We start from the raw sequence: 55,882 nt of genomic DNA, 5'->3' as shown, positions 1-55,882 counted from the left end.
CATGCCGCGTAACGTTGCGATATCATTCGGCTTTCCTGCGGAGATCCGGATGATCCCGATCGTCGAGCCGGAGGCGCACCATCTCGTCGGCCTTGTCGCTCCTTATCGGGAACCTTTCACGCCGCTTGTCTCCGCCTTGTTGCATGAAGCAAGAACACTCGTTGAAGACGCGGAACTATGATAGAAAAAAGCTATCAATCAACAAGACTGCTTTATTGATTGCAACCTGCTTCCCTGAGACAGTTCCCTAGAAATCGCAATGACATGGGGAGTTTTGCGGTTCCCAGGGAATGCGCAAGCCGAAGGGAGGCTGCTGATGAATATACGTATCGCCCAGGGCGATATCGCCGGGCGTATCCGTTCGATCGTTGCTGATCTTCGATCCCTCGAAGGCCCACTGCTCCCCATTCTGCATGAGGTTCAGGACGAGTTCGGTTACGTGCCGCAGGAGGCCCTGCCAGTCATCGCAGATGAGCTCAATCTTTCTCGCGCCGAGGTCCACGGTGTCGTAACCTTCTATCATGATTATCGTGATCATCCTGCCGGTCGGCACGTGCTGAAGCTCTGTCGCGCCGAAGCCTGCCAGTCGATGGGTGGCGATGCACTGGCCGAGCGTATCAAGACCCTGCTCGGCATCGATTTTCATCAAACGACACACGACGGCAGCGTCACGCTGGAGCCTGTCTACTGTCTCGGTCTCTGTGCCTGCGCGCCGGCCGCCATGTTCGATGGCGAAGTGCATGGCCGCGTCGATGACGACCTGGCGGCCGAACTCGTCGAGGAGGCGCGCCGATGACTGTGAAGATTTATGTTCCGCGCGATGCCGCAGCGCTCTCGCTCGGGGCCGAGAAGGTGGCAATGGCGATTACCCAGGAGATCGCCGCCCGCGGCCTTGATGCGACCGTCGTGCGCAACGGCTCGCGCGGAATGTTCTGGCTGGAGCCGCTGGTTGAGGTTGAGGTGTCCGGGAAACGGATCGGCTATGGGCCGGTCAAGGCGAAGGATGTCGTCGGGCTGTTCGATGCGGGACTGATTGACGGCGGGGCGCATGCGCTCTGTCTTGGGGAGGTCGAGGACCTCCCGTTCCTGAAAGGGCAGACCCGTCTCACCTTTGCCCGCTGCGGCATTACCGATCCGCTTTCGCTTGATGATTACGAGGCCCACGGTGGGCTTGCCGGTCTTCGCCGTGCAGTGTCGATGCAGCCTGCCGATGTCGTCAAGGAAGTCACCGATTCCGGCCTTCGCGGCCGCGGCGGCGCGGGCTTTCCGACCGGCATCAAATGGAAGACGGTGCTCGATGCCGCCGGTTCGCGCAAATATATCGTCTGCAATGCAGATGAGGGCGACAGCGGTACCTTTGCCGACCGGATGATCATGGAAGGCGATCCTTTCGTGCTCATCGAAGGCATGGCGATTGCCGGGCTTGCGACTGGCGCCACGAAAGGTTTCGTCTATACGCGTTCGGAATATCCGCATGCGATCGCCACGATGACGCAGGCGGTGGAAATCGCCCGAAAGGCTGGCATTCTGGGCGCTTCGGTGCTCGGCTCCGGCAAGGAATTCGACATGGAGATCCGCACCGGTGCGGGCGCCTATGTGTGCGGCGAGGAAACGGCGCTGCTCAACAGCCTCGAAGGCAAGCGGGGCATCGTGCGCGCCAAGCCGCCGCTGCCGGCGCATAAGGGCCTGTTCAACTGTCCGACCGTCATCAACAATGTCATCTCGCTCGCGTCCGTGCCTGTGATCATGGACAAGGGGGCCGCCTTCTATCGCGATTTCGGCATGGGCCGGTCACGCGGCACCATCCCGCTGCAGATCGGCGGCAATGTAAAATATGGCGGTCTCTACGAAACCGCCTTCGGTCTTTCGCTCGGCGATATCGTCGACAAGATCGGCGGCGGCACTGTGTCCGGCCGGCCGGTGAAGGCGGTGCAGGTGGGAGGGCCGCTTGGCGCCTATTTCCCGCGTGCGCTGTTCGATACCCCGTTCGACTATGAGGCCTTTGCCGCCAAGGATGGGCTTATCGGTCATGCTGGTCTGGTCATCTTCGATGATACGGCCGACATGCTGAAGCAGGCACGCTTTGCGATGGAATTCTGCGCGGTGGAAAGCTGCGGCAAGTGCACGCCCTGCCGCATCGGCTCGACCCGCGGGGTCGAAACCGCAGACAAGATCGCCCAGGGCATCGAGCCCGAAAAGAACCGCGAACTGCTCGCAGATCTCTGCAACACGATGAAGTTCGGCTCGCTCTGTGCGCTCGGCGGCTTCACGCCCTATCCTGTCATGAGCGCGATGACGCATTTCCCGGACGATTTTGCTCCGGTCCCTCTCATTGAAGCAGCGGAATAGACCATGTCTCTTGTTCACGAAATCGACTACGGAACACCGGCTTCGAAATCCGAAACGATGGTGACGCTGACCATCGACGGCCGGCAGGTGACGGTTCCTGAGGGAACCTCGATCATGCGCGCCTCCATGGATGCCGGCATTCAGGTGCCGAAGCTCTGCGCGACCGATATGGTCGATGCCTTCGGCTCCTGCCGTCTCTGTCTGATCGAAATCGACGGCCGCAACGGAACGCCCGCCTCCTGCACCACGCCGGTGGCGTCCGGCATCGTCGTCCATACGCAGACGGAGCGGCTGAAGAATATCCGCCGCGGCGTCATGGAGCTTTATATCTCCGACCATCCGCTCGACTGCCTGACCTGTGCAGCCAATGGTGATTGCGAGTTGCAGGACATGGCGGGCGCCGTCGGTCTGCGCGATGTGCGTTATGGCTATGAGGGCGACAATCATGTCAAGGCGCGCAACAGCGGCGAGATCAATCTGAAATGGATGCCGAAGGACGAGTCCAATCCGTACTTCACCTATGATCCGTCGAAGTGCATCGTCTGCTCCCGCTGCGTACGTGCCTGCGAGGAGGTTCAAGGCACCTTTGCGCTGACGATCGAGGGGCGCGGTTTCGGGTCGCGCGTTTCGCCCGGTATGCACGAGCATTTCGTCGATTCCGAATGCGTGTCCTGCGGCGCCTGCGTGCAGGCCTGTCCGACCGCGACGCTGACGGAAAAATCAGTCATCCGCATCGGCCAGCCGGAACATTCGGCCGTCACGACCTGCGCCTATTGCGGCGTAGGCTGCTCCTTCAAGGCGGAAATGCGTGGCGAAGAGCTGGTCCGCATGGTGCCGTGGAAGGATGGGCAGGCAAACCGCGGCCATTCCTGCGTCAAGGGTCGCTTCGCCTATGGCTACTCAACCCACAAGGACCGCATCCTCAACCCGATGATCCGCGAGAAGGTGACGGATCCCTGGCGTGAGGTGACCTGGGACGAGGCCTACGCCCATGTCGCTTCCGAGTTCCGCCGCATCCAGTATCAGTATGGTCGCGAAGCGATCGGCGGTATCACATCGTCCCGCTGCACCAATGAAGAGACTTACCTTGTCCAGAAGCTGATCCGCGCCGGCTTCGGCAACAACAATGTCGATACCTGCGCTCGCGTCTGCCATTCGCCGACAGGCTATGGGCTAGGTCAGGCCTTCGGCACATCGGCTGGCACGCAGAATTTCGACAGCGTCGAACAGTCCGATGTGGTCATCATCATCGGTGCCAATCCGACCGACGGCCATCCGGTCTTCGGTTCACGCCTGAAGAAGCGGCTGCGGCAGGGTGCCAAGCTTATTGTCATCGATCCGCGTCGTATCGATATTATCCGCTCGCCGCATGTGGAGGCATCTTTCCATCTGCCGCTGAAGCCCGGCACCAATGTCGCAATCATGACGGCGCTTGCGCATGTGATCGTGACCGAAGGCCTCTACGACGAGAAATTCATCCGTGAGCGTTGCGACTGGTCGGAGTTCGAGGATTGGGCGGCTTTTGTCGCCGAGCCGCAGCATAGCCCGGAAGCCGTCGAGAAGTTTACCGGCGTGAAGCCGGAAGATGTGCGCGGCGCTGCCCGGCTTTTCGCGACCGGCGGCAATGGCGCTATCTATTACGGTCTCGGCGTGACCGAACACAGCCAGGGCTCGACGACGGTCATGGCGATCGCCAATCTTGCCATGGCGACCGGCAATATCGGCCGTCCAGGCGTCGGTGTGAATCCGCTGCGTGGCCAGAACAATGTACAGGGCTCCTGCGACATGGGCTCCTTCCCGCACGAGCTGCCGGGCTATCGCCATATCTCCGACGATGCGACGCGCGATATCTTCGAAAAGCTCTGGGGCGTGAAGCTCAATAACGAGCCGGGCCTGCGTATTCCGAACATGCTGGATGCTGCCGTCGATGGCTCCTTCAAGGGTATCTACATTCAGGGCGAGGACATCCTGCAGTCCGATCCCGATACCAAACATGTCGCCGCCGGTCTTGCCGCCATGGAATGCGTCGTCGTGCAGGATCTCTTCCTGAACGAGACGGCGAACTATGCGCATGTCTTCCTGCCGGGTTCTACTTTCCTCGAAAAGGACGGCACCTTCACCAATGCCGAGCGCCGCATCAACCGCGTGCGTAAGGTCATGACGCCACGCAACGGCTATGGCGACTGGGAAGTAACGCAGAAGCTCGCCCAGGCCATGGGCCTCGACTGGCACTATACGCATCCGTCCGAGATCATGGACGAGATTGCCGCGACGACGCCGAGCTTCGCTTCGGTCTCTTACGACTATCTCGACAAGATGGGCTCCGTTCAGTGGCCCTGCAACGAGCAGCATCCGCTCGGCTCGCCGATCATGCATGTGGATGGGTTCGTGCGCGGCAAGGGCAAGTTCATCCGCACGGAATATGTGGCAACCGACGAGCGCACAGGTCCGCGCTTCCCGCTGCTTCTCACCACCGGCCGCATTCTTAGCCAGTATAATGTCGGGGCACAGACACGCCGCACCGATAATGTCATCTGGCACTCCGAAGACCGGCTGGAAATTCATCCGCATGATGCCGAACAGCGCGGCATCCGCGATGGCGATTGGGTGAAGCTCGGGAGCCGCTCCGGCGATACGACGCTGCGCGCATTGATCACCGATCGCGTGGCGCCCGGCGTCGTCTATACGACCTTCCACCATCCGGATACGCAGGCGAATGTCATCACGACGGACTTTTCCGACTGGGCGACCAACTGCCCGGAATACAAGGTGACGGCGGTGCAGGTTTCGCCTTCCAACGGCCCGTCCGAGTGGCAGGTCGAGTATGACGAGCAGGCCCGTCAGTCCCGCCGCATCGCCAGCAAGATGGAGGCGGCGGAATAATGACGGAAAGGCCGACCCGCATAAGCGTGACGGAGGTCGCCCGGAGGGGCGGCGTCATGACACGGGGCGAGCGTATCGTGCCCGAGGAAGTGCCGATCGCCTTTTCCTATGGCGGCAGTTCGCATGCGGTCATGATGGCCACGCCCGGTGACCTCGAGGATTTCGCGGTCGGTTTCAGCCTTACGGAGGGCATTATCACCGACCGCAGCCAGGTCGCTGGTGTCGAGCTCATCGAGGACGAGAAGGGTATCGACGTCCAGGTGACGCTTGTTGATGATGTCGAGGACGCGCTCAGAAAGCGGCGGCGCAGCATGGCGGGGCCTGTCGGCTGCGGCCTCTGCGGCATCGAGTCGATCGAGCAGGCGGTCAGGAAGGTGCCTGATGTTTCCAAGACTGAGCTGTCGCTGTCGCATGCTGATATCGTGCAGGCGATCGCGCTGCTCAACGATTCCCAGCCGCTGCATCGCGAGACGCGAGCCGTTCATGGCGCCGGCTTCTACATCCCCGGCAAGGGATTGATCGCCGTGCGTGAGGATGTCGGCCGGCACAATGCGCTCGACAAGCTCTGTGGCGCCGTCATCAGGGCGGGGCAGGCCGGCGCTTCCGGCGCTGTCGCTGTTACCAGCCGCCTATCCGTCGAAATGGTTCAGAAGACGGCGATCCTCGGCGCGCCCGTGCTGATCGCCATTTCCGCGCCGACCGCACTTGCCATCCGCACGGCCGAGGAAGCCGGCATGACGCTGGTCGCCCTCGTTCGCGGCGAGGATTTCGAGATTTTCACCCACCCGCATCGCCTGTCGCCTGGAAGCATCGCCGATGTCGCATGATACCAAGACCAAACTCGTCTATATGGCAAACCAGATCGCAACCTTCTTCAAGACACAGCCCGAAAGCGAGGCTGCGCAAGGGGTTGCAACGCATATCAACAAATTCTGGGAGCCGCGCATGCGGCGGCAACTCTTCGAAATCCTGGAAAAGGAAGATAATGGCCTCGACGCACTCGTGCTGCAGGCTGTGCCCCTGATCCGGAAACCAGAGCCGGCAGAACAGCCACTTCGATAAACCGACATCGGCGGGCGGTTTTTCGGGGTGCCGACCAAAGGCTATGATCAGTAGGAGCTCGTGCCGCTTTTGCTGCGGCACGCGCTATTCGACTGAAACTGGTTCAGAATTCTTCCGAGCTTTCGGCGGCTGGCGCCGCTGCGCCACGGGCTCTCGGGACGCGGGTAACAAGATGCAGGGCCGGAGAGGCCGCTAGCTCTGTCATGTGCCGCGTCGCGGCGATATTACCGCCGGGGAGCTGGAACTGCGTGAGCAACGTCCGCAATGCATCGGCTTCTGCGGCAAGATCACGACTGGCGGCTGTGTTCTCCTCCACCATCGCGGCGTGGCGGCGGTAAATTTTCTGTATAAAAGCGAATACTAATAAATATGCATTTTCGCGAGAAAATTACACGTTCAGCTCGCATTGAAGCGTGAACAATAAAAAACCGCCCTTGCGGGGCGGTTCTTATCTCAATTATTTGGCAAACTGCTTGGCGTGGCGATCAGGCGGCCAGTTCGTCCGTCTCGTTTTCCTTGAACATCTTTGCGAGGTTCAGGAAGCAGATCATGCCGTTTTCGGAAGCGATGATACCTTCGCAGAACGCACGGTCGAAGGACGCGGTCACTTCCGGAACGGGTTGAACATGGCTGGAAGAAATCGTCAGGATGTCGGAAACACGATCAACCAGCATGCCGATGACCATATTGTGCACTTCTGCGACGACAATGGCGCTGCGTTCATTGGCGACAGTGCTCTTCATGCCGAGCTTGTAGGCGAGGTCGATGATCGGGATGACCGAACCGCGCAGGTTCATGACACCGATGACATCTTCCGGAGAGTGCGGGATCGGCGTCGACGGCGCCCAGCCGCGGATTTCGCGGATGGTCGTGGTCTTCACGCAAAACTCCTGATCGTGCAGGCGGAAGGCAATGATTTCGAGCGTGTCGCCGCTGAAGCTAGTGGAGTTGATCGTGGCCATTAGAATTCTTCCCAACTATCGTAAGCCAGGGCAGAAGCGACAGCGCCACCATTGGCGCGGACGAGCTTTGCCTTCATACCACGCGATGGCTTTGCACCCGGCGAAGCATCGTTACGGTTATCGATGACATTAACGGAAGAGTGTTGCCCAAATCTAAACTGTGAGACGAGATTGCGAAGGTTTTCAGTCTCGGACGAGAGTCGGGCGCTGGCCGCCGTCGTCTCTTCCACCATGGCAGCATTCTGCTGTGTGCCCTGATCCATGATGTTGACAGCCTTGTTGATTTCCACAAGCCCGGTCGATTGTTCGCGCGAGGACTCGACGATCGCCGTGACGTTGATGTCGATATTGCCGACCTGGGCGACGATCCGTTCCAGTGCCTGACCGGTCTGGCCGACAAGGTCGACACCGCTTTTCACGTGCTCCGAGGAGGTGGTAATGAGCGCCTTGATCTCCTTGGCGGCGCTGGCCGAGCGCTGTGCGAGTTCACGCACCTCCTGGGCGACGACTGCAAAACCCTTGCCGGCTTCGCCGGCACGCGCCGCCTCGACGCCGGCGTTCAGCGCCAGCAGGTTGGTCTGGAAAGCGATCTCGTCGATCACGCCGATGATATTGCTGATCTCGCGCGAGGATTTCTCGATCTGACCCATGGCGTCGACCGCCTTGCGGACGATACTGCCGGAATGTTCTGCGCCGCGCTTCGTTTCCGCGACAAGCCCGCCTGCTTCGGCGGCGCGGCCGGCGCTGTCGGCAACAGTCTGGGTGATTTCATCGAGTGCGGCGGCGGTTTCCTCGACGGTTGCGGCCTGCTGTTCGGTGCGTTTGGACAGCACGTCTGCGGCTTCCTTCGTTTCACGCGCACCGCTGGCGATCGCCTCGGCGTTGTTGAGAACCGTGCGCATGGCGCTGCCGAGCCTGTCGATCGCGGCATTGAAATCGGTCCGGACCTTCTCCAGCGCGGGCGGGAAAGGATTTTCGACATGCTTCGTCAGATCGCCCTCGGCAAGCGCGGTCAGGCCGGTTGCCAGATCATCGACAGCACGGACGCGTTCGGTGACGTCGGTCGCGAATTTAACGACCTTGAAGATCCGGCCGCTCATGTCAAAGATAGGGTTATAGGATGCCTGGATCCAGACGACCTTGCCGCCCTTGCCGATGCGCAGAAACTCCTCGGCAACGAACTGGCCGGCGGCGAGCTTCTTCCAGAATTCCTTATAGGCTTCGGAGCGCACATAGTCTGGCTCGCAGAACATACTGTGGTGCTTGCCGCGGATCTCCTCCAGCCGGTAACCCATGACCGAGAGGAAATTGTCGTTCGCCAGCAGGATTTCGCCATCCGGCGTGAACTCGATGACGGCTTGAGCCCGCGAGAGGGCAGCGATCTTGCCTTCGGCATCGGCAGCTTTCAGCTTGATGGCGGTCACGTCGCTTGCCAGCTTGACGATCTTGTAGGGTTTGCCGCCCGACATCAGCGGGTTGTAACTAGCCTGGATCCAGACTTCGCGGCCATCCTTGCCGATACGCTTGTATTCACCGGCATCGAATTCGCCCCGACCGAGCTTCCGCCAGAATTCCCGGTAGGCTGCGGAGGCAACATAATCCGGCTCGCAGAAAATACTGTGATGCTTGCCGACAATGTCGCTGAGCTTGTAGCCCAGCGCCCGGCAGAAATTCTCGTTCGCGTTCAGGATCTTTCCCTGCAGGTCGAATTCAATCGTCGCCTGCGATTTCATGAGAGCTGTGACGATCGCACGCGAATCCGGCGTCGCACCCAACGAAAACAATGACATTTCAATCCCCCGATGTGTGATGGCAACCAGCCGATGTCTCGGAGAATGGTTCGGATTTCGCGCATGACGGACCGCAGTAAAACTGCAGTATATCCGGCAATACTTGAAAGTCCGTCCGGCCCCGCAAACGCGGCGGATCGGCCCAATTCATTCGTGAACCCCATGGCTCTAAGATGCGGAGCTGATCTCTAATCGCATCAATTAAATATAATTTCTTGATTAAGAATTAGTAACCAAATCTACTTTCGACCGGATTTTGACAGCTTCGCATGAATTTTAACAGATGAAATGTAGTTTCATCTGAGAATATCCGGCATCGGTTGCAAAGTAATCCGCAACTTTACTTTAGGTTATTGTCTTTTCAATTTGCGAGATCGCCCAATCGACCTGTTCCTTGGTGATGACCAGCGGCGGCGCGAAGCGAATCGTGTGGTCGTGTGTATCCTTGGCGAGAAGGCCGCGATCCTTGAGGGCGTAACAATATTGCCGGGCACCACCGGCCTCCGGCTCCAATTCGACCGCGAGCATGAGGCCACGGCCGCGCACGTCCTTGACGATGTTGGAGCGAATGGAGCGCAGGCCTTCGAGAAAGTAGTCGCCCATCGTCTCGGCGTTCTCGATCATTCCTTCTTCAGTCAGCACCTTCAGGGCCGCGCGGGCGACCGCACAGGCCAACGGGTTGCCGCCGAAGGTCGAGCCATGCTGGCCGGGTTTGAGCACGCCGAGGACTTCAGAATTCGAAAGCACGGCTGAAACAGGATAAAAACCGCCGGAAAGCGCCTTGCCGATGAGAGTCACGTCGGCTTCGATACCTTCATGTTCTTCGGCGAGCAGCTTGCCGGTGCGCCCAAGGCCGGTCTGGATTTCGTCGAGGATGAGCGTGACGTTGTTTGCCGTGCAGAGCTCGCGCACACGGGTGAAGTAACCGGCCGGCGGAATGATGACGCCAGCCTCGCCCTGGATCGGCTCGATCAGTGCTGCGACGGTATTGGCATTGATGGCCGTCGCGAAGGCCTCTGCATCACCGAAGGGAACGATGCGGAAGCCCGGCGTATAGGGCCCGAAGCCGGTACGGGCGTCGGGGTCAGTCGAGAAGCTGATGATGCTCAGCGTGCGGCCGTGGAAATTGTTGGCGCAGACGATGATCTCCGCCTTGCCCTCCGGGACGCCCTTCACCTCATAGCCCCATTTGCGAACCGCCTTGATGGCAGTCTCGACGGCTTCCGCACCTGAGTTCATCGGCAGGATCTTGTGGGAACCAGTCAGCGCGGCCAGCTCTTCATAGAGATAGGCGAGCTGGTCGTTGCGGAAGGCGCGCGAGGTGAGTGTCAGGCGGCCGGCCTGCTCGACCATGGCGGCAAGGATCTTCGGATGGCAATGGCCCTGGTTGACGGCAGAATAGGCCGAGAGGCAGTCGAGGTAGCGCTTGCCATCCGTATCCCAGACATGAACACCTTCCCCCCGCGTCAGCACGACATCAAGCGGCTTGTAGTTATTGGCTCCAAGACGTTGTTCGGTGGCGATGAGGTTCGACGAGATGTTCATGGCCGGTGCTCCCTTATGCGGCGCGTGTAGGACGATCGAAGATACGGCGGCCGAAGAGGCTTGCCGTCATCTCCACCATGATGCGGGCGCTCTTGCCGCGGTCATCAAGGAAAGGATTGAGTTCGACGAGGTCGAGCGAGGAGACGAGGCCGCTGTCGGACAGCATCTCCATGATGAGGTGCGCTTCGCGGAAGGTGGCGCCGCCGGGAACGGTGGTGCCGACGCCGGGCGCAAAATCCGGATCGAGGAAATCGACGTCGAAGCTGACATGCAGCAGGCCGTTCGCCTTCTCGATCGTTTCCAGGATCTGGCGGAGGATAATAGCCACGCCCTGTTCATCGAGCGAGCGCATGTCGAAGACATTGACGCCGTGCTTGTGGATTTCGACGCGCTCGGAGGCATCGACTGAGCGGATGCCGACCTGGAAGATCTTCTTCGGATCGACGAGTGCACGGTCCTTCGGCAGAATCTCTGCAAAATCTGCCAGACCGCAGAAGAAGGCGACGGGCATGCCGTGAATATTGCCTGACGGCGAGGTCTCGGGCGTATTGAAATCCGAATGGGCGTCGAGCCACAGTACGAAGAGCGGGCGGTCCTTTTCGGCGGCATAACGCGCCATGCCTGAGACACTGCCCATGGAGAGGCTGTGGTCGCCACCCAGGATCAGCGGGAAGTGGCCGGCTTTCGCCGCATCATAGGTGGCTGCTTCGAGCGCACGCGTGTAGGCGCCGACGATGCGAAGATTATGTGCCTTCGAATGATTGGGAAGGTCCCTGGCCGGGACGATGCTGAGATCGCCCGTGTCGACAACAGTGTGGCCGAGATCGCTGAGCGCCTTGTCGATACCCGCAATACGCAATGCTGTTGGTCCCATGCCCGCGCCTCTGCGGCCGGAACCTTCTTCGAGGGGAACACCGATAAGAGCGACAGATCGAGATTGTACTTCCATTCCGAGGGCTCCGTTCTGAGGCCTGTTTTGGCCGATAGTGGGATAAAGTGGCGGCGGCAAATAGATGGAAAAGTGTCAGAAATGGATTATGATTACGCAGATTGATAAAGCTAATTTGACAAAGTGAAACCGTGGACGATCTCGACAACGAGCTTCTGAGTGCGCTTCGGCACAATGCGCGAATCTCCGTCTCCTCGCTTGCGGCGCTGACGGGGGCTTCGCGGGCGACGGTTGCCACGCGCATCGACCGGCTGGTCGAAAATGGCACGATTGCCGGCTTCACCATCCGCACCGGTCACGAGACGCGTTCCGCCGGCGTTCGGGCCATCGTCATGATCGAAGTGCATGGTAAACTTGCCGACAAGGTGGCAACCCAGCTTCGCGGCTTGCCGCAGGTGCGCGCGCTGCACAGCACCAACGGCAAATGGGATTTCGTCGCCGAGCTCGAGGATCGTGACCTCGTCTCCTTCGACGAGACGCTGCGCCGGATACGCCTCTTCGACGGCATCAATACCACCGAAACCAACATTCTGCTGAAGACCAGCAAGGCGAGCTTTTAGGCTTCAATTTTCCAGGCTGGCCTCAATATTCATGCTCGTAGACGATGCCCGCTTCGCCTGCACCATTGCCGCCGGCGGCACCCCGCAGCTTCACACCGCGGCCGACATCCAGATTGATGATTGCCTTGGCGCCGGCTTCTCCGCCCTGCTGCAGCTCGAAATAGGTCCGTTCGTTGAGGTAGCGGCCGACACTGACGCTGGTCCGGCCTTTTGCATCCGTGCTGATGTCGAGGTCGTCGACGCCGAGCTGGTTGCGGAGGCCTTCGAAGAGCGAGGTCGAGCGATTGCCGGCGAGCTGGCTGACGGCATCGGCAAGCTGGGCGATCTGCACCGGCGACAGGCGGGACATGGATTGGCCGAAGATGAGCTGGGCCAGCACTTCGTCCTGCGGTAGGGCAGGCGACGAGGAGAAAGTGATGGCGGGGTCGGTCGCGAGGCCCGCGACATCCACCGTGAGCGTCGTCGTGCCTGACGTGGAAGTGGCCTCCATGTCGAGGGCGGGCGTCAGGTCGCCAGCAAATGTGATGCGGCTGCGGTCGGAAAAATCGAGACGGCGGTTGAGGATCGTCAGACGGCCGCGACGCATGGTGAAGGCACCGGCAACTTCGGGCGCGGCAGCCGAGCCGCGGATCGTGATGTTGCCGCCGACTTCCGCATCGATGCCACGGCCGCGCACGAAGATCTGCGAGGGTGCATCGAGCTGGATATCCAGCATGATGGTCGAAGATTTTTCCCGGGGCTGCTGCTGAGCATTGTCCCTGAGCTGGGCGAGCACGGCGGGCGGCGCGTGGATATGGCGGATATCGATTTCACGCAGCGATGTCGGCAGCCTCTCCGGTACGGTGATCGAAGCCTTGTCGATGTGAAGCTTACCATCAAGCGTGGGATTGGAAAGCAGCGGTCCCCTAAGGCCGAGCGTGCCGTCGACTGTTGCGACAACCAGCGTGCCGTCGACATAGACCGCGTGGTCCAGGCGGATGGAAAGATCGGCGGGGAAACTGCCGCTGATGCCAACCGAGCCGCTCGCCGAGATCGAGCCGCCGCTTGCGAGCCTGCCGTTCAGCCGCGAAATGACGGCCTGCTGGCCGTTGAACGTGATGGTCGCGCCAAGGCCTTCGAGGGCGAGGTTGCGGCGCACGTCGATCAGCTTCGCGCCATCCGTCGTCACTGTGCCGTTGATGACAGGGGCAGCCGTCGTGCCGCTGACCTCCAGATTCACATTGGCGACGCCTTCGGCAACGAGACCTTGCTGGGCGAGCTGCGCGCCGAGAACGGCGAAGGGAAGGCTGCCGTTGAAACGCATCGACATGGCACGGTTGCCTGTCATCGCGAGAGTGCCGCCGCCTTTCAGAGAAAGTCCACCGTCGCCGACGAGACTTGTGTCGACCGTCAGGCGGTTGTCTGCCAGCTTGCCGCTAGCGCCGATTGTAAGCGGCGCAAGGCCGGCGCCCTTGGTCTGGCTCGTTTCGGCATTCTTCCAGTCGACCTTGAAATCGACCGAGGGAAGGGGGAGCGATCCCGAGGCAGTCGCTGTCGCCGTGATGGCGCCTTCGGCACCAAGGTTTGGAACGAACCCATTGGCGACGGCCGCCGGCAGATTGGTGACATCGGCCTTGGCGTTGACGCCCTTGACGGTCGTCCCGGCTATATCGAGATTGCCCGCTGCCTTCAGCGAGACACCGCCATTGCCGTTGAGATTGGCGTCGAAATCCAGCCGGTCTTTGCTGAGTTTGCCCGAAGCGGCGAGCGTCAGGCCGGAGAGGCCGGCAGTCCTGGTCTGTTTCGTTCCGGCGTTTTTCCAGTCGATCTTGAAATCGGCGGAGGGGGCGGTGAGCGATCCGGAGGCCGTCGCCGTCGCTGTGATGATGCCTTCGGCTCCAATATCAGGGACGAACCCGTTGGCGACAGCAGCCGGCAGATTGGTGATATCGGCCTTTGCATCGATGCCCTGGATTGTGGTGCCCGTCAATGCGAGATTGCCGGCCGCTTTCAGCGAGACGCCACCTTTGCCATTCAAACTGGCGTCGAAATCCAGACGGTTGCTGACGTATTTTCCCGAAGCGGCAAGCGCCAGGCCAGAAAGACCGGCGGTCTTGGTTTGGCGCGTTGCTGCGTTCGTCCAGTCGAGCTTGAAATCGATCACCGGCTCTGTCGGCGTGCCTGAGGTGACGGCAGTGCCGGAGATTATGCCCTCAGCACCAAGGCCGGGCACGAAGCCGTTTGCGAGGTTTGCGGGCAGGCCGGCAATGTCAGCGTTGACGGCGAGGTCGCGAATGGCGCTGCCGTCGATCGTCACGCCGCCGTTCGCTTTCAGCAGCGCCCCGTTGCCGCTGCCGAGATTGGCGTCGAAATCGACCCTGTTGTTTTCATATTTGCCGGTGGCCTTGGCAGAGAGATCGGTGAGGCCGTTGCTCTTTGTCTGGCGCGTTGCCGCATTTGCCCAGGCCAGATCGAAGGTGACTGCCGGTGTCGGCAGCGAGCCGGAGGCCGACGCCTTGCCGGAAATCGTGCCTTCGGCGCCCAGATCGGGAACGAAGCCGTTCGCAAGGCCGGCTGGAAGGTTTGCGAGATCTGCATCGACCTTTAGATTGCGCACCGCCGTCCCAGCAAGCTCGACATTGCCCGTCGCCTTCAGCGACAGAGCTTTCGGTCCGGCGAGTTTGGCATCGAAATCGAGTTTCTGGTCGGCAAAATGGCCGGCTGCCGCAAGGTCCAGTCCGGTCAGGCCGGCGGTCTTGGTGTGCCGTGTCGTGGCATCCTGCCATCTGAGCTTGAAATTGGCAGCCGGTGCGGCAGGCGTGCCTGACGCCGAGGCTGTGCCGGAAATCGTTCCGCCGGCGTCGAGATCCTTCACGAAACCGTTGGCGATATTGGCCGGAACATTCGCAAGTTCGGCATCGACCTTGATGTTGCCGATCGTGGTTCCGGTAATAGCGACATTACCGAGCGCTTTCAGCGATAGTCCGCCCTTGCCGGTGAGCGCCGTATCGAAATCGAGCTTGTTATCCGCAAACCTGCCGGATGCGTTGAGCGACAGACCGGCAAGCTTGGCGCTCTTTGTCTGGCTCGTCGCGGCGTTTTTCCAGTTCAGCTTGAAATCGGCCGCTGGTGCCGCGGGCGTGCCTGTTGCCGTGACCGTTCCCGAAATCGTACCTTCTGCAGCAAGATCGGGAACAAAACCGTTGGCGAGCTTTGCCGGCAGGCTGACGATGTCGGCGTTGATATTGAGGGTCGGGCCATTCGGATCCGCAAGGCCGACGTCGCCCGCCGCCTTCAAGGAAAGGCCGTCAGCGCCGCTAATGCCGCCATCGAAGTTCAGCTTGTTGTCGGCGAAGGTGCCCGATGTCGAGATGCCGAGAGGGGCGATGCTGGCGCCTTTTGTATGGCTGGTGGCCGCATCCTTCCAATCGAGCTTGAAATTGACAGCGGGGGCGGCCGGTGTCCCGGTTACGTTCACCGTCCCGGAAATCGTGCCGTCAGCGGCAAGATTGGGAACGAAGCTGTTGGCAAGGCTTGCCGGCAGGTCGGTGATCACGGCATCGAGCTTCAGGGTCTCACCAGCCGAACCGGTGACCGATACCGAGCCGCTGCCGGTCTTGACGGTCAGGCCGTTCAGGCTGACAACTCCCTTGGTGACGTTGACCTGTGCGGGTGACGCCAGTTCGACCGGAATGTTGTGCGGCTTGGCGGCGAAGCGATCGAGACTGAGATCGATCATACCGCCTGCAGACTGCACGCTGCCGGCGGCCTGCAGCGGATTGCCGTCATAGCCTGCATCCAGATTGAAGTCGGTGCGGGTCTGCTGCTGGACGAAATCAAGCGCAATGCCGGTAAGCTTGTTGGTCCCGACGCCGAACTCGTCGGCCCGTATCGTGCCGCTCGCCGCAAAAGCCATGATATCGCTGACGGTCACGTCGATCGTCGGCTTGGCGATCGTCAGCGTATTTCGGCGAATGCCGCTGCCGTTGGCGGCAACCTTGAGCGCGATCTTGCCGTCATTGCCGGTGATATCGACGGAGCCCTTGAGGTCGCCTTCCGCCTTCTGGCCACCGAGAGCGGCAAGCAGGCTGATATCAGGGAAGTCAAAGGTGAGCGCACCAGCCGGCGTCATGCCTGACGAAAGCGTGAGGTTGCCCGCCAGGCGATTGCTGCCGACATCGGCCGTCAGCGCGGGGATAGAAATGATCCCCTTCTCGGATTTGACGTCCCCATTGATGCCGATCGGCTGGCCGTCGATCGTGCCGGTGGCGGCGATCCGGCCCTGCGGAGCAGCAGGATCGGCAGAGCCCGTCAGGTCGATGTTGAGATCGCCGACCTTGCGATCGGCCATCTGCAGGCTGGCGGCTTTCACATTGGCGGTGAGCGCAAGTGCTGGAAGCGTGCCGCTTGCCTTGATGCTGTAATCCGCTTCCCCGCTCGTGCCCGACAGCAGCTTGCCGATATCGGGAAGCTTGCCGGCGAGATCGGCCGTCAGCACGTCATCTTCGAGCGCGACATTGCCGCCTGCCTCGATGGTCGGGGATTTGATCGTGATGTTCGATAGCGTCACCTTGGAGGGGATCGTGCCGGCAATCTGGGTTTCGAGGTTGATCGGTGCATCGAACTTTTCGGCAACAGCCGGCGGCAAGGCGGCGGGCTGGACGGTAAATTTCGCATTGCCGGTCAGCGTATTGTCGGCCAGGCGATAGGAGCCGTTGAGATCGGCGCCGATATTGGCGCTTTCGACGGTCGTGCCGTTGAAGCCGATGCCGTTGCGCGAAATCTGAAGCGGCGCGACGAGTGTGATCGGACCCCGAACGGCGCGGTTGAGGTTGGGCTCGGTGAAGGTGGCGTCACCCGCGACGAGGCGCAACTGGATATCGCCGGCACCATTGGCGAGATTGAAAGCATCGCTCTTGGCCGTCAGCTTGACGTTGCCGATATCGGCCTGCGGCATCGTGGCGGAATCCAGCGATCCGCTGGCATTGATGCGCACGGCCTGCGCCTGTCCGGTCATCGCCAGATTGAGGCCCGAAATCATGAAGCGCGCTTCGCCATCGGCAAGCGGCCAGCGGAAATCGACCGGACCCGAGGTGCCGAGCACATTGGCATTCAGGCTGTTATTGCCGGCAGGATCGAGCGTGCCGGAAGCGGCGATGACGACGCTGCCGGTCGCGAGATTGCCGGTCTGAATATCGATCTTGCCATGATTGTCGAAGGTCGCGGATACATCGATATTCGTCTGGCCTGCAAAAAGCGGCCGGAATGCCATGGGGAGCAACGAGCTTACATCGCCGCCGCCCTTGAGGTCGAGATGATGCAAGCCGTCGGGCGTGATTGCGTGCTTGCCTTCCAGCGAGGCGCGTTGCTGGCCATCGAGGGCAGCCTGCAGCTTGCCGTTCCAGTCCGAGATCGGACCTTCGCCGTTGAGCGCGATATTGACCGCCGGGCTGCCGGGCAGACCGAGAAAGCCGGCGAGCAGGCCGCCCTGCGGTTCGGCAAGTTGGGCGTTCAGCCGCAAATGGCTGTTTGCCGGGGTGAAGGCGATATCGGCGGAGAGCTCGGCGTCGGGAACCTGATGGCGGTTGACGTTAACCAGCGCTTCACCGCCATCGCCATCGGCTCTGAGGTTGCCGGTGGCGGCAAGCGAGAAGGCGCGGCCGGTCAGCGGTGCGCCAAGGGAAATATCGGGCAAGGCGATATGCTCGATATCGATCTTCAGCGGCAGCCGGAAGCCCCCGCTGCTTCCTTCCTCCGGAGTCGCCGGCCTGGAAGGGAGGGTGCGTACCGGTTGGCGCCGCACGTCGATGGAGGCCACTGAGACCTGTCTGGCGTGGAAGGTACCAGTCAGCAGCGCTAGTGGATTCCAGTCGACGGCGATGCCGCGGATTTCTGCAAATGTGCCACGCGTGTCCGACAGGGTGATCTCGGCTGCGCGCAAGCCGCCGGTCAGCAGGCCCTCGGGTTCGCGCACGGATATCGTCATATCGCGGTTGGAGAGCGCGGAAGCGACATTTTCGGTGATGATGCGGGCACCGAAGGAGGTGAAGCCGAAGATCGCCAAAGCAATGACGGCAAGGATAATCGCCGCGCCGAGGCCGTAGCCGACGAGCCGCATTATCCAGTTCATGATTTTCGCCAACATTTGCATAAGAGCGGACACTATCCCGTTTTCATGACAGCTCACAGGTCGGAAAACACTGCGAAATCGGCATTTCTGATAACTGGCCTAGAACGACTGGCCTATGCCGGCATAAATTCCATAATCCGTCCCACCGTCGTACTTGTTCAGCGGTACGGCAAAATCAAGCCGAAGGGGGCCGAAAGGTGTTGCATAGCGGATACCGGCGCCTGCGCCGGCCCTGATATCGGAAAAATCAGGCGCAATGCTGTCCGAAACCGTGCCGACATCGACGAAGGGCACAATGCCGATCGTATCGGTGATCCTGATACGCGCCTCAAAGGAGCCGGTTACATAGGAGCGACCACCGGTGGCCTCGTCGTTTTCGTTATAGGGCGAGATTTCCTGATAGCCGTAACCACGCACGGAACCGCCGCCGCCGGCGAAGAAACGCTGGGTGGCGGGAATATCCTGAACGCCGTCGCCGCCGATCAGCGTGCCGGCCGCGAGCTTGGCGGCGAGGACGATGCCGTCTTCGGCGCCGAGACCGAGATAGCCTGATATCGAGCCCTCGAAGGCCGAATAGACCGTTCCGTTCAAGAACTCATAGCCCGGCTTTGCCGACAGCGTGGCGTGGTAGCCCCCGGTCGGATTGAATTTGTCGTCGCGGGCGTCGCGATCATAGGTGATCGGCAGCGTGAAGGTCAGATAATTGTTGTTGCCGAAAGCGTCGTCGTCATTCTCAAAGCTCACCTCGCCGGCTGCGGAGATGGTGTCCTGATCCGTCAATTCATAGGAGAGGCCGAGCGAGGCGGTGATGAGCTTGGCATTATAGGCATCCGGATTTTGCGTCTTGGCGACGATCCCGGCCTTAAGGGTGGCGGACGGATTGATGAAGCCCGGTTTCGTGAAGAGAATGCCGGCGGAGTAGTCGAGATCGCCGAGGTCGGACGCTTCGCCGAGGCGTGAGACGGCGCCTTCGATGCGCAGCGATTCGGCCCCGCCGAACAGGTTGCGATGGCCCCAGTAACCGTTGACGCCGAAACCGTCGATCGTCGAATATTGCGCGCCGATGCCGAGGTAGCGCCGCTTGCCCTCGGAAACCTCGATCGTCATGGGCAAGGTACCAGCGGAGGCCAGTGCGTCGCCTTCGTGGATCGTCACACTGGAGAACACGCCAAGCGCGCGCAGGCGCTCGCCTGCCTTCCTCAATGCCTCGGGCGAATAGGCTTCGCCCTTCTGCAGGCGGGAATAACGTTGGATGAATTCCGGCTTGACCCTTTCCTCGCCAGTGACGCCGACGTCGCCGATCGGAGCAACCGGACCACCTTCGGCAGCGAGAACGATATCGACGGTGTTCTTGCTATGGTCGGCGACCACGCGCCGCTCCGTCAGCTTGGCAAAGGGCCTGCCTTCGCTCTTCAACTGGTCGACGATCGTATCACCGGCTTTGATGACGGCGAGCGAGCCGGCTTGCTCGCCGGGCGCCAGATCATAATCGGCGGGATTGCGGTGCGCGGCATCGCCGCCGAACTGCACTTCATTGACAGTGAAGACCGGGCCAGGTGCTATATCCACCTTGACCGGGACGGGCTTTGAACGATCGAAAGTCGGGTTCGGCGGCAGATTGTCTATGTTGCGGCCGTCGATGGTAATCGTCACCACGCCGCCGTAGCGCGCCTTTTCGTAGAGTGTGGCGATCAGCCTGTCGCGGTCGTCGCGGGCTTTCACGACGACCCCCAGATCGCCTGAAACCGGACGGTTCTTGTCGCCGACGAGACGAGAGCTGTTCTCCAGCGCCTCCTTGAGGTCGCTATCGGCCGTCCCGGCTTCGAGGTCGACATCATACCGCACAGGATCGGGCACCTGCAGGTTCTCGTCCTCGTCCTTGCCGAATATGGTGATGCCAAAAAGCTTGAATGCGTAAGCATTGCCCACGAGGACTGGTGAAAATGCAGCCGCCGCTGCGACCACCACCATGGCGCCTGCTCGATACGCAATACCCGTTCTCAGGCCCGTCCCTCTAATCCGCATCCGCCGCTTTTTGGTTACATTAAAATGAAGCTCTGCGTTGCCCAGCCGATAGCAAGCTTAGCGGCAAAATCGCGCCACGTGTACCAATTTAAACTGCTGGCGCACTAATTTAGTACAAAAAAATCCCGGACGAGGGTCCGGGATTTCCATTTTTCCCATTCTGATTGCAGATCTCAGCGGCAATCATCGATGTAGCGGCGACCGTACCGGTCCCGGTAATAGCATTGGCCGGGCTGTTCTGCGACCCTGCCGATAAGCGCGCCCGAAACGCCGCCGATCGCTGCGCCGACTGCCGCGCCGCGCACGTCGCCGGTGACCACGCCGCCGATAACGGCACCAGACGCTGCGCCGATACCGGCACCTTGTTGCGTGGGCGTGCAGCTTGCGATCGAAAGGCCGATCAACGCGAGTACGAGGACTTTTTTCATTCTTCTCTCCGAGGTTTTGGCGCCCCAGCGGGCGGATGTCGTCCCTAACCTGTTTTTTCTCAGGCTAGCCCGAAAACTATGTCGCAAGAAGGGCTTGTCCACCATCAGCGAGCTTTTTTTAGTAAGGCGCGGGTTTCTTTCCACGATTAAAAGCGAATTTTCCGCCGGAATTGACGTCGATCAATTTCCCTGATCACGGCTCGCGTATTTTTTATCTGGAATCATTCAAAAGTCTGCGCCTTTTGCCGCAGTTGATGTTAAATCAGGGACGAAAGGGTTGACGTGCGGTTGCCGTCTCAGCAAGAAACAGCCGTACGAACTGGAGCATATGATGGATTTCGAAGCGTTTTTCAAAAGCGAGCTGGACGGGCTTCACACTGAGGGCCGTTACCGCGTTTTTGCCGATCTGGAGCGCCATCGCGGTAACTTTCCGCGTGCGACGCGCCACACGGCGAATGGCGAACAGGAAGTGACCGTCTGGTGCTCCAACGACTATCTCGGCATGGGCCAGCACCCCAAGGTGATCGAGGCGATGAAGGAAGCCATCGATCACTGTGGCGCGGGTGCGGGAGGCACCCGGAATATCTCTGGCACCAACCACTACCATGTTCTGCTTGAGCAGGAGCTCGCTGATCTGCATGGCAAGGAAGCCGCGCTGACGTTCACGTCCGGCTATGTTTCCAACTGGGCCGCGCTTGGTACGCTTGGCGCCAAGATCCCCGGCCTCATCATCTTCTCCGATGCTTTCAACCATGCCTCGATGATCGAGGGCATCCGCTACGCCAAGTGCGAGAAGGTCATCTGGAAGCACAATGACGTGGCCGACCTCGAAGCCAGGCTCGCTGCTGCCGATCCCAAGGCGCCGAAGCTCATAGCCTTCGAATCCGTCTATTCGATGGATGGCGATATCGCGCCAATCAAGGAAATCTGCGATCTCGCCGACAAGTATGGCGCCATGACCTATCTCGATGAAGTGCATGCCGTCGGCATGTACGGCCCGCGCGGCGGCGGTATTGCCGAGCGCGAAGGCCTGATGGACCGGATCACCGTCATCGAAGGCACGCTTGCGAAGGCATTCGGCGTCATGGGCGGTTATATCGCGGCTTCTACGGCGCTCTGTGATTTCATCCGCTCTTTTGCATCGGGCTTCATCTTCACGACGTCGCTGCCGCCGGCCCTCGCTGCCGGCTCGATCGCTTCGATCCGGCATCTAAAGGCGAGCCCCTTCGAGCGAGCTCGCCATCAGGATCGCGTTCGGAAGCTGCGCACGCTGCTTGACCAGCAGGGCATTCCGCACATGCCGAACCCGAGCCATATTGTGCCGGTCATGGTCGGCGATGCTGCCAAGTGCAAGTGGATATCGGATCTGCTGCTCGACAATTTCGGTGTCTATGTGCAGCCGATCAACTATCCGACGGTGCCGAAGAAGACCGAGCGCCTGCGCATCACGCCGACGCCGCTGCATTCGGATGCCGATATCGAGCATCTCGTCAGCGCGCTGCATTCGCTCTGGTCGCGCTGTGCGCTTGCCCGTCACGTCGCTTGACGTCACGGCGCCTGATAAGAAAATTTCTTTATCGGATGAGCCCGGCAGCCCGCTGCCGGGCTTCCTTGTCTGCGGCGAACACGTCGTCCATCGTCGCGGCCGCTGGCAGATTGATGAGATCGTCCATCACTTTTTCGGTGATCTCGGCCATGGCGAGGAAGGGCAGGCGACCCTCGATGAAGGCTTCGAGCGCCACTTCCTTGGCGCCGTTCAGCACTGCGCCCTGGACGCCGCCGCGCGTCATCGCCAACCGGGCAAGCCGGAGGGCAGGGAAACGTTTTTCATCCGGAGCCTCGAAGTCCAGCCGCGCGAGCTTGGCGAAATCCAGCCGCTCGATCGGCAGGTTCGCTCGGCGCGGATGGGAGAGGGCGTAGCCGATTGCGGTGCGCATATCCGGTGCGCCGAGCTGTGCCAGCACCGAGCCATCCGTATAGCCGACCATCGAATGGATGACCGACTGCGGATGAACGATCACCTCCACCTGCTCGGGGCGCAGGCCGAAAAGGTGCTTCGCCTCGATCATCTCCAGCGCCTTGTTGAACAGCGACGCACTGTCGATGGAAATCTTCAGGCCCATCGACCATCTCGGATGGGCGCGTGCGGTCTCGACCGTGACGTTGGCCATCTCCTCCAGCGAGGACGTGCGGAAGGGACCGCCTGATGCCGTCAGGATGATACGTTCCACCGCATGCCGCTGGTTTTCCTCCAGCACCTGGAAGATCGCATTGTGTTCGCTATCGACAGGCAACAGCTTGCCGCCACCGTTTCTCACCGACTCGATGAAGAGATCGCCTGCCGAAACAAGACATTCCTTGTTGGCGAGCGCGATATCGGCGCCGCGGCGCGCCGCGGCAAGAGTAGGAGCAAGGCCGGCCGTGCCGACGATGGCTGCCATCACCCAGTCCGCCTCGCGGTCTGCCGCCTCCATCAGGCCGGATTTGCCGGCAGCGACTGCGATGCCGCTGCCCGAAAGCTCGCTTTTCAGTGATTCGTAATGCCGGTCATTGGCGATGACGGCCAGCTGCGCGCCCGACGATTTCGCTTGCTGGGCCAGCAATTCTACATTGCCGTTGCCGGTCAGGACGGAAATTTCGAAATTGTCCCGGCCGCCCAGATGATCGATGACATTGAGCGTATTTTGGCCGATCGAGCCGGTCGAACCGAAGATACTGAGGCGCCGAGGCGCGGTTTCGCTCGTCATCATGGTCGATTTCGCAAGAAATTGCATATTCGGCATCGGCTCTACAGGGGATCGTGGGAGGCAGCAAGTGTGCGGTGCAGCAAATTTCAACTCCAGAGGGGTTTACATAGGTTCGCCATGATGTGATCCTGACAACAGTCCTCAAGGGGATGATCATTTGCTGCGGCCGGTTGCGGTCGAAAAAGGCAAATCCGCTGGGCACTGATGTGCCCGACGAGCAACCGGCAATTTATGCCACTGGCCGCGGGGCCAAACAAAAATCGAAGACTGAACCGGGATTGTGTGTCTGCGCCATCCTTCATTGCGTTCGATGCGAGCGCTCCACGTCCGCTCTGCGCCTATTGGTGCGCGATCGGCGTGCTAGTTCAAAACGATGCGATATTATGACGAAAATAAAGATTGCATGCTTTGTTTTTGCCCTTCTGCCGCTGGCCAATCCGGTATTTGCGGATGATCTGGTGATCTGGTCGCCGGTGAAGGTATCCACCAGTTCCTACAAAACGACGGTCGGGTTCCGCCTGCCGATGGAATGGGAGACGAGCGCCGGCGCAGATCTCGCGCTAGCCTCCAACAAGAGCGGGGCACCGTTGCCGAATTCTGGCCAGGCGATGCTCTGGGGCAAGCTGCAGAAGGTGAGCGTTACGCCGGCCAGCCGTGCGCAGCAGGATGTGACGCTGCAGGTCGATACGTTACGCGGCAGCGGCGCGCTTATGCTCAGCCGTTCGCGAAGCTGGATACTCTCAGATTCGCTCGACATGCAGACGACACGCGCGGTGAGCCTCGGTTACAGCGCCGTCGATGCGCGGCAGGCGACGGTGTCGGCTTCCCAGGCGGTCAAGCTGATCTATCCGTGGACCGGCACATCGATTTCGGCCGGGAGCAGCGTCAGCGATTTCAATGGCGACTTTTCCAGTACCGTTGCCGTCAGCCAGAACATCCTACCCAATCTCGGCCTGAGCGCGTCTGTGTCCGATCCGCTTTCGACGGGGCGGACGGGAAATGTCAATTTGAACTATCAGCTTCGCTGGTAGGCGAAACCAAAGTCCTGTCAGCAGCGTTTCTCCCTCACCACCAAGGAGGACAGAACGATGGTCTTCAAGGAACAGACATTTCATGGTCATCTGCCCGAAGCTGAGGCTGAATATGCCAATCGTGCGACGCTGGAATCTGCGGTTGCCAATGCACTGGCCGTTGCTGGCGGTATCGATGCATCCGATGTCGAGGTTACGGCCGAAGGCGACGAGATCGTTTTGAGCGGCCACGTCGGTACGGTTGATGAAATCGAGCGGGCAACAGTCATCGCAAGAACAGTTGAAGGCGTGCATACGGTTCGCAACCGTATTTTGCTTGCGGACTCGATGGTTAATGTTCGACATTAACTATTAACCAAATATTAACTTTCCGTAAGTTTATTCGCGCCGACCTCTGACCTAGGTTTGGACCTATTCCAGCCCCCGAAAGTCAGGTGTTTTGATGCATCAGATGGAAATGATCAATCGTCGGACATGGAGCAGCCCGCTCTCCCGACGCGACTATCGCAATAGCAACGGCTTCATCAATGAAGGCGAACGTATGGCGCTTGGCATTGGCCTCGCCAATGCGAAGGGCGGCAGCGTCCTCGATATCGGTGTCGGCGGAGGCCGCACCGCAGCGCTTCTTGCCAGCGAGGCGGACAACTATGTCGGTATCGACTATACGCCCGAGATGGTGACGCTTGCGCGCTCCAACCATCCGGGCCTTCGTTTTGAAAATATGGATGCACGTGATCTTTCAGCCTTTGCCAATGGCTCCTTCGATCTCGTCGTTTTCAGCTATAACGGTATCGACTCCGTCGATGCGGATGGACGCAGATCGGTCCTGCGTGAAGTATCGCGCGTGCTGAAGGCCGGCGGCACGTTTGCCTTTTCGACCTTCAATCGCAATTGGCATGGTTTTGGTGAAAACCGCGCCCGTTCTTCCATCGTCTGGTCCAATCATCCGGTGAAGCTGAGCTTCCGGCTCCTCAAGCACGCAATGGGACTGGTGCGGGAACGTCGTTTCGCGCCACTGGAGCAGCGGCATGGCGAACATGCGATCTTGCTGCATCGCGCCCATGATTTCGGCATCATGGTCTATGCCACGACACCCGGTCAGCTGCGCTCACAACTCACCGAAAGCCGTTTTACCGGCGAGCCGTTGCTCTTTTCAGTCGATGGTCGCCCGCTTGGTGGCGAAACGCTGGCAGACGAGGAATATTTCCACGTCGTGGCACGCAAGCCGTCGCTCAGCTGATCAGCCGAAGCGCTCGGTCAGGAAACCGGCGGGGGCCTTTTCACCGACGAGCCGATCGGTCTTATGTGTGGCGACGGGGCCTTGCGGCTGGTAGCTGATGGCGATGAGCAGACCGCAGGCGATTGTGCCGCCAATTGCAAGAAGAGTCATTCGAATACGCATGATGAATACTCCTGTTTTGCCGGTAAAACGCGGGAAAAATTCCGAAGTTCCTCATGTTTGAGAACAGCAGACCCCGGCCGGGTCTCCAGCCGGGGTCTTCGTATCTTAGCGGCAGACACGGGTCTTCCTGATCACGGTTTCGCCGTGGCTATGGATGCGTTCCGTGCGGGTCACGCAATCATGCGAAACGCGGCGCGGCGGCAGGTGATGGCGGTAGTAAGGACGATCCGCCATGCGGTGGTGATATCCGTCTCCGCCATTGTCATTTGTGATGGTTACGCTGGCCGCCTGCGAAGGCAGAGCAGCGGCGAAAATCGTAACCGCAGCAAATGCAGAAGCGATGATAATATTCTTCATGACAAGCCTCTCTTTCTAAGTTGGTCGGGTGATCAACTCGAACGAAGCGCAATCAGTTCAATCACATAGCGTTACCAAATGTGTCAGTGGCAACCTTTGCCCGCTCGAAATCGTTCTGGTGTCGGAACAGCCGGAGACATCGTCATGGGACAGATTGGAAGGGCAGTCACACTAGTCGTTGGACTTGCCGGCGGCACGCTTTTCTCGCAGGCGCCGGAATTCGCACAGCAATATCGCCAGCGTATCGGCGGGGCGATCGACGAGCTCAGGATCATCGTCGACGACTTCACGAAACAGGCCGCCGACCATCATCTCGATCGTCAGCAGGCGCTCGATGTCTATGCCCGTTCTCCCGACGATTTCCTGCGCGATCGCGGCCTTTCGATGCGCAGTACGCTGGAGCGCTATGAGCGCCTCGTCACCCAGCAATCGGATCTCGGCAGTGCGCCGCCGGTCGCCAAGCCCTTCGTGTTGATGCGCGATGCCGATGAGGGGATAATTGCCAATACATGGCGCGACTTCGTGCCCGGCGTCCCCGTCAGCTTCGCCGGCCTCGTCTGGGCGGCAATCGGCTTCCTCGGCAGTTGGATCGTCGCGGCACTGTTCGGGGTTGGCGCAAAACGCGCCGTGCGGTGGCGACCTGGCTATCGGTGAGAGAGTGGTGATCCCGACGCGATTCGAACGCGTGACCCCCAGATTAGGAATCTGGTGCTCTATCCTGCTGAGCTACGGGACCACTTGGATGCCATGCATACAAAAGGCTTGGCAGGAAGCCAAGCCTTTTCAGTATTTCTAATGTCGTTTCATCTCAGGCGCCGAGGCGCTGTTCGGCAAGGCGCACCCAGTAGGAAATGCCGTGGGCGATGGCTTCGTCGTTGAAGTCGTAGGCCGGGTTATGCAGGCCGGCGGTGTCGCCGTTGCCGATGAAGATGAAGGCGCCGGGGCGGACGTTCAGCATGTAGGAGAAATCCTCGCCGCCCATCATCGGATCGACCTCGGGATTGACGTTGGCTTCGCCGGCAATGTCGCTGGCGATGGCGACGGCATGTTCCGTTTCATCCGCATGGTTGAAGGTGACGGGGTAGTTGCGGTGGAAGTTGATGTCGGCTGCCGCACCATGGGCAGCGCAGATGCCTTCCACGACTTCGCGAAGGCGTGCTTCGGCCTGGGCGCGCACCTCGTCATCAAGCGTGCGGATCGTGCCGGCGAAGGTTGCGTCATTGGGGATGACGTTATGGGCGAAGCCGGCATTGAACTTGGTGACGGAGACGACGACCGAGCGCAGCGGATTGACGCTGCGCGAGGCGATCAGCTGCAGGTTCGAGACGATCTGCGCGCCGATGGCGATCGGGTCGATCGTACGGTGCGGCTGCGCTGCATGGCCGCCGCGGCCCTTGATGGTGACGGTGAATTCGTCGGTCGCCGCCATGATGGGACCTTTGCGGGTGGCGAACTGACCGACGGGCAGGCCCGGCAGATTGTGCATGCCGTAGACCTCTTCGATGCCGAAGCGCTCCATCATGCCGTCCTTGACCATCAGGTTGCCGCCGCCGCCGCCTTCTTCGGCGGGCTGAAAGATCACAGCGACATTGCCATTGAAGTTGCGGGTCTCTGCGAGATATTTCGCGGCACCGAGCAGCATGGCGGTATGGCCGTCATGACCGCAGGCGTGCATCTTGCCAGGTGTTTTCGATGCCCAAGGTTTGCCAGTGATTTCGGTGAGCGGCAGGGCATCCATATCGGCGCGCAGGCCGACCGTGCGGGCGCCCTCGCCCTTGCCCTTGATGAGGCCGACGACGCCTGTGCGACCGATGCCGGTGACGATTTCATCGACGCCGAATTCCTTAAGCTTTTCAGCAACGAAGGCAGCGGTATTTTCGACTGCGAAGAGAAGTTCCGGCCGCGCATGGATGTGGCGGCGCCACTCTGCGACTTCGTCCTGAAGTTCGGCGGCTCTATTCAGAATCGGCATTCTTGGCTTCCTGTGAATGAAATGCGTGGGGCCTGTCTGAAAGCATCACAAGGGCGTGATGCCTTGGAAATAACTTAGTCAATGACCTTTGCCATGTCATAGCCATATAGGGTAAATAGGGGAAGGTTTCGAGATAATTCCCTGAAGGACGAGCACTTGTCGACGCGCCACGATCGTTTGTTCGCCGCTTTGCGGCCCTTTTCTTTTATAGCGACAGCAACAGCGGTTCTTGTCTCGTCCGTTACCTTTGCTGAGGCCAATCCGCATATTCTCGTCGACGTGCAGACCGGCCGGGTGCTGGAGCATGAAGAAGCCTTCCGCAAGTGGTATCCGGCTTCACTGACCAAACTCATGACCGTTTATACGGTATTCGATGCACTCCGCTCCGGCCAGATCAGCCTCGACACGCCCGTTGTCATGAGCAAGCGGGCAGCCGCCGAACCGCCGGCCAAGATGGGCTTCAAGCCGGGCCAGAAATTCACGCTCGACAGCGCGCTCAAGATCCTGATGGTGAAGTCGGCGAACGATATCGCGGTCGCCGTCGCCGAGGCGGTCAGCGGCACCGAGGAAGCTTTCGTTGTCCGCATGAATGCCGAAGCGGCGAAGCTCGGCATGTCGGATTCGCATTTCATCAATCCGAACGGCCTGCCGGGCAAGGGGCAGTTTACGACGGCTCGCGACCTCGCGATCCTGTCGGTGGCGCTGCGCCGGGACTTCCCGCAATATGCCGGCTATTTTTCGCTGGAAGGCTTTACGACCGGCAAGCAGAACGTTCCGAACATCAATATGCTGATCGGCCGTTTTGCCGGTGCCGACGGTATGAAGACCGGCTTTATCTGCGCTTCGGGCTTCAACCAGATCGGTTCGGCGACACGCAGCGGCCGCACGCTGGTTTCCGTCGTGCTCGGCACCGACAGCCTGGCGGCCCGCGCTGACGCCACTGCCAATCTGCTGCAGAAGGGCTTCACCACGCAGTTTGCGGCAAATGATACACTAGGTTCGCTGAGGCCCTACGGTCCGGGGCAGGACCAGGTGAATGACATCACGGCCGATATTTGCAGCGCCAAGGGCGCGAAGGTGCGCAGCGAAACGCGCGACGAGGTCGGCCGCATGAAGGTGCAGTCGCCCTATATCCACGAAATGGATCACGAGCCGCAATTCGTCTTCGCCGGCCTCATTCCCGGCCAGGATCCGCAACCGGTCGCGCAAAACGACAAGACCGCCAAGGGCGATGCCGTGGAAGCGCTCGCCAATGTGCCGGTTCCGCTCCCGCGGCCGAAATCCTTCTAAGGAAAAACCATGAGCACGTTTAGCGACAAGATCCCGGTCACAATCCTGACCGGCTTCCTCGGCGCCGGAAAATCGACGCTTCTGAACCGTATCCTCAAAGATCCTGCCATGAAGGATGCGGCCGTCATCATCAATGAATTCGGCGATGTCGGCATCGACCATCTGCTGGTCGAAAGCTCCGGCGATTCCATTATCGAGCTCTCCGACGGCTGCCTCTGCTGCACCGTGCGCGGGGAACTGGTCGATACGCTGGCGAACCTTATGGATGCCGTGCAGACAGGCCGTGTGAAGCCGGTCAAGCGCGTGGTCATCGAAACCACCGGCCTTGCCGATCCGGCTCCCGTCATGCAGGCGATCATGGGCAATCCGATTATTGCGCAGAATTTCGAGCTCGATGGTGTGGTCACCGTCGTCGATGCCGTGAATGGTCTGCAGACGCTCGACAATCATGAGGAGGCGCGCAAGCAGACGGCCGTCGCCGATCGGCTCATCGTTTCGAAACAGAGCATAGCGGGTGACACGGATGCGCTGATGGCACGTCTGCATGGCCTCAATCCGCGTGCCGCCATCATGGATGCCGACAGCGATGAGGCAGGCTCAGCGCGTATTTTCGTCAACGGGCTTTATGATCCCGGCACAAAAATCGCCGATGTCCGCCGCTGGCTGCATGATGAGGACGAGCATGAGGGCCATCATCATCACGATCATGGCCACGATCACGGTCATCACCACCATCATCATGGCCACGAGCATCAGGACCCGCACGACGTCAATCGTCACGATGCGTCGATCCGTTCCTTCTCGATCATCGAGGAGAAGGCAATCGATCCGATGGCGCTCGAAATGTTCATCGATCTCCTGCGTTCGGCGCATGGAGAGAAGCTTCTGCGCATGAAGGCGATCATCGCCACATCAGACCGGCCGGAACGCCCGCTGGTGCTGCACGGCGTCCAGAGCATCTTCCACCCGCCGGTGCGGCTTGCTGCCTGGCCGGATCCTGAGGACCGGCGCACGCGCATGGTGCTGATCACCAAGGATCTGCCGGAGGCTTTCGTGAAAGATCTTTTCGATGCCTTCCTCGGCAAGCCGCGGATCGATACGCCTGATCGGGCTGCGCTCAGCGACAATCCGCTCGCCATTCCGGGCATGCGGACCTAATCAGAAAAGACTCTACCCCTTGCGGATCAGGAAACGGTGGCCGCGCTCGGTCTTTTCCGTGCTGACAAGCTCGTGGCCATCTTCATTGCAGAAATGCGGGATGTCGATGGCGGCAAGCGGATCGCTGGTGTCGACGAGGATCATCGCACCACTCGGCATGGCCGTCAGCTTCTTGCGCGTCTTGATGACGGGGAGCGGGCATTTCAGCCCGCGCAGATCGTAGAGAATGGCGTCCAAGCCGATCAGTTCCTGGCCCAGAACTTCCAGAACGGCTTCTTGGTGGCGTCGGCGGTTTCCTGCGGCGCGGGCTCGGGCGCGGCATAGGCCAGCGGGTTCTGCATCGGCACCGGAATATTGGCCGGCAGCGCTGCAGCGACGGTCGTGGCTTGAGCCTGCGTCGTCGGCGTCGCAGTCGCTGCGGTCTTGGTAGCAACGCTCTTCGCGGCCTGATTGGCCATCATGTCTTCGAGTTCGGCAACCTTGACCATGCGGCCGGCTTCCAGCGAGGTGCCCGTTGGCGCAAAAGCCAGTTCGCGGCCTTTGCGGAGCTTGGCGACAACAGCCTTGCGCTCGGCCTCTGTCGGGTCGTACCAGGCAAGGCCGTCATATTTTTTCAGGGCCGTCTGATAGTCGGCGTCATAGGTCTTGTCGTAGGAAGCGAGAGCCGCCGTCAGTGCCGGCGGCGTTGACATGGCCGGGCACTTGCCGGCCGGATTGAAGCTGCCGCCATCGGTTGCCTGCTGGTTGAAGACGTATTTCTTCTCGCAGACATTCACTTCCGGCGGGCGCTTGGTGACTTCGAAATTGTCGTAGCCGACCTTCAGCATCTTCCAGAAATCGTAGTTCTGATCGAGACGATGCTTGACCATGTTCTCGGCCGTCATGCGGAAGGGGAAGGCCTGAAGCTGTACCGTTTCCTGACCACCCTTGAGGGCGTCGCGGGCAAAGGCGTAGATTTCCAGAACCTGCTGGTCGGTCATGGAGTAGCAGCCTGACGACGAGCAGGCGCCATGGATCATCAGATCACTGCCGGAGCGGCCGTTGACGGCATCATAGCGGTTCGGGAAACCGGTGTTGATGGCGAGATAATATTTGGAATTAGGGTTCAGGTTAGCGCGAGTGAGGTTGTAGAAACCTTCTGGCGCCTGACGGTCGCCGGACTTCACCTTCGGGCCGAGTTTGCCGGACCAGGCGCAGATCTTGTAGTCGGCGATCTTGTCGAAACGGTTGTTCGTCTTCGCCTTCCAGATTTCCAGCGCGCCTTCTTCCTTGAAGATGCGGATCATGATCGGCGAGTTGCGGTCCATGCCCTTGGCCGACATGTCGGCAAGGATGCGGCTCGGAAGCGGCTGCTCCACCTTGTTCCTGACTGTCGAGAGGTCGATACCCTGCGCGGATTCCAATGCGTCATTGCAGCCGGTCAAAGCCAGCGCCATGAGCGAAACATAGGCAAGATGACGTATGCGCATTCAATCAGCCCATCAATAATGAGACCCAACCCGCTTACGAAAACCGGGCGTAGCGCGGAATCATAGGCGGCTTATACTTGATAAATCCTTACCAGCCTATGACTTACCCCGAAGTGCCCTGCAAGCGCTGATGTTACAGATAACATTATTGTGGCCAAGATTTGGCCCCAATCAATTACGCAGACCTGTGGATTTTACAGATTGCGGCCCATGGCGAGGAACTTCTGGCGGCGGTCATTGCGCAGTTGCTCGCCGGAACGGGAGGCCATTTCGGCAAGCGCGTTGGAGATTATATCGCCGGTGGCGGCGATGACGCTGTCGGGATCACGGTGGGCGCCGCCGAGCGGCTCGGGGATAATGCCGTCGATGACGCCGAGTGCCTTCAAGTCCTCCGCCGTGATCTTCATATTGGTCGCCGCTTCCTTGGCGCGGGTGGAATCACGCCAGAGGATCGAGGCGGCGCCTTCCGGCGAGATGACGCTGTAGATCGAATGTTCGAGCATGTAGACGCGGTTGCCGGTAGCAATCGCGATCGCGCCGCCTGAGCCGCCTTCGCCGATGACGATCGAGATCAGCGGCACCTTCACGCCGAGGCACATCTCCGTCGAACGGGCGATGGCTTCGGCCTGACCGCGCTCTTCGGCGCCGACACCCGGATAGGCGCCTGCGGTATCGACGAGGGTGATGACCGGGAGCTGAAAACGATCCGCCATTTCGAGGATGCGGATCGCCTTGCGGTAACCTTCAGGACGGGCGCTGCCGAAATTGTGCTTCAGGCGGCTCTTGGTGTCGTTGCCCTTTTCCTGGCCGATGACGGCGACCGGCTGGCCGCGGAAGCGGGCAAGGCCAGCCTGGATGGCGGCATCCTCGGAAAACTTGCGGTCGCCGGCAAGCGGCGTGAATTCCTGGAAGAGCGTCTTGGCATAATCGACGAAATGGGGACGCTGCGGATGGCGCGCGACCTGCGTCTTCTGCCAGGCGTTGAGCTTCGAATAGATCTCGACGATCGCCTCGCGGACGCGGACTTCGAGCCTGCCGACCTCGTCGGAGGTGTCGATGCTTTCGTCTTCCGTCGCCAGCTTCTTAAGCTCGATGATCTTACCTTCGAGGTCGGAGATCGGCTTTTCGAAGTCGAGATAGTTGTGCATGAGGTGCGTTTCCGTTCCTTGTGCGCGGGGCAGTTTCCTGGTTCCGTCCCTTGTCGCCGGTCCTATTCGTGCTTTTTCGCCTGTTTTGCAAGGGGGTGGTGCGTATGGACGAGTTGCTGGAGCCGTTCTTCCAGAACATGCGTATAGATTTGTGTCGTCGAAATGTCTGAATGGCCGAGGAGTTCCTGCACCACGCGCAGGTCCGCGCCGTTGGCCAGAAGGTGGCTCGCGAAGGCGTGTCGCATGACGTGCGGCGAAATCATCGAAGGTGTGAGGCCGGCGCGGATTGCCAGATTCTTGAGATCGCGGGCGAAGACCTGGCGCGGCAAGTATCCCTCTTTCGAGGCGGCCGGGAAGAGCCAGGGGCTCTCCTGGGGCTGTTTTGACGCGGCGTTTTCCGACGCCAGCATGCCGCCGTAGGATTTCAGAGCGGCAATGGCCGATTGGGAAAGCGGTACCAGCCGCTCCTTGTTGCCCTTGCCGCGGATCATCAGGAAACGGCCTTCCTGATCGAGAACGCGGGCTGGAAGCGAGACGAGCTCGCTGACACGCATGCCGGTGGCATAGAGCAGTTCCAGCAGCGCCAGCATGCGCATGCGGTGAAGCTGGCCGGGGGCAGGGTCAGCGGCCTCGGTTTCTGCCTGAGTAAGCAGCTTGGTCACCTCCTCGACGCCCATCGTCTTCGGCAGGGAGCGGCCCTTTTTCGGCGCGTCGAGAATGCCGGTCGGATCGTCGGTGCGCAGGCCCTCGGCATAGAGGAATTTGTAGAACTGCCGCATGGAGGCAAGGCGGCGGGCCTGCGAGGAAGGCTTGAAACCCTGCGCGGATAGCGAGCCGAGATAAGCGCCGAGATCGCCCGAAGCCGCCTCTGTCAGGCGAATGCTGCGGCCGTGCAGGAAGGAGTGCAAGTCGTCCAGGTCGCGTTCGTAGGATTGCAGCGTATTGACCGCAGCACCCCGCTCGGCACTCATCATTTCCAGAAATGATTCCACATGGACGCGGCCGAGATCCTTCATCGCGTCACTTCTTCGTGGTGTTGATCGTGCCCGTCGAGGGCGGGTTTACCCGCTCGGAAGGGATGCGGATCGTGACGTCGCGCTCCTGCGGCTCGACGAAGGTGACGAGCGCCCACATCGCTCCATAGATCAGTCCGGCGATGACCGCCAGGACGGACAGGAAACGGATTAGGCTCGGCATCCGGTTACTCCTTAGAACTCTGCTTCTGTTATAAGAAGCATGCTTGCAAGTGCAAGAAGCGGCAGTGAGACCATGATTCCCTTGCCCGCGACTTGACGCTACACCCGCATTTGTCGATACCGTTTGCAAACAAAGTGTGAATGGACCGATGAGTGAACCCCCAGTTTCCGTTGCAGACAGCCTGAGAGACAGAGCTCGCGCCGCGCTCGGTTCACGCAATCTGATCCTCGTCGGCCTTATGGGCGCGGGAAAATCCTCGGTCGGCCGCCTCCTTGCGCAGCAGCTCGGCGTTCCCTTCATCGACAGCGATATAGAGATCGAGCGCGTTTCGCGCATGACGATCACGGAGCTTTTCGCGGCCTATGGAGAAGAAGAGTTCCGGGCGCTCGAAGCACGGGTGATGAAGCGTCTGCTGAAAGGCGGGCCACGTGTCGTCTCTACCGGCGGCGGCGCCTTCATCAACGCCCGTACGCGCAGGCATATCAAGAAGGGCGGCCTTTCGGTCTGGCTGAAGGCCGATCTCGACGTGCTCTGGGACCGGGTCAACAAGCGCGATACACGTCCGCTGCTCAAGACCGAAAACCCGAAGCAGACGCTCGAAAATCTGATGAACGCCCGCTACCCCGTTTATGCCGAAGCCGATCTCACGGTGCTTTCGCGCGACGTGCGCAAGGAAGTCATGGCCGATGAAGTGCTGAGAGCCGTGGTCGAGGCCCAGAAGGAAAGTGCAGTATCATGAACGCGATCACCTCCGCTTCCGCCGTCCGCAAGGTGCATGTACCGCTTGGCGAACGTGCCTATGACATTCTGATCGGGCCAGGGCTGATCGCCAGCGCCGGGGGCGAGATCGGCTCGCGGCTCAAGGGCCGCAAGGCGGCTATCATCACCGACGAGCATGTGGCACCGCTTTATCTCGATGCCTTGAAGGCGAGCCTCGATACCGCCGGCATCGCATCGGCGGCGGTCGTGCTGCCAGCCGGAGAGAAGACCAAGAGTTTCGAGCATCTGGTCAATGTCTGCGACAAGGTTCTCGAAGCGCGCGTCGAACGCAATGACTATGTCATCGCGCTTGGCGGCGGCGTCATCGGCGACCTCTCGGGTTTTGCGGCCGGCATCGTCAGGCGCGGCGTGCGCTTCGTACAGGTGCCGACTTCGCTGCTCGCTCAGGTGGATTCCTCCGTCGGCGGCAAGACCGGCATCAATAGCCGCCACGGCAAGAACCTCATCGGCGTTTTCCATCAGCCGGATCTTGTTCTCGCCGATACCGATGTCCTAAATTCCCTGAGTGAACGCGAATTCCGCGCCGGTTATGCCGAAGTCGCCAAGTATGGCCTGATCGACAAGCCGGACTTCTTCGCCTGGCTGGAGAACAACTGGCAGGCGGTCTTTGCAGGCGGTTCGGCCCGTATCGAAGCAATTGCGGTCAGCTGCCAGGCGAAGGCGGATGTCGTGGTTGCTGACGAGCGGGAAAACGGCCAGCGGGCGCTGCTCAATCTCGGCCACACCTTCGGCCACGCGCTGGAGGCCGCGACCGCCTATGACAGCAGCCGGCTGGTTCATGGTGAAGGCGTTTCGATCGGCATGGTGCTGGCGCATGAATTTTCGGCGCGTATGAACCTTGCGAGCCCCGATGATGCCCGCCGCGTCGAGGCGCATCTTAAGGCTGTCGGCCTGCCGACCCGCATGTCGGAAATCCTGGGAACCCTGCCGCCGGCCGAAGTGCTGATGGATGCGATCGCGCAGGACAAGAAGGTCAAGGGTGGTAAGCTCACCTTCATTCTCACTCGCGGCATCGGCCAGTCCTTCGTCGCCGATGACGTGCCGGCTTCCGAAGTGATCAGCTTTCTCAAGGAAAAACATCCCTGATGTCAGTCGAAGGCACCCTGGCGTTTTTATCGGTCTACTGGCCGGAGATCGTTTCGATCGTGGCCCTGGTATTGATGTCTGCCTTCTTTTCGGGATCCGAAACCGCGCTGACCGCCGTTTCGAGAAGCCGGATCCATACACTGGAGGCCAATGGCGATGAGCGCGCCGGTCTCGTCAGGACCCTCATCGAGCGTCGTGACCGGCTGATCGGTGCGCTGCTGATCGGTAACAACCTCGCCAATATTCTCTCCTCGTCGCTGGCGACAAGCGTATTTCTGGGGATCTTCGGCAATTCCGGTGTGGCGCTGGCGACGCTTGCCATGACCATTATCCTCGTCATCTTCGCGGAGGTTCTGCCGAAGAGCTGGGCGATCTCCACGCCGGAGCGTTTTGCGCTCAATGTTGCAATACCGACACGGCTCTTCGTCGCCGTGGTCGGTCCACTCTCTTCCTTCGTCAATGCGATCGTGCGCCAGATCCTCGGTCTTTTCGGGATCAACCTGTCGCGTGAAGTCTCGATGCTGTCAGCGCATGAGGAGCTGCGCGGCGCCGTCGACCTGCTGCATCGCGAGGGTTCTGTCGTGAAGGCCGACCGTGACCGTCTCGGCGGCGTGCTCGATCTCGGCGAACTCGAGCTTTCCGATATCATGGTCCACCGCATGGCGATGCGGGCGATCAATGCCGACGATCCGCCGGAATCCGTGGTCCGGGCGATCCTCGAAAGCCCTTATACACGCATGCCGCTGTGGCGCGGTACGATCGACAACATCATCGGCGTCGTACACGCCAAGGATCTGTTGCGGGCGCTCGCCGAGCCGAACATGGAGCCGCAGCAGCTCGATATCGTGAAAATCGCCCAGAAACCCTGGTTCGTGCCCGACAGCACCAATCTCGAAGACCAGCTCAATGCCTTCCTGCGCCGCAAGCAGCATTTCGCCGTCGTCGTCGACGAATATGGCGAGGTGCAGGGCGTCGTGACGCTCGAGGATATTCTGGAGGAGATCGTCGGCGATATCTCCGACGAGCACGATATTGATATACAGGGCGTACGACAGGAGGCCGACGGTTCCATCGTCGTCGATGGTGGCGTATCAATCCGCGATCTCAACCGCGCGCTGGACTGGAACCTGCCGGATGAGGAAGCCACGACGATTGCCGGTCTCGTCATCCATGAATCGATGACCATTCCCGAGGAGCGACAGGCCTTCACTTTCTACGGCAAGCGCTTCGTCGTCATGAAGCGGGAAAAGAACCGCATCACCAAGCTGCGCATCCGCCCCGCCGAGGAAGACGAGACGAAACCCGCTTGACCAAGATTTCCGTTACCGGCGGCATCTCCGTGCGCTGGCTCATCCTACAGGATCTGACATGTTCGACATTCTCTGGCGATCCGTCGCCATCGGCATCGGGGCAACCGTCCTCATGGATATCTGGGCGATTCTGCTCGCAAAGCTCGGCGTGACGCCGTCGCCGAACTGGGCGCCGGCCGGCCGCTGGTTCTGGCATCTCGGCAAGGGCAAGGTCTTTCACGATAATATCGCTGATGCCGCGCCCTATGCCAACGAGCTGGCGCTCGGCTGGATCGGCCACTACGCGGTTGGAATCCTCTACGGCATTCTGCTGGCGATCTTCGTCGGTCCGGTCTGGTTTGCCGCGCCGACTTTCCTGCCGGCCTGGATCCTCGGCATCGTCACCGTCGGTGCGGGCTGGTTTCTGATGCAGCCGGGTCTTGGGCTTGGCTGGGCGGCGTCGAAGACGCCGAACCCCACGAAGGTCCGTGTGCTCAATCTGCTCGCCCATACCGTCTTCGGTTTCGGGCTTTACGCGACGGCGCTCATTATCCGCTAGAGCAATTCACGCAAAAGTGCGCAGCGGTTTGTGTCCGGAATTGCGTGAAAGTAGGCTCTACCAGCGCGTCGGTTCGCCCGGCGCTGCCGGCTCGACGGCCAATGCGTGAAGCCCGGCATCCAGCTCGGGCTTCAAGAGGTCGGTGATCGCCCTATGCCGTTGCAGCCGAGACATGCCGACGAATTTTGCAGAGACGATGCGAACGCGCATATGCGTCTCGCCGGTGCCCGTGATATCCGGTTGGTGGCCGGCGTGCAGATGGCTCTCGTTGATGACGGAGAGGCGTTCGGGTGCGAAGGTCGCCTTGAGCTTCTCTTCGATGCTGGTCTGGAGTGTCATCACGGGGTCTTCTGAGTTCATGAAAAAGGTTCCCACCAAGCCAGCAACATTCCCGTTTGTCAATTCTTGTTGTCAGCAGTCAGCAGCCCCATAATTAGCGCCGCTATGAGACTTGATTCCAAATACTTCGATCGCATCCGAACGCGCCGCAGGCGAGAGCAGGAGCCCGAACAGGCACCTCCAAGCTGTCAGTGGGACGGCTGCGACAAAAAAGGCACGCATCGCGCTCCTGTGGGACGCAATGCGGAAGGCCAATTCTTTTTGTTCTGTTTCGAACACGTCAAGGACTACAACAAGGGATACAATTATTTCTCCGGCCTCTCGGACGGCGAAATTGCGCGCTACCAGAAGGAGGCGATCACCGGCCATCGCCCCACCTGGACGGTCGGCGTCAACAAGGATGCCAAGAACAGCCCGCTGCATGCCGAAGTTCGCTCCGGCGCCTATTCGCGCGTGCGTGATCCGTTCGGTTTCGTGAAGGAAGGTAGCGGCAAGGGCAGCGGCCCGCGTTTCCCGCAGGCCCGCAAGCTGAAATCGCTGGAAGCCAAGGCTTTCGATACGATGGGACTTGCGGCGAACGCCACTTCGGCGGAGATCAAGAGCAAGTACAAGGAACTGGTCAAGAAGCATCACCCCGACGCGAATGGCGGCGATCGCGGCTCGGAAGAGCGTTTCCGCGCCGTCATCCAGGCCTATCAATTATTGAAGCAGAACGGTTTTTGTTAATTCCCGTCCTTGCTCTTAAGCTTCAATCGGGTATGGTCCACATCGGCTGAGGCCGCAGGCAATCGCGGCATACATATTTGCGCGTTTTCCCGACATCGCCTCTGCCGACCTTCCGGACGCGGCGTTTCTTGTCCGGGACTCTTTCAAGAATGCTCGCAAGCGGTCATTATCCCGCCGAGGTTTCGTTTCAGTCCCGGAGAAGTATCGCCGACGTTCCGACTCTTGGAGAACGCGGAAAAGATACTGCGGCGCCATGGTTGCGCAATGGCTGAGATAGTGTGGTCGGGTGGCCGTCACCCGCCTTGGAGACATGATGAGCAAGATTGACCTTGATATTTCCGAACTGCCCGACACCACCGTTTCGGTCCGGGAGGTCTTCGGCATCGATTCCGACATTCGTGTGCCCGCCTACAGCAAGGGCGACGCCTATGTTCCGGATCTCGACTCCGACTATCTCTTCGACCGCGAGACGACGCTCGCGATCCTCGCCGGCTTTGCCCATAACCGACGCGTGATGATCTCCGGCTACCACGGCACGGGCAAGTCTTCGCATATCGAGCAGGTTGCCGCGCGCCTCAACTGGCCTTGCGTGCGTATCAACCTCGATAGCCATGTCAGCCGTATCGATCTCGTCGGCAAGGACGCGATCGTCGTCAAGGACGGGCTGCAGGTCACCGAATTCAAGGACGGCATCCTGCCCTGGGCCTATCAGCACAATGTCGCGCTCGTCTTCGACGAATATGATGCCGGCCGCCCGGACGTGATGTTCGTCATCCAGCGCGTACTGGAATCCTCCGGCCGCCTGACGCTGCTCGACCAGAGCCGTGTCATCCGTCCTCACCCGGCCTTCCGCCTGTTTGCGACCGCCAACACCATCGGTCTTGGGGATACGACGGGTCTCTATCACGGCACGCAGCAGATCAACCAGGCACAGATGGACCGCTGGTCGATCGTCTCGACGCTGAACTATCTGCCGCACGACCATGAAGTAAATATCGTCGCCGCCAAGGTGAAGAGCTTCGGCAAGGACAAGGAAGGCCGCGATACGGTTTCCAAGATGGTTCGCGTTGCCGATCTCACGCGCGCTTCGTTCATGAACGGTGATCTCTCCACGGTCATGAGCCCGCGTACCGTCATCACCTGGGCCGAGAATGCCGAGATCTTCGGCGATATCGCCTTCGCCTTCCGCGTCACCTTCCTCAACAAGTGTGACGAGCTTGAGCGTCCTCTGGTGGCCGAGCACTATCAGCGCGCCTTCGGCGTGGAACTGAAGGAAAGCGCGGCCAACATCGTGCTGGGGGCTTGAGGCCAGTCGATCATGGCATCTCGTGGTGACAATTCGAAAGCAAAGCCTGGTGCGCCCGTCGATGTCGAGCCGTTGCGGCGGGCGATAACGGGCTGCGTGCGCGCAATCGCGGGCGATGACCAGGTCGAAGTGGCCTTCGCCAATGAGCGTCCCGGCATGACGGGTGAGCGCATTCGTCTGCCGGAGCTTTCCAAGCGTCCGACGGCGCATGAGTTGGCGGTGACGCGGGGCCTTGGCGATTCCATGGCACTGCGTATCGCCTGCCACGACGAGAAGGTCCATTCCAGCATGGCGCCGCAGGGTTCGGATGCCCGGGCGATCTTCGACGCTGTCGAGCAGGCGCGCGTGGAATCGATCGGTTCGCTGCGGATGGAAGGCATGGCTGCCAATCTGCGTTCCATGACCGAGGAGAAGTACGCCAAGGCGAATTTCACCGGCATCGAACGGCAGGAAGATGCGCCGATCGGCGAAGCCGTTGCGATGATGGTGCGCGAAAAGCTCACCGGCCAGAAGCCCCCGGCTTCGGCCGGAAAAGTTCTCGACCTGTGGCGTTCCTTTATCGAAGACAAGGCTGGCAGCGAGCTCAACAATCTCACCGGTGTCATCAACGACCAGCAGGCCTTCTCGAAGGTCATCCGCAATATGCTTTCGGCCATGGAAATGGCCGAGGAATATGGCGATGACGACAGCGATCCTGACGCCGATGATCAGTCCAACGAGGATGATCAGCCGACGGGCGACGAGCAGAACGAAGATGAGGTCGACGAGGATGCCGGCAGCGATGCGGCGCCTGTCGAGGACAGCGAAGTCTCCGACGAGCAGATGGAGGACGGCGAAACCGAAGGCGCCGAAATCTCCGACGATGACATGATGGAAGAAGGCGACGACGATTCCGAGACGCCGGGCGAAACCCGCCGTCCGAATACGCCATTCGCCGATTTCAATGAGAAGGTCGATTACCACGTCTATACGGAGGAATTCGACGAGATCATCACGGCCGAAGAGCTGTGCGATGCCGCCGAACTGGAGCGCCTGCGCGCCTTTCTCGACAAGCAGCTGGCGCATCTTCAAGGCGCTGTCGGCCGTCTTGCAAACCGCCTGCAGCGCAAGCTGATGGCGCAGCAGAACCGTTCCTGGGATTTCGATCTCGAGGAAGGCTATCTCGATACGGCGCGACTGCAGCGCATCATCATCGACCCGACGCAACCGCTCTCCTTCAAGATGGAGCGCGACACGCAGTTCCGCGATACGGTCGTGACATTGCTGATCGACAATTCCGGCTCCATGCGCGGCCGGCCGATCACGGTTGCCGCGACTTGCGCCGATATCCTGGCGCGCACGCTGGAGCGTTGCGGCGTCAAGGTGGAGATCCTCGGCTTCACGACGAAGGCCTGGAAAGGCGGTCAGGCACGCGAGAGCTGGCTTGCCAATGGCAAGCCGCAGACGCCCGGCCGTCTCAACGACCTGCGCCACATCATCTACAAGTCGGCCGATGCCCCGTGGCGGCGCGCGCGCACCAATCTCGGCCTGATGATGCGCGAAGGCCTGCTCAAGGAAAACATCGATGGCGAGGCGCTGATCTGGGCGCATAATCGCCTGCTGGCGCGGCGCGAGCAGCGCCGCATCCTGATGATGATTTCGGATGGTGCGCCGGTCGATGATTCCACGCTTTCGGTCAATCCGGGCAATTATCTGGAGCGGCATCTGCGCGCCGTGATCGAACAGATCGAGACGCGTTCTCCGGTCGAGCTTCTGGCAATCGGCATCGGCCATGACGTGACGCGTTACTATCGCCGCGCCGTGACGATCGTCGATGCGGACGAGCTTGCCGGCGCCATGACCGAGCAGCTTGCCGAATTGTTCGAGGACCATGCCGCACAGCCGCGCGGTGGCCGCCTACGCCGCGCTGGCTGATACAGTCTTGGGGAAACATCCGCATGGCGTTTGAAAACCTGTCTCGCGCGGCTCTGGTCGTTCTTGGCCTCGCGACAGGCTTGTCAGGCGCTCATGCGGGCGAGCCTGCGAAGATCATCAGCCGCAAGATTTCGGATTTTCATATAGGTCGCAACGAAAGCCGCTTCGGCCCCTTGGAATTTATCGGCGGGCTGGAGATGGTGTCGAGCAACTCCCTCTTCGGCTCGCTTTCCTCCATCCGAATGCGCCCTGACGGCAACAGTTTCGTCGGCGTGCTCGATACCGGGCACTGGCTGACGGGCAGCATCGAGCGCGATGCCAAGGGCAGGCTGTCCGGTCTTTCCGGTGTCGAGATCACGCCGATGCGGGACCGTGTTGGCCGGACCTATGAGGGCAAGGGGCGCATGGATGCCGAAGGCCTCGCACTGGATGGCGACCGGATTCTTGTTTCCTTCGAGCAGGACCATCGCGTCGATGTCTATCCGAACCCCGGTTTTCTCGACTCGCGATCCCTGTCGACGGTCGGGATCCTCATTCCCCGCGACGAGATGCGGGCAAACCGCGGCATCGAAACCGTTGTCGTAGCCCCCGCCTCGAGCCCGCTGAAAGGCGCGCCCGTAATCGTGGCGGAGCGTAGCCTCGACGAGGACGGTAACCGGCTTGCGGCTATTCTGGCCGGGCCGCAGAAGGGGCAGTTCACCGTCGAGAAGGATGGCAGCTTCGATGTGACTGACGGTGCCTTCCTGCCGGGTGGCGACCTGTTGCTGCTGGAGCGGCGCTTCAACATGGCCGAAGGTATCGGCATGCGCATTCGCCGAATCAAGGGAGCAGACATCAAGCCCGGCGCCATCGTGAACGGCGAGCTGCTCGTCGAGGGCAACTTCAATTACAATATCGACAATATGGAAGGGCTCGATGCCTTCCAGGCAGCCGATGGCACGACGCATATCATCCTGGTGTCGGACGACAATCACTCCATCCTGCAGCGCAATCTGATGCTGGAATTCCGGCTGGTCGATTGAGCGGCCTTCGAACGGCTGTCATAACTCTGCGCTATGCGGACCATCCCTTTCGATACCAGCCTTTGAGAGTTGTATGATGCGCATCCATATCACGGGGGCCTCGGGCTCCGGCACGACCACGCTTGGCCTGGCGCTGGCCGAGCTGCTCGACATCCGTCATCTCGATACAGATCATTTCTTCTGGATGCCCACCGATCCGCCCTTCACGACGCAGCGCGAGGTTGGGGCGCGTATCTCGATGCTCAGGCAAGAAGCGCTGCCCGATGCCGGCTGGGTGCTTTCCGGCTCGGCGATAAAATGGGGTGCGGAATTCGAGCCACTATACGATCTGGTGGTCTTTCTGAGGATCGATCCCGTCGCGCGTATGGAGCGCATCCGCAAGCGCGAGGAGGAGCACTACGGCGAGAGGATCAGGCCCGGTGGCGACATGGCGGTGAAAAGCCGCGAATTCATGGAATGGGCAGAGAGCTACGATACGGCGGGACCGGAACGCCGAAGTCTCGTTAGGCATGAGGAGTGGCTGAAGACGCTGACGAGGCCGATTTTGCGGCTCGATTCATCACGGCCTGTCGATGAACTCATCGCGGAGGTGCTGAGCCACCCGGCGGTCATTGCAGGGCGCCTTCAGTCGTCGTGAGATCTGCAGTTGGCGTTGCCATCGGTTGGTGCGGGCTGGCTGCAGTAAGGTCTGCAGCCAGCCCGTCCAGCATTCATGATCAGAGCGTTTTCCTGGGTCGCTCGACCAGAAATGATCGCCATCCAGGCGAAAGGTGGGGAATGCGAGGATTCCGATCCGAGGGCGGATTGTGGGACGGTATTTACCGTGCCGCAGCGGACGGCACCGGGCGCAGCACGTTCATGAGTGCGCCATAGGGCAGCAGCATCACCAGGCCGACAAGCATCTTCACCGAGAAATCACCGAGCGCCCAAGAGATCCAGCGCGGGGCTTCCGTCGAGAGGACGCCGAAGATCGGCGCGTTTTCCAGCGCAAACGGCTCGTTCGGGCCGAGGAAGACAAAGAAGGCGGCAAAGGACAGCGAGAAGAACATCACCGTATCCAGCGCCGAGCCGATCAGCGAGCCGACGAGCGGTGCGCGCCACCAGGCCTGACGACGCAGGCGGTTGAAGACGGCGATATCGAGAAGCTGGCCGGCGAGATAGGCCGAGCCAGAGGCGATCGCAATACGCGGAACCGAGGTGAAGAAGGAAAGGGCGACACCAACGACAAAGCCGGCGAAAACCACCTTACGCGCAGCCTGCGGGCCGAACTGGCGGTTCGTCAGGTCGGTGATCAGGAAGGCGATCGGATAGGAAAAGGCGCCCCAGGTGAGAATGTCGGCGAGATTGATGCCGGCAACCGTGGCGTTCAACGGAAACTGGACGAGGAAATTGGACGCGACGACGACGAGCGTCATCAGCGCGACATAGATAAGGGTATAGCGGGTCGTCAGCATTTTTTTATCCTGGGTGATGCCACCAGTTCGAGTGAGATTTCAGCCAGGAACAAGGCCGGGCCAACAAGCAAAAGGCTTGTCCGGATATTATCCGTGCAAGCCTTTTGAAGCTTTTGAAAGACTGAGGCCGAGCTTAGGCAGCAGCAACTGCTGCTTCGGCGGTCTTCTTGACGATCTGGCGACGCAGCAGGCGAGCGCGCATCGAAAGTTCGCCTTCATTTGCCTTCAGCAGGAAGGCATCGAGGCCGCCACGATGCTCGACGGAACGAAGAGCAGCAGCCGAAACGCGAAGACGGTAACGCTGGCCGAGCGCGTCGGAGATCAGCGTAACCTGGCACAGGTTCGGGAGGAACCGGCGCTTGGTCTTGTTGTTGGCATGGCTGACATTGTTACCAGTCAGGACTGCCTTGCCGGTCAATTCGCACATGCGGGACATGGAACACCTATTTCTTGTTTTTCTCGGGCCATTGAATGACAATCCGGCAACAACCGGCTGCGCAATCCATCAGGCCATGATTGGAAAGTTGCGGTTCTATAGTCAGACCGGTCGCGCGCGTCAAGCCAAACCTTGGCCTTTCCCGCAATTCTGTCAAAAAGCTGCTGTTTTCTTCGTGATGCGGCAGGAGTATAGACCGCAGTGCAAGGGCGCAAGCGGCCCGGCAAGACAAGGCTCTCACCATGGCTCATCTGGGCAGACGGATTTTAGTTTCGGCATTCGCGGCGCTTCTGGCCTTGCCGGCCGGTGCGAGCGAAGTACAGCACCGCACGGAGTACAAGGTAGCCCTTGCCGGCCTGACGATCGCGCGGGCTGCCTTTCTCACCAAGATCGAAGACGATCACAGTTACAAAATCGACGGTGACATCAAATCGGCCGGACTTGCCGATCTCGTGACCGACATCCTAGCAAAGACCAGCGTTACCGGGGTGGTACGCGACGACCGGCTGCAGGCGGCAAAATATGTCCTCTATTACAAGACCGGCAAAAAGGTTCGCACCTATGAGGTCAGCTACCGCAACGGCAATATCGTTTCGGCCACCACGACACCGGAGCCGCGCCGGCCGAAGGAATGGATTCCGGTAACACAGGGCGACATGCGCTCTGTGCTTGACCCCATTTCGGGACTCATCTTCACCGGCGATACCGATGTCTGCTCGCAGAAGCTGCCGATCTTCGATGGCGAGACGCGCATGGACCTCGTGCTTTCACCGAAAGGCGACGAGGATTTCTCGACCGATGGGTTCAAAGGCAAGGCGATTGTCTGCGGCGTGCGCTTCATTCCGCGCTCCGGCTACAAGAAGGGCCGCAAGGATCTCGTCTACCTCAGCAAGAGTAACCGCATGGAAATCTGGTTTGCCAAGGCGGCGGCGGCAAATGTATATGCTCCGGTCTACGTCCGCATTCCCACGGAATACGGGACGGTGACGATCACGGCTGTGAAGTACAGCAGCGTGAACAGCTGACGGAGCCTTCGTAAGTCTCCGCGAGGGGGATGGGTGAAGCTTCAGGCAACGTTGATCGGTTTTACGGCCATTCTGATGTGGTCGTTCCTGGCGCTCTTTACAGCTGCTTCCGGCAAGATGCCGCCGTTCCAGCTTTCGGCCATCTGCTTTGCCATCGGCAGCATTCCCGGCATTCTCGTACTCATCCTCAACCCGTCGCGGATCGCGCTCCTGAAGCAGCCGGCAAAGATCTGGATCACGGGCATTGCCGGCCTGTTCGGCTATCATTTTCTCTATTTCACGGCGCTCAGGAATGCGCCGGCCGTCGAGGCGGGATTGATTGCCTATCTCTGGCCGTTGCTGATCGTCGTCGGTTCGGCACTGCTGCCGGGCGAGAGGCAGCGCTGGTACCACATTGTCGGCGCTCTGGCCGGTCTGTGTGGCACCTTCATGATTGTCGGGCGCAACGGCATCGATTTCGACGGCGCCTATGCCGTCGGCTACGGGGCGGCCTTCCTCTGTGCCTTCACATGGTCGGGCTATTCGCTGCTGACGCGGCGTTTTGATGCCGTCTCCACCGATGTCGTTACTGGCTTCTGCCTTGCGACATCGGTGCTTTCGCTGCTCTGCCATCTGGGGCTTGAGACCACGGTCTGGCCGGAGACGAGCTTCGAATGGCTTGCCGTGCTCGGCCTCGGTCTCTTTCCGGTGGGAGCTGCCTTCTATGCCTGGGATCATGGGGTCAAGAACGGCGACATCCAGATCCTTGGTGCCGCAAGTTACGCCGCGCCGCTGCTTTCGACACTGATCCTGACTGTTTTCGGTATTGCCGAGCCGAGCTGGCGCATCGCGCTTGCCTGTCTGCTGATCACGGGCGGTGCAGTGCTTGCGGCACAAGAGATGTTCCGCCGCAAGCCACAGATGCAGCCGGTCGCGGCGGAGCAGGCCTAGAGCCTTTCTTGGTCAGAATAATTCAATTTGACCAGGAAAAGCTCTAGATAATACCGGGCTTCCAGTCCGGTGGCGCCATCTCGAATTTGGAAAATTCAAAACCGGGCGCCACCGTGCAGCCGACCAGCGTATAGTCGCCCAGGGTTTCGGCCGATTGCCACCAATTGGCAGGGATGATGGCCTGCGGCCGCTCACCGCCGGCAATATCCGTGCCGAGCTTCAGCGTCTCGCTGTGGCGACCGTCTCCGGAGCGGTGCAGGGCGAGCGGCGCGCCGGCATAGTAGTGCCAGACCTCTGCCGCATCATGGACACGGTGCCAGTGCGAGCGCTCTCCCCTTGCGAGCAGATAATAGATCGCCGTCGAATGGCCGCGTTCGCCGCCATTGATGTCGCGGAAGGTCTGTGCATACCAGCCGCCTTCGGGGTGCGGCTGCATGCTAAGCTCGCGGATGATCTCCTCGGTGGTGAGTTCTCTCCCGGCCATGTCCTAGAAATTATCCTTGCGCTTGCGGATTTCGGCGAAGACCTCTTCATTGGTCTTGCCTTCCATCAGCAGATTGCGGCGGACGGCGGGATCCGCCGCGCGCAGGAAGGGGTTGGTTTCCTTTTCGAGCGCCAGCGTCGTCGGAATGGTGAACTTACCATCGGCCCGCAGTGCCTCGATCTCCGCCGCGCGGCTCTTCAGGCGCTCATTGCCGGGATCGATCGTAACCGCAAAACGGGCGTTGGAGAGCGTATATTCGTGGCCGAAATAGACGGCGGTCTCATCCGGAAGAACGGCAAGCTTCTGCAGCGAATGCCACATGTCGGCGGCGGGGCGTTCAAACAGGCGGCCGCAGCCGAGCGCAAAGAGCGTATCAGCAGCAAAGAGGAGCTTGTCGTCGGCAAAGTGATAGCAGATGTGGCCGGCAGTATGGCCGGGCGTTTCGATGACGTTGACCGTATGATCGCCGAAGAGGAAGCTGTCGCCGTCGCCCACCGTCTTGTCGAGGCCGGGAATCGCCACCGCTTCGTTGACCGGGCCGATAATCTCCAGGCCGTACTGCTCCTTTAGCGGCAGGTTGCCTTCCACGTGGTCGATATGGTGATGGGTCGTGAAAATATGGGTGATGGTCCAGCCACGGCGGACAGCAGCAGCTTCCACGGCTGCCGCATCAGGCGCATCGATCGAGGCGGTCTGCCCGGTTTCCGGGTCATGGACGAGAACACCGAAATTGTCGCTGCGGCAGAGAAAAACTTCTAATTCCAAAGGTTTCATCGCTCAAATAGTCCCTTATCCCTCGTACTGACCGGGAATGTAGAGGTTCCGGCCTTGAAGTCCAACCGGTCACTGATAACATTTGTCTTAATGCACGCCGATATCGTCGACCTTCGCCAATTCTATCATTCCGAGCTTGGGCACATGGCCGAGCAGTCGATTGCCATGGCGCTATCGTCGCTCTGGGTGCGCCTGCCGCAGGAGCGACTTGTGGGCATTGGTTATTCCGTGCCCTTCCTTGACCGGTTCCAGGCTGATACGGAACGCACCTTCGCTTTCATGCCCGCTGGACAGGGGGCTGTGAACTGGCCTGTCGGTTCGCTTTCTTCCACCGCATTGATCTTCGACGAGGAATTGCCGCTGCCGGATTCCTCAATCGACCGGGTGCTGATGGTGCATTCGCTGGAATTTGCCGAAAGTCCGCGCGAGACCCTGAAGGAGCTCTGGCGGGTGCTGGCGCCGGGCGGACGCCTCGTTATCGTGGTACCGAACCGCCGTGGTGTCTGGGCGCGCATGGAACATACGCCCTTCGGCTCCGGCCGGCCCTATTCGCGCGGCCAGCTGACCCATCTGCTGCGCGAGACCAACTTCACGCCGGGCGCGACGGCCGAAGCGCTGTTCTTCCCGCCGTCGAAACTGCGTGCGGTGCTGCGCCTGCGCCGCGGCTTCGAGCGGATCGGCCGCACGCTCTGGCCGGCTTTTTCCGGCGTCATCATCGTCGAGGCGCAGAAGCGGCTTTACCAGGGCCTGCCGGTTGCCGCGCGCGCCTCGCGGCGCGTTTTCGTGCCCGTGCTTGCGCCGCATGGCGTGCCGACCACGCGCAGCCGCTGAGCGCTGCAGCACTCGACAAAATCGCCATTCCGCTTTAATTGCACTCAAGTCTTTCGCCGGCTTTCCGGCAATTTCCAAGGTCGATCCATGAGTGTTGAGATGAGCAAGCCCGTTCCGCGTCCCGGTATTCTGGATATTGCAGCCTATGTGCCGGGCAAGGAGCATGCACCGGGTGTGGCCCGCGTCTACAAGCTCTCCTCCAACGAGACGCCGCTTGGCGCGAGCCCCAAGGCGATCGAAGCATTCAAGGCGGCCGCAGGCAATCTCGAGCGTTACCCGGACGGTCAAGCGCACGAGCTGCGCGAGGCGATCGCTTCAGTGCACGGCCTCAACCCGGCAAACATCCTGTGCGGCAACGGCTCCGACGAGCTGCTCGGCTTGCTCTGCCACGTCTATCTCGGCGCCGGCGACGAGGGCATCATCACCGAGCACGGATTCCTCGTTTATAAGATCCAGATCATGGGCGCGGGTGCGACGCCTGTCGTGGTCAAGGAAAAGAACCACACTGTCGATGTCGATGCGATCCTTACTGCGGTGACAGGCAAGACGAAGATCGTCTTCATTGCCAATCCTGGCAATCCGACCGGCACCTATATTCCCGTGAGCGAGATTCGCCGCCTACAGGCCGGCCTGCCGAAGCACGTCATCCTCGTGCTCGATGCTGCCTATGCGGAATATGTTCGCCGCAACGACTATGAAGCCGGTATCGAGGTGGTCTCGTCTAACGCCAATGTCGTCATGACCCGTACCTTCTCTAAGGTCTATGGCCTTGCAGCGTTGCGTGTCGGCTGGATGTATGCGCCGGTCGACATCATCGACGCCCTAAACCGCGTGCGTGGGCCATTCAACATGAATGCGCCGGCAATTGCCGCGGGCGCTGCCGCGATCCGCGACCAGTCCTTCATTCAGGATGTTGTGTCTTTCAACCAGATGTGGATCGAGAAGCTGACGAGCGCATTCGAGGCCATCGGCCTGGAGGTTACGCCATCTGTGACCAACTTCGTTCTCATCCATTTCCCCGATGTCGACGGCAAGCGGGCGGCGGATGCCGATGAGTTCCTGACGAGCCGCGGCTATATCCTGCGCGCGGTGCGCGGCTACGGCTTTCCCAACTCGCTGCGGATGAGCGTCGGTCCGGAAGAGGCCAATGACGGCGTCATCGAGGCGCTTGGCGAATTCATGGGACGTAAGGCATGACAGCGCAGTTCAATCGCATCACCCTGATCGGTATCGGCCTGATTGGCTCTTCGCTTGCCCATGACATCAAGCGTCTGGGCCTTGCCAATGAAGTCGTCGTCGCCACACGCAGTGTCGAGACGCTGAAGCGTGCCGAAGAGCTGCAGCTCGGCGATCGATATACGACCTCGTCGGCAGAGGCGGTAAAGGATGCCGATCTCGTCATTGTGTCGGTGCCGGTCGGCGCCTCCGAAAGTGTCGCGAAAGAGATCGCCAGCAGCCTGAAACCCGGCGCGATCGTTACTGATGTCGGCTCCACCAAAGCTTCCGTGATCGCGCAGATGCAGCCGCACATGCCTGATCATGTGCATTTCATTGCCGGCCATCCGATCGCGGGCACGGAAAAGTCCGGCCCGGATGCAGGCTTCCCCGGCCTGTTTCAGGGACGCTGGTGCATCTTGACGCCGCTCGAAGGAACTGACCCGACAGCGCTGAAGACGTTGCGCAGCTTCTGGGAAGCGCTCGGCTCCCGAGTCGACGAGATGGACGCCCAGCATCACGACAAGGTGCTTGCGATCGTCTCCCATCTGCCGCATCTCATAGCCTACAATATTGTGGGAACGGCTGACGATCTCGAGACGGTAACGGAATCGGAAGTTATCAAATATTCCGCCTCCGGCTTCCGCGATTTCACCCGTCTTGCCGCATCAGATCCGACGATGTGGCGCGACGTCTGCCTGCACAATCGTGACGCGATCCTCGAAATGCTGGCGCGTTTCTCGGAAGATCTCGCCTATCTGCAGCGAGCGATCCGCTGGGGCGAGGGTGACAAGATTTTCGAACTCTTCACCCGCACTCGTGCCATCCGACGCTCGATCGTCCAGGCAGGCCAGGATGTGGATGCGCCGGACTTCGGCCGCCCACATCCGCTGGAAAAGAAATAGTCTCATGGTGGAGATCGCGAAGCCGGGCCAGACGGAGAAGGAATGGCTGCTTCGCGAGGATCACCATGTCGGCGAGGCCTGGATTTCGCGCTGCATCGATCTCGGCGAATATCTGATCGCCCGCGAGCAAGGCGAGATTGTCGGCTTCCTGCGCTTCTCCCGCTTCTGGGGCAGGATTCCCTACATGGAAATGATCCGGGTGCTGGATGGCCATCGCCGGTCCGGCGTCGGCACGGCGCTGTTTCTTGCCTGGGAAACGGAGATGCGCGAGAGCGGCGCGCGTCTTTTGATGACATCAAGCGAGTGCGATGAAAGCCGCCCGCAGGACTGGCATCGCCGCAACGGATTTTCTGAAACCGGATCGATCGAACTGCCCGGCATCCAGACGGTGCCGGAAGTCTTCTTCCTTAAAAAACTCGATTAAACCGGCGGGATCTTGCCGAGCGGGATGAAGCCGCTCACTGTCGCATTGCCGTGATCGACGACCAGATCGACGGAAACCTTATCGCCGCCGCCGGCAAGCGCCTTCAACAGCTTGGTTGCGGTATCGACCGTCGAGGCGATATCGGGGAAGGCCTCCTTGATGCTCTTGCCCCAGGGGCCGAGTTGCTCGATCTCCAGCTTGAACTTGCCCGAGAGGAAGCCCTGTTCGTCGAAGGCGAAGGGGCCGGAAATGGTCATTACCTTGCCATCGCCGATATCGGCGACGATGCGGCGAAGCTCGCCCTGAGAGCCGTGGATGCCTTGTTCGTCGGTGCCGTCGATCATTCCGGCCTTGCCAATCAGCGTCAGGTCGGCGCTGGCGGAGAATTTCGGGAAGACCTGCGGCCAGTCCTTGACGATCGCATTGGCGTTTTCGACCGAGATTGCGCCGTCAAGATCCGCTCCGTTCTGCCGCAGGTGGATCTCGGTGCGGGCGGCATCGAAATTGACAGTCTGCCCGGTAAAGGAGGAGATGGCCACGGCCTTCAACCCGTCAATGACGGTCGAGGTGCGGTCGATGCCCTGCGCCTTGGTAACGAGGCTCGATTGCAGATTGTCCCATTGGGCATTGATGGTCAGGCCCTGCGCGGTGCGGATCTCGGCCGGGGAGTCGAGTTCCCAGACGATATGGCCGGGGGCATAGACCTGGGCGGCGGAGCGAAGCGCGCCGAAGGTGGCGGATATGCCGTTCACATTATCGTCCACATCCACCTTGGAGCAGAAAAGTCCGATGCGGAAAGGAAAGCCGCGGAATTCAATATCGGAGCACTCGCCGCTCACGCCCACTTCGGCACGAGGAGCGATTGCGGTCAGAACGGTCTGTTTCAACGCAGAGGCCGCATAGAACCAGCCGCCTGCATAGAGAGCGATCACCAGAAGGATAGCGCCGCCCAGCAACCAGAATTTCCTGCCGTTGCTGTATTGGCCGCTGCCGGATTGGCTTGACGCTGCCATGATGTTCTCCAATGGTGAAAACGAAATCTGATTTTGATCTGGCGTGCGATATGGACGAATTTTGGGTATTTGGCTACGGCTCGTTGATGTGGAATCCGGGCTTCGAATTCGTTGAGCGGTCGCAGGCATTGGTTTATGGCTACCGGCGCTCGCTCTGCGTCCGTTCTTTCGTGCATCGCGGCAGCCGCGAAAATCCCGGCCTTGTTCTCGGCCTCGACAGAGGCGGCGCCTGCCGCGGCATGGCTTTTCGCGTAGCGACAGAGAAATGGCATGAGGTGATTGATTATCTGCGCGCCCGCGAACTCGTCACAAACGTCTATCTGGAACGGCACCTGCCGTTGCAGCTTCCGGATGGTCGCAGTGCGCGGGCGGTCGCCTATGTGGTCGACCGCGCCCATGAGCAATATGCCGGCGCACTGGATGCGTTTGCCGCCGCACGGATCGTTAATGTCTCTGTCGGCCAGTCGGGCCCGAACGATGCCTATGTCTTCAATACGCTCGCGCATTTGAAGGAGATGGGCATTCGCGACCAGTGGCTGGAACAGGTGGTCGAGGAAGTCACGCGGCTGCGTGCCGCGGCTTAGATCCTTCCCGGAAAAGATCTATCTCTTTGTTTTTATGTAATTCCGACGCAAATCGCTGCACGCTTTTGCTGGAATTGTTTCAAGCCGTCGCGGCCTTTGCCTTGCGCAACTCGGCCAGCCTCTCTACCGCCGTCGGCGGCAGCGGCACATGCGGGTTGTGTTCGACCGTGTCGATCAGAAGCTGATCGCTGGCGCTTTCCGTCACGTCGATCAGATGGGCGAAGAACGCGTCGGGATCCATGCCAGGCATGATGGGCGGCAGGATCTGTACCTTGAAATGACCGGGATAACGCATGGTGCTGCGGCGCGGCCAGAACAGGCCGGGATGCATGACGATGGGTACGACCGGGAGCTGCAGGTCGCGATACATGCGGGCGATGCCATATTTGTACATCGGCTCGGCACCCGGTGGGCGTCGCGTGCCCTCGGGATAGATGATGAGCTGGCGGCCGGTGGCGAGCTCTTCCTTGGTGCGCTTCAACACCTCCACCATCACCTTGCCGCGCGCGCCACGATCGACCGGAATCATGCGCTGCCTCTTCGCGTACCAGCCGAAAAGCGGGATCCACATCAGCTCGCGCTTGAGGATATAGACCGGATCCTTGAGGTTGGGCAGCAGCGCATAAGTATCCCAGAAGGACTGATGCTTCGGCGCAATGATGTAGCTGCCGTCAGGCAGGTTCTCCAAGCCCTCGATCTCGAAAGTGGTGCCGACGATCACCCGCATCAGCCAGTGGTTCGAGCGCGCCCAGTTCTTGGGGACGTTGTAGGCGAGCTTGCGCGGCGCGATGAAGTAGAAGGGGGAGAGCACGATCATCCTGATGATGAGGTTGGCATAGAAGATCGTGTTGAACAGAACGGAACGCAGGGCGATCATGAAACTTTCCCGAGGCACGGTCACGCCGACCGGCCTACACGATATTGCCTGTCAGAAAAAGCGTCTGATTGCCGAAGTGCGTAAAAGCCTCAGTTCTGATCGGCCAGGCTGGCGGAACGCAGGCCGGTATGGCGCAGGCCGACGATGTTGCGCCCGCCTGCCAGCAGCACCTTGGCATACTCGGCCAGCATGACGCGCATGGCGTTCGGATCGGTGAACCAATCGCGTGTCTTCAGATCAGAATTGACGACGGGATAGGGAATGAACTCGATGTCAGGATCGACATAGGAGAGTTCGGCGAGGCTGCGCGGCATATGGTAGTTGTTGGTGACGACGAGGATGCTCTTATAGCCCTTTGCATGAATCCAGTTCGAGGCTTCCTCGGCGTTGCCGATCGTATCGAGCGCGTCATAGCCGATGTCGACACAGCAGGAAAAGAGATCGGCGGACCCTTGAGTCATCCTGCGGATCTGCGTCGGCGTGGTGGAGGGATGCGCACCAGAGATCAGCAGCCGCTTGCCGGCGCCTTTCTGCAGGAGTTCGACGGCCTGATCGATACGCTGGTAGCCGCCGGTCAGTACGATGATTGCGTCCGCCCGCGGCTCGGCAGGAGGCTTCAGGGTCGTGACCGAATCTGCAAAGCGTAAAAAACCGCCGAAGATCAGCGCGGCGATCAACACGCAGGAAAAGCCCATCCAGCGTAAGACGCGACGGATTGGGCCGCGACGCGGCAAGACGTTCTCGGGGCGTTCATGCTCCGGGTCTGGGCGAATCGGATTGCGTGTCGTATGGCCCATCGTCATGAGTCGTGATTATACGCTGATTGCGGCGCGGAACAGACGCTTTCATGGCGGCATGGCTGCGATCAATTCACGATGCCGTCAGCCCGCGTCGGATCGGAACGTAATATATCGATTTCATAGATCGTGCGCATGACGGTGAGCCGCGCCGTCAGCGTCGTCAGCAGTGCGATCACGATCATCGTCGCGAAGATGCCGAGATAGCCGAGGGCGCCAACCGAAAATGTGCCGAAGAGGGCCGTTGCCTGATCGGTCTCGGGCGTGGCGATCGTCTTGCTCTGCAAGAAGCCGGCGGCGGCGAAAAAGAGGGCGGCCAGTGCGCTGCCGATCGCCGAACCCTTGAGGCTGATTTTCAGGAAATGCTTCTGGAATTCCGTTGCGACGAACGAGCTCTCGGCGCCGACAAAATGCAACACTTCGACGATGTGGCGGTTGCCCGAGAGCACGCCACGCGTCGCAAAGACCACTGTCAGCACCATGGCGGCGAAAACGAGCAGCAGGATGCCGGTGCCGATCATGACCGTCGTACGGGCCATCGCAACCAGCCGGTCGACCCAGGTACGGTGGTCATCGAGGAAGGCCTGCGGAATGCTTTCCTTCAGAAGGTCCCGCATTGCCGCAAAGTCGGGTGGATGGCTCTCGTCAATGGTGACGATGACGAGGCGCGGCACGGGAA

At 60.3% G+C, this 55,882-nt stretch carries 55 protein-coding genes and 1 tRNA gene (2 of these 56 cut by a window edge); 30 read left to right on the top strand and 26 right to left on the bottom strand.

Features of this window, described 5'->3' with window-relative positions; genetic code table 11:
- The 6 genes from AB8B33_RS20880 to AB8B33_RS20855 all read left to right on the top strand — a co-directional run.
- Positions 1-181 carry the final stretch of a LysR family transcriptional regulator gene (locus AB8B33_RS20880; RefSeq protein WP_113324240.1) on the top strand. It extends 713 nt beyond the left edge of the window, so only the last 181 of its 894 coding nucleotides appear in the window; its start codon lies off the left edge, out of view; it ends in the stop codon at positions 179-181.
- Positions 182-316: 135 nt separating this feature from the next.
- Positions 317-796, top strand: coding sequence for a formate dehydrogenase subunit gamma (locus AB8B33_RS20875; RefSeq protein ID WP_113324239.1), 480 nt, complete (start codon positions 317-319; stop codon positions 794-796).
- Positions 793-2,349 (top strand): formate dehydrogenase beta subunit, encoded by a 1,557-nt coding sequence (locus AB8B33_RS20870; protein WP_439016752.1) that lies wholly within the window; start codon positions 793-795, stop codon positions 2,347-2,349. The genes AB8B33_RS20875 and AB8B33_RS20870 overlap by 4 nt, the downstream gene beginning before the upstream one ends.
- Before the next feature lie 3 nt (positions 2,350-2,352).
- Positions 2,353-5,232: a formate dehydrogenase subunit alpha gene (gene fdhF, locus AB8B33_RS20865; RefSeq protein ID WP_439016751.1), complete on the top strand. Its 2,880-nt coding sequence runs from the start codon at positions 2,353-2,355 to the stop codon at positions 5,230-5,232.
- Entirely contained in the window at positions 5,232-6,059 is an 828-nt protein-coding gene (gene fdhD / locus AB8B33_RS20860) for a formate dehydrogenase accessory sulfurtransferase FdhD (RefSeq protein WP_113324236.1), read from the top strand. Before fdhF ends, fdhD begins: the two co-directional genes overlap by 1 nt.
- Positions 6,049-6,294, top strand: coding sequence for a formate dehydrogenase subunit delta (locus AB8B33_RS20855; RefSeq protein ID WP_192728947.1), 246 nt, complete (start codon positions 6,049-6,051; stop codon positions 6,292-6,294). The genes fdhD and AB8B33_RS20855 overlap by 11 nt, the downstream gene beginning before the upstream one ends.
- A gap of 485 nt (positions 6,295-6,779) precedes the next feature.
- Here AB8B33_RS20855 and AB8B33_RS20850 read toward each other — a convergent pair whose 3' ends face one another.
- From AB8B33_RS20850 to rocF, 4 genes are all read right to left on the bottom strand, one after another.
- Positions 6,780-7,256 (bottom strand): chemotaxis protein CheW, encoded by a 477-nt coding sequence (locus AB8B33_RS20850; RefSeq protein WP_113324233.1) that lies wholly within the window; start codon positions 7,254-7,256, stop codon positions 6,780-6,782.
- The gene (locus AB8B33_RS20845; RefSeq protein WP_439016750.1) at positions 7,256-9,046 is read right to left on the bottom strand and encodes a methyl-accepting chemotaxis protein; all 1,791 of its coding nucleotides are present in this window, start codon (positions 9,044-9,046) and stop codon (positions 7,256-7,258) included. The genes AB8B33_RS20850 and AB8B33_RS20845 overlap by 1 nt, the downstream gene beginning before the upstream one ends.
- 345 nt (positions 9,047-9,391) lie before the next feature.
- Positions 9,392-10,591: an ornithine--oxo-acid transaminase gene (gene rocD / locus AB8B33_RS20840; RefSeq protein WP_439016749.1), complete on the bottom strand. Its 1,200-nt coding sequence runs from the start codon at positions 10,589-10,591 to the stop codon at positions 9,392-9,394.
- Between the two features lie 13 nt (positions 10,592-10,604).
- A complete protein-coding gene (gene rocF / locus AB8B33_RS20835) occupies positions 10,605-11,540 on the bottom strand; it encodes an arginase (protein ID WP_439016748.1) in 936 nt (311 codons plus the stop codon).
- A 131-nt stretch (positions 11,541-11,671) separates the two neighbouring features.
- On the opposite strand from rocF, the gene AB8B33_RS20830 reads away from it, so the two are divergent.
- The gene (locus AB8B33_RS20830; protein ID WP_113324229.1) at positions 11,672-12,100 is read left to right on the top strand and encodes an Lrp/AsnC family transcriptional regulator; all 429 of its coding nucleotides are present in this window, start codon (positions 11,672-11,674) and stop codon (positions 12,098-12,100) included.
- A 22-nt stretch (positions 12,101-12,122) separates the two neighbouring features.
- On the opposite strand, the gene AB8B33_RS20825 is transcribed toward AB8B33_RS20830, so the two are convergent.
- The 3 genes from AB8B33_RS20825 to AB8B33_RS20815 form a co-directional block, all read right to left on the bottom strand.
- Positions 12,123-18,230: a translocation/assembly module TamB domain-containing protein gene (locus AB8B33_RS20825; RefSeq protein WP_439016747.1), complete on the bottom strand. Its 6,108-nt coding sequence runs from the start codon at positions 18,228-18,230 to the stop codon at positions 12,123-12,125.
- A 78-nt stretch (positions 18,231-18,308) separates the two neighbouring features.
- Entirely contained in the window at positions 18,309-20,234 is a 1,926-nt protein-coding gene (locus AB8B33_RS20820) for an autotransporter assembly complex protein TamA (RefSeq protein WP_439016746.1), read from the bottom strand.
- A 173-nt stretch (positions 20,235-20,407) separates the two neighbouring features.
- Positions 20,408-20,662 carry a YMGG-like glycine zipper-containing protein gene (locus tag AB8B33_RS20815; RefSeq protein ID WP_007822262.1) on the bottom strand — a complete coding sequence of 85 codons (255 nt, stop codon included), beginning with the start codon at positions 20,660-20,662 and terminating at the stop codon, positions 20,408-20,410.
- Positions 20,663-20,993: 331 nt separating this feature from the next.
- Here AB8B33_RS20815 and hemA point away from each other — a divergent pair, with 331 nt between their 5' ends.
- On the top strand, positions 20,994-22,208 hold the full coding sequence (hemA, locus tag AB8B33_RS20810; RefSeq protein WP_439016745.1) for a 5-aminolevulinate synthase: 1,215 nt from the start codon (positions 20,994-20,996) through the stop codon (positions 22,206-22,208).
- A gap of 28 nt (positions 22,209-22,236) precedes the next feature.
- On the opposite strand, the gene dxr is transcribed toward hemA, so the two are convergent.
- Positions 22,237-23,412, bottom strand: a complete 1,176-nt coding sequence (gene dxr, locus AB8B33_RS20805) for a 1-deoxy-D-xylulose-5-phosphate reductoisomerase (protein WP_439016744.1) — start codon at positions 23,410-23,412, stop codon at positions 22,237-22,239.
- A gap of 380 nt (positions 23,413-23,792) precedes the next feature.
- Between dxr and AB8B33_RS20800 the strand changes: the two genes are divergently transcribed.
- From AB8B33_RS20800 to AB8B33_RS20790, 3 genes are all read left to right on the top strand, one after another.
- Positions 23,793-24,440, top strand: a complete 648-nt coding sequence (locus tag AB8B33_RS20800; protein ID WP_310384911.1) for a hypothetical protein — start codon at positions 23,793-23,795, stop codon at positions 24,438-24,440.
- 57 nt (positions 24,441-24,497) lie between these two features.
- On the top strand, positions 24,498-24,788 hold the full coding sequence (locus AB8B33_RS20795) for a BON domain-containing protein (RefSeq protein ID WP_113319726.1): 291 nt from the start codon (positions 24,498-24,500) through the stop codon (positions 24,786-24,788).
- 94 nt (positions 24,789-24,882) lie between these two features.
- Positions 24,883-25,680: a class I SAM-dependent methyltransferase gene (locus tag AB8B33_RS20790; protein ID WP_113319725.1), complete on the top strand. Its 798-nt coding sequence runs from the start codon at positions 24,883-24,885 to the stop codon at positions 25,678-25,680.
- On the opposite strand, the gene AB8B33_RS20785 is transcribed toward AB8B33_RS20790, so the two are convergent.
- Both AB8B33_RS20785 and AB8B33_RS20780 read right to left on the bottom strand, forming a co-directional pair.
- The gene (locus AB8B33_RS20785; RefSeq protein ID WP_439016743.1) at positions 25,681-25,842 is read right to left on the bottom strand and encodes a hypothetical protein; all 162 of its coding nucleotides are present in this window, start codon (positions 25,840-25,842) and stop codon (positions 25,681-25,683) included. It lies immediately after the preceding gene.
- A gap of 105 nt (positions 25,843-25,947) precedes the next feature.
- Positions 25,948-26,199, bottom strand: coding sequence for a hypothetical protein (locus AB8B33_RS20780; protein WP_113319724.1), 252 nt, complete (start codon positions 26,197-26,199; stop codon positions 25,948-25,950).
- A 144-nt stretch (positions 26,200-26,343) separates the two neighbouring features.
- On the opposite strand from AB8B33_RS20780, the gene AB8B33_RS20775 reads away from it, so the two are divergent.
- On the top strand, positions 26,344-26,853 hold the full coding sequence (locus tag AB8B33_RS20775; RefSeq protein ID WP_113319723.1) for a DUF2937 family protein: 510 nt from the start codon (positions 26,344-26,346) through the stop codon (positions 26,851-26,853).
- A gap of 5 nt (positions 26,854-26,858) precedes the next feature.
- Here the strand turns inward: AB8B33_RS20775 and AB8B33_RS20770 are convergent.
- Both AB8B33_RS20770 and AB8B33_RS20765 read right to left on the bottom strand, forming a co-directional pair.
- Positions 26,859-26,935 (bottom strand) — tRNA-Arg (locus AB8B33_RS20770).
- A gap of 72 nt (positions 26,936-27,007) precedes the next feature.
- Entirely contained in the window at positions 27,008-28,171 is a 1,164-nt protein-coding gene (locus AB8B33_RS20765; protein ID WP_113319722.1) for a M20 aminoacylase family protein, read from the bottom strand.
- A gap of 156 nt (positions 28,172-28,327) precedes the next feature.
- Here AB8B33_RS20765 and AB8B33_RS20760 point away from each other — a divergent pair, with 156 nt between their 5' ends.
- Positions 28,328-29,461, top strand: a complete 1,134-nt coding sequence (locus tag AB8B33_RS20760; protein ID WP_113319721.1) for a D-alanyl-D-alanine carboxypeptidase family protein — start codon at positions 28,328-28,330, stop codon at positions 29,459-29,461.
- Between the two features lie 9 nt (positions 29,462-29,470).
- Positions 29,471-30,619 (top strand): CobW family GTP-binding protein, encoded by a 1,149-nt coding sequence (locus AB8B33_RS20755; protein WP_439016742.1) that lies wholly within the window; start codon positions 29,471-29,473, stop codon positions 30,617-30,619.
- Positions 30,620-30,631: 12 nt separating this feature from the next.
- Here AB8B33_RS20755 and AB8B33_RS20750 read toward each other — a convergent pair whose 3' ends face one another.
- From AB8B33_RS20750 to AB8B33_RS20730, 5 genes are all read right to left on the bottom strand, one after another.
- Complete coding sequence (locus AB8B33_RS20750; RefSeq protein ID WP_439016741.1) at positions 30,632-30,856, bottom strand: sulfurtransferase TusA family protein; 225 nt, start codon at positions 30,854-30,856, stop codon at positions 30,632-30,634.
- A 5-nt stretch (positions 30,857-30,861) separates the two neighbouring features.
- Positions 30,862-32,088: a L,D-transpeptidase family protein gene (locus AB8B33_RS20745; RefSeq protein ID WP_439016740.1), complete on the bottom strand. Its 1,227-nt coding sequence runs from the start codon at positions 32,086-32,088 to the stop codon at positions 30,862-30,864.
- Positions 32,089-32,282: 194 nt separating this feature from the next.
- Positions 32,283-33,236, bottom strand: coding sequence for an acetyl-CoA carboxylase carboxyltransferase subunit alpha (locus tag AB8B33_RS20740; protein ID WP_113319717.1), 954 nt, complete (start codon positions 33,234-33,236; stop codon positions 32,283-32,285).
- 62 nt (positions 33,237-33,298) lie between these two features.
- Positions 33,299-34,252 carry a site-specific tyrosine recombinase XerD gene (gene xerD, locus AB8B33_RS20735; protein ID WP_439016739.1) on the bottom strand — a complete coding sequence of 318 codons (954 nt, stop codon included), beginning with the start codon at positions 34,250-34,252 and terminating at the stop codon, positions 33,299-33,301.
- 4 nt (positions 34,253-34,256) lie between these two features.
- The gene (locus tag AB8B33_RS20730) at positions 34,257-34,433 is read right to left on the bottom strand and encodes a hypothetical protein (RefSeq protein ID WP_007822234.1); all 177 of its coding nucleotides are present in this window, start codon (positions 34,431-34,433) and stop codon (positions 34,257-34,259) included.
- A gap of 148 nt (positions 34,434-34,581) precedes the next feature.
- Here AB8B33_RS20730 and AB8B33_RS20725 point away from each other — a divergent pair, with 148 nt between their 5' ends.
- Genes AB8B33_RS20725 through AB8B33_RS20710 form a run of 4 tightly spaced genes read left to right on the top strand, consistent with a single transcriptional unit; the run spans position 34,582 to position 38,147 of the window.
- Positions 34,582-35,172: a shikimate kinase gene (locus AB8B33_RS20725; protein ID WP_007822233.1), complete on the top strand. Its 591-nt coding sequence runs from the start codon at positions 34,582-34,584 to the stop codon at positions 35,170-35,172.
- Positions 35,169-36,299 carry a 3-dehydroquinate synthase gene (gene aroB, locus AB8B33_RS20720; protein WP_439016738.1) on the top strand — a complete coding sequence of 377 codons (1,131 nt, stop codon included), beginning with the start codon at positions 35,169-35,171 and terminating at the stop codon, positions 36,297-36,299. The genes AB8B33_RS20725 and aroB overlap by 4 nt, the downstream gene beginning before the upstream one ends.
- Positions 36,299-37,609, top strand: coding sequence for an HlyC/CorC family transporter (locus AB8B33_RS20715; protein WP_113319714.1), 1,311 nt, complete (start codon positions 36,299-36,301; stop codon positions 37,607-37,609). Before aroB ends, AB8B33_RS20715 begins: the two co-directional genes overlap by 1 nt.
- A gap of 58 nt (positions 37,610-37,667) precedes the next feature.
- Complete coding sequence (locus tag AB8B33_RS20710; protein ID WP_113319713.1) at positions 37,668-38,147, top strand: DUF2938 domain-containing protein; 480 nt, start codon at positions 37,668-37,670, stop codon at positions 38,145-38,147.
- Positions 38,148-38,204: 57 nt separating this feature from the next.
- Here the strand turns inward: AB8B33_RS20710 and AB8B33_RS20705 are convergent, their stop codons facing one another.
- Positions 38,205-38,486: a BolA family protein gene (locus AB8B33_RS20705; protein WP_037071995.1), complete on the bottom strand. Its 282-nt coding sequence runs from the start codon at positions 38,484-38,486 to the stop codon at positions 38,205-38,207.
- Positions 38,487-38,591: 105 nt separating this feature from the next.
- Between AB8B33_RS20705 and AB8B33_RS20700 the strand changes: the two genes are divergently transcribed.
- The 5 genes from AB8B33_RS20700 (at position 38,592) to AB8B33_RS20680 (ending at position 44,091) form a co-directional block, all read left to right on the top strand.
- A complete protein-coding gene (locus AB8B33_RS20700; RefSeq protein ID WP_113319712.1) occupies positions 38,592-39,212 on the top strand; it encodes a J domain-containing protein in 621 nt (206 codons plus the stop codon).
- Between the two features lie 313 nt (positions 39,213-39,525).
- The gene (cobS, locus tag AB8B33_RS20695; RefSeq protein WP_007822226.1) at positions 39,526-40,518 is read left to right on the top strand and encodes a cobaltochelatase subunit CobS; all 993 of its coding nucleotides are present in this window, start codon (positions 39,526-39,528) and stop codon (positions 40,516-40,518) included.
- Positions 40,519-40,530: 12 nt separating this feature from the next.
- The gene (gene cobT, locus AB8B33_RS20690) at positions 40,531-42,432 is read left to right on the top strand and encodes a cobaltochelatase subunit CobT (RefSeq protein WP_113319711.1); all 1,902 of its coding nucleotides are present in this window, start codon (positions 40,531-40,533) and stop codon (positions 42,430-42,432) included.
- Between the two features lie 23 nt (positions 42,433-42,455).
- Positions 42,456-43,454, top strand: coding sequence for an esterase-like activity of phytase family protein (locus tag AB8B33_RS20685; RefSeq protein WP_439016737.1), 999 nt, complete (start codon positions 42,456-42,458; stop codon positions 43,452-43,454).
- Positions 43,455-43,527: 73 nt separating this feature from the next.
- Positions 43,528-44,091, top strand: a complete 564-nt coding sequence (locus AB8B33_RS20680; protein ID WP_439016736.1) for an ATP-binding protein — start codon at positions 43,528-43,530, stop codon at positions 44,089-44,091.
- Between the two features lie 181 nt (positions 44,092-44,272).
- Here the strand turns inward: AB8B33_RS20680 and AB8B33_RS20675 are convergent, their stop codons facing one another.
- Together AB8B33_RS20675 and rpmB are read right to left on the bottom strand one after the other, a co-directional pair.
- On the bottom strand, positions 44,273-44,908 hold the full coding sequence (locus AB8B33_RS20675) for a VUT family protein (protein WP_439016735.1): 636 nt from the start codon (positions 44,906-44,908) through the stop codon (positions 44,273-44,275).
- 133 nt (positions 44,909-45,041) lie between these two features.
- A complete protein-coding gene (gene rpmB, locus AB8B33_RS20670; RefSeq protein WP_439016734.1) occupies positions 45,042-45,344 on the bottom strand; it encodes a 50S ribosomal protein L28 in 303 nt (100 codons plus the stop codon).
- A 242-nt stretch (positions 45,345-45,586) separates the two neighbouring features.
- Between rpmB and AB8B33_RS20665 the strand changes: the two genes are divergently transcribed.
- Together AB8B33_RS20665 and yddG are read left to right on the top strand one after the other, a co-directional pair.
- Positions 45,587-46,369, top strand: a complete 783-nt coding sequence (locus tag AB8B33_RS20665; RefSeq protein WP_439016733.1) for a DUF3108 domain-containing protein — start codon at positions 45,587-45,589, stop codon at positions 46,367-46,369.
- Positions 46,370-46,402: 33 nt separating this feature from the next.
- Positions 46,403-47,299 carry an aromatic amino acid exporter YddG gene (gene yddG / locus AB8B33_RS20660; RefSeq protein ID WP_439016732.1) on the top strand — a complete coding sequence of 299 codons (897 nt, stop codon included), beginning with the start codon at positions 46,403-46,405 and terminating at the stop codon, positions 47,297-47,299.
- Positions 47,300-47,342: 43 nt separating this feature from the next.
- Here the strand turns inward: yddG and AB8B33_RS20655 are convergent, their stop codons facing one another.
- Positions 47,343-47,783 (bottom strand): cupin domain-containing protein, encoded by a 441-nt coding sequence (locus AB8B33_RS20655; protein WP_007822202.1) that lies wholly within the window; start codon positions 47,781-47,783, stop codon positions 47,343-47,345.
- A gap of 3 nt (positions 47,784-47,786) precedes the next feature.
- Positions 47,787-48,557 carry a hydroxyacylglutathione hydrolase gene (gene gloB / locus AB8B33_RS20650; RefSeq protein WP_439016731.1) on the bottom strand — a complete coding sequence of 257 codons (771 nt, stop codon included), beginning with the start codon at positions 48,555-48,557 and terminating at the stop codon, positions 47,787-47,789.
- Between the two features lie 54 nt (positions 48,558-48,611).
- Between gloB and AB8B33_RS20645 the strand changes: the two genes are divergently transcribed.
- From AB8B33_RS20645 to AB8B33_RS20630, 4 genes are all read left to right on the top strand, one after another.
- On the top strand, positions 48,612-49,388 hold the full coding sequence (locus AB8B33_RS20645; protein ID WP_113319703.1) for a class I SAM-dependent methyltransferase: 777 nt from the start codon (positions 48,612-48,614) through the stop codon (positions 49,386-49,388).
- A gap of 99 nt (positions 49,389-49,487) precedes the next feature.
- Positions 49,488-50,585: a histidinol-phosphate transaminase gene (hisC, locus tag AB8B33_RS20640; protein ID WP_439016730.1), complete on the top strand. Its 1,098-nt coding sequence runs from the start codon at positions 49,488-49,490 to the stop codon at positions 50,583-50,585.
- On the top strand, positions 50,582-51,508 hold the full coding sequence (locus tag AB8B33_RS20635) for a prephenate/arogenate dehydrogenase family protein (RefSeq protein ID WP_439016729.1): 927 nt from the start codon (positions 50,582-50,584) through the stop codon (positions 51,506-51,508). Before hisC ends, AB8B33_RS20635 begins: the two co-directional genes overlap by 4 nt.
- A 4-nt stretch (positions 51,509-51,512) precedes the next feature.
- A complete protein-coding gene (locus AB8B33_RS20630) occupies positions 51,513-51,932 on the top strand; it encodes a GNAT family N-acetyltransferase (RefSeq protein ID WP_439016728.1) in 420 nt (139 codons plus the stop codon).
- On the opposite strand, the gene AB8B33_RS20625 is transcribed toward AB8B33_RS20630, so the two are convergent.
- The gene (locus tag AB8B33_RS20625) at positions 51,929-52,945 is read right to left on the bottom strand and encodes a DUF2125 domain-containing protein (protein ID WP_439016727.1); all 1,017 of its coding nucleotides are present in this window, start codon (positions 52,943-52,945) and stop codon (positions 51,929-51,931) included. The two genes, AB8B33_RS20630 and AB8B33_RS20625, sit on opposite strands and share 4 nt — an antisense overlap.
- Positions 52,946-52,995: 50 nt before the next feature.
- On the opposite strand from AB8B33_RS20625, the gene AB8B33_RS20620 reads away from it, so the two are divergent.
- Complete coding sequence (locus AB8B33_RS20620; RefSeq protein WP_439016726.1) at positions 52,996-53,529, top strand: gamma-glutamylcyclotransferase; 534 nt, start codon at positions 52,996-52,998, stop codon at positions 53,527-53,529.
- A gap of 79 nt (positions 53,530-53,608) precedes the next feature.
- Here the strand turns inward: AB8B33_RS20620 and AB8B33_RS20615 are convergent, their stop codons facing one another.
- The 3 genes from AB8B33_RS20615 to AB8B33_RS20605 all read right to left on the bottom strand — a co-directional run.
- A complete protein-coding gene (locus tag AB8B33_RS20615; RefSeq protein ID WP_439016725.1) occupies positions 53,609-54,406 on the bottom strand; it encodes a lysophospholipid acyltransferase family protein in 798 nt (265 codons plus the stop codon).
- A gap of 89 nt (positions 54,407-54,495) precedes the next feature.
- On the bottom strand, positions 54,496-55,209 hold the full coding sequence (locus AB8B33_RS20610) for a YdcF family protein (protein ID WP_439016724.1): 714 nt from the start codon (positions 55,207-55,209) through the stop codon (positions 54,496-54,498).
- A 62-nt stretch (positions 55,210-55,271) separates the two neighbouring features.
- Positions 55,272-55,882, bottom strand: partial view of a cell division protein FtsX gene (locus AB8B33_RS20605; RefSeq protein ID WP_405049741.1) — the 3' portion only. The gene runs 337 nt beyond the window's last position; only the last 611 of its 948 coding nucleotides appear in the window; its start codon lies off the right edge, out of view; it ends in the stop codon at positions 55,272-55,274.

The sequence above is a fragment of the Rhizobium sp. 768_B6_N1_8 genome (assembly GCF_051811225.1).
Taxonomy (GTDB): Bacteria; Pseudomonadota; Alphaproteobacteria; order Rhizobiales; family Rhizobiaceae; genus Rhizobium.
The sequence above is the reverse complement of the archived record's forward strand: the minus strand, read 5'-3'. Positions and strand labels throughout refer to the sequence as shown.

Bases quoted from the DNA above. Each gene is read 5' to 3' on its own strand.
- AB8B33_RS20765 (WP_113319722.1), bottom strand. From the start codon at position 28,171: ATGCCGATTCTGAATAGAGCCGCCGAACTTCAGGACGAAGTCGCAGAG.
- AB8B33_RS20635 (WP_439016729.1), top strand. From the start codon at position 50,582: ATGACAGCGCAGTTCAATCGCATCACCCTGATCGGTATCGGCCTGATT.
- cobT (WP_113319711.1), top strand. From the start codon at position 40,531: ATGGCATCTCGTGGTGACAATTCGAAAGCAAAGCCTGGTGCGCCCGTC.
- AB8B33_RS20680 (WP_439016736.1), top strand. From the start codon at position 43,528: ATGATGCGCATCCATATCACGGGGGCCTCGGGCTCCGGCACGACCACG.
- AB8B33_RS20615 (WP_439016725.1), bottom strand. From the start codon at position 54,406: ATGATCGCCCTGCGTTCCGTTCTGTTCAACACGATCTTCTATGCCAAC.
- AB8B33_RS20610 (WP_439016724.1), bottom strand. From the start codon at position 55,209: ATGACGATGGGCCATACGACACGCAATCCGATTCGCCCAGACCCGGAG.
- rocD (WP_439016749.1), bottom strand. From the start codon at position 10,591: ATGAACATCTCGTCGAACCTCATCGCCACCGAACAACGTCTTGGAGCC.
- AB8B33_RS20790 (WP_113319725.1), top strand. From the start codon at position 24,883: ATGCATCAGATGGAAATGATCAATCGTCGGACATGGAGCAGCCCGCTC.
- AB8B33_RS20705 (WP_037071995.1), bottom strand. From the start codon at position 38,486: ATGACACTCCAGACCAGCATCGAAGAGAAGCTCAAGGCGACCTTCGCA.
- AB8B33_RS20855 (WP_192728947.1), top strand. From the start codon at position 6,049: ATGTCGCATGATACCAAGACCAAACTCGTCTATATGGCAAACCAGATC.
- AB8B33_RS20775 (WP_113319723.1), top strand. From the start codon at position 26,344: ATGGGACAGATTGGAAGGGCAGTCACACTAGTCGTTGGACTTGCCGGC.
- aroB (WP_439016738.1), top strand. From the start codon at position 35,169: ATGAACGCGATCACCTCCGCTTCCGCCGTCCGCAAGGTGCATGTACCG.
- AB8B33_RS20780 (WP_113319724.1), bottom strand. From the start codon at position 26,199: ATGAAGAATATTATCATCGCTTCTGCATTTGCTGCGGTTACGATTTTC.
- dxr (WP_439016744.1), bottom strand. From the start codon at position 23,412: ATGATGACGAGCGAAACCGCGCCTCGGCGCCTCAGTATCTTCGGTTCG.
- AB8B33_RS20730 (WP_007822234.1), bottom strand. From the start codon at position 34,433: ATGCCGAGCCTAATCCGTTTCCTGTCCGTCCTGGCGGTCATCGCCGGA.
- hisC (WP_439016730.1), top strand. From the start codon at position 49,488: ATGAGCAAGCCCGTTCCGCGTCCCGGTATTCTGGATATTGCAGCCTAT.
- fdhD (WP_113324236.1), top strand. From the start codon at position 5,232: ATGACGGAAAGGCCGACCCGCATAAGCGTGACGGAGGTCGCCCGGAGG.
- AB8B33_RS20755 (WP_439016742.1), top strand. From the start codon at position 29,471: ATGAGCACGTTTAGCGACAAGATCCCGGTCACAATCCTGACCGGCTTC.
- rpmB (WP_439016734.1), bottom strand. From the start codon at position 45,344: ATGTCCCGCATGTGCGAATTGACCGGCAAGGCAGTCCTGACTGGTAAC.
- AB8B33_RS20625 (WP_439016727.1), bottom strand. From the start codon at position 52,945: ATGGCAGCGTCAAGCCAATCCGGCAGCGGCCAATACAGCAACGGCAGG.
- AB8B33_RS20655 (WP_007822202.1), bottom strand. From the start codon at position 47,783: ATGGCCGGGAGAGAACTCACCACCGAGGAGATCATCCGCGAGCTTAGC.
- AB8B33_RS20700 (WP_113319712.1), top strand. From the start codon at position 38,592: ATGAGACTTGATTCCAAATACTTCGATCGCATCCGAACGCGCCGCAGG.
- AB8B33_RS20665 (WP_439016733.1), top strand. From the start codon at position 45,587: ATGGCTCATCTGGGCAGACGGATTTTAGTTTCGGCATTCGCGGCGCTT.
- AB8B33_RS20620 (WP_439016726.1), top strand. From the start codon at position 52,996: ATGGACGAATTTTGGGTATTTGGCTACGGCTCGTTGATGTGGAATCCG.
- AB8B33_RS20800 (WP_310384911.1), top strand. From the start codon at position 23,793: ATGACGAAAATAAAGATTGCATGCTTTGTTTTTGCCCTTCTGCCGCTG.
- AB8B33_RS20815 (WP_007822262.1), bottom strand. From the start codon at position 20,662: ATGAAAAAAGTCCTCGTACTCGCGTTGATCGGCCTTTCGATCGCAAGC.
- AB8B33_RS20685 (WP_439016737.1), top strand. From the start codon at position 42,456: ATGGCGTTTGAAAACCTGTCTCGCGCGGCTCTGGTCGTTCTTGGCCTC.
- AB8B33_RS20675 (WP_439016735.1), bottom strand. From the start codon at position 44,908: ATGCTGACGACCCGCTATACCCTTATCTATGTCGCGCTGATGACGCTC.
- AB8B33_RS20715 (WP_113319714.1), top strand. From the start codon at position 36,299: ATGTCAGTCGAAGGCACCCTGGCGTTTTTATCGGTCTACTGGCCGGAG.
- AB8B33_RS20710 (WP_113319713.1), top strand. From the start codon at position 37,668: ATGTTCGACATTCTCTGGCGATCCGTCGCCATCGGCATCGGGGCAACC.
- AB8B33_RS20785 (WP_439016743.1), bottom strand. From the start codon at position 25,842: ATGCGTATTCGAATGACTCTTCTTGCAATTGGCGGCACAATCGCCTGC.
- xerD (WP_439016739.1), bottom strand. From the start codon at position 34,252: ATGAAGGATCTCGGCCGCGTCCATGTGGAATCATTTCTGGAAATGATG.
- fdhF (WP_439016751.1), top strand. From the start codon at position 2,353: ATGTCTCTTGTTCACGAAATCGACTACGGAACACCGGCTTCGAAATCC.
- hemA (WP_439016745.1), top strand. From the start codon at position 20,994: ATGGATTTCGAAGCGTTTTTCAAAAGCGAGCTGGACGGGCTTCACACT.
- AB8B33_RS20870 (WP_439016752.1), top strand. From the start codon at position 793: ATGACTGTGAAGATTTATGTTCCGCGCGATGCCGCAGCGCTCTCGCTC.
- AB8B33_RS20725 (WP_007822233.1), top strand. From the start codon at position 34,582: ATGAGTGAACCCCCAGTTTCCGTTGCAGACAGCCTGAGAGACAGAGCT.
- AB8B33_RS20630 (WP_439016728.1), top strand. From the start codon at position 51,513: ATGGTGGAGATCGCGAAGCCGGGCCAGACGGAGAAGGAATGGCTGCTT.
- AB8B33_RS20745 (WP_439016740.1), bottom strand. From the start codon at position 32,088: ATGCGCATACGTCATCTTGCCTATGTTTCGCTCATGGCGCTGGCTTTG.
- AB8B33_RS20795 (WP_113319726.1), top strand. From the start codon at position 24,498: ATGGTCTTCAAGGAACAGACATTTCATGGTCATCTGCCCGAAGCTGAG.
- rocF (WP_439016748.1), bottom strand. From the start codon at position 11,540: ATGGAAGTACAATCTCGATCTGTCGCTCTTATCGGTGTTCCCCTCGAA.
- gloB (WP_439016731.1), bottom strand. From the start codon at position 48,557: ATGAAACCTTTGGAATTAGAAGTTTTTCTCTGCCGCAGCGACAATTTC.
- AB8B33_RS20825 (WP_439016747.1), bottom strand. From the start codon at position 18,230: ATGCAAATGTTGGCGAAAATCATGAACTGGATAATGCGGCTCGTCGGC.
- AB8B33_RS20820 (WP_439016746.1), bottom strand. From the start codon at position 20,234: ATGCGGATTAGAGGGACGGGCCTGAGAACGGGTATTGCGTATCGAGCA.
- AB8B33_RS20875 (WP_113324239.1), top strand. From the start codon at position 317: ATGAATATACGTATCGCCCAGGGCGATATCGCCGGGCGTATCCGTTCG.
- AB8B33_RS20845 (WP_439016750.1), bottom strand. From the start codon at position 9,046: ATGTCATTGTTTTCGTTGGGTGCGACGCCGGATTCGCGTGCGATCGTC.
- AB8B33_RS20850 (WP_113324233.1), bottom strand. From the start codon at position 7,256: ATGGCCACGATCAACTCCACTAGCTTCAGCGGCGACACGCTCGAAATC.
- AB8B33_RS20740 (WP_113319717.1), bottom strand. From the start codon at position 33,236: ATGCACAACTATCTCGACTTCGAAAAGCCGATCTCCGACCTCGAAGGT.
- cobS (WP_007822226.1), top strand. From the start codon at position 39,526: ATGAGCAAGATTGACCTTGATATTTCCGAACTGCCCGACACCACCGTT.